The following is a 48,358-nucleotide window of genomic DNA, read 5'->3' as shown; positions in this document are numbered from 1 at the left end:
GGAGCGTTCTGTAAGCCTGTGAAGGTGAGTTGAGAAGCTTGCTGGAGGTATCAGAAGTGCGAATGCTGACATGAGTAACGACAATGGGAGTGAAAAACTCCCACGCCGAAAGACCAAGGTTTCCTGCGCAACGTTAATCGACGCAGGGTTAGTCGGTCCCTAAGGCGAGGCTGAAAAGCGTAGTCGATGGAAAACAGGTTAATATTCCTGTACTTCCAGTTATTGCGATGGAGGGACGGAGAAGGCTAGGCCAGCTTGGCGTTGGTTGTCCAAGTTTAAGGTGGTAGGCTGAGATCTTAGGCAAATCCGGGATCTCAAGGCCGAGAGCTGATGACGAGTTGCCTTTAGGCGACGAAGTGGTTGATGCCATGCTTCCAAGAAAAGCTCCTAAGCTTCAGATAACTGGGAACCGTACCCCAAACCGACACAGGTGGTTAGGTAGAGAATACCAAGGCGCTTGAGAGAACTCGGGTGAAGGAACTAGGCAAAATGGCACCGTAACTTCGGGAGAAGGTGCGCCGGCGAGGGTTAAGGACTTGCTCCGTAAGCCCATGCCGGTCGAAGATACCAGGCCGCTGCGACTGTTTATTAAAAACACAGCACTCTGCAAACACGAAAGTGGACGTATAGGGTGTGACGCCTGCCCGGTGCCGGAAGGTTAATTGATGGGGTTAGCGCAAGCGAAGCTCTTGATCGAAGCCCCGGTAAACGGCGGCCGTAACTATAACGGTCCTAAGGTAGCGAAATTCCTTGTCGGGTAAGTTCCGACCTGCACGAATGGCGTAACGATGGCGGCGCTGTCTCCACCCGAGACTCAGTGAAATTGAAATCGCTGTGAAGATGCAGTGTATCCGCGGCTAGACGGAAAGACCCCGTGAACCTTTACTATAGCTTTGCACTGGACTTTGAATTTGCTTGTGTAGGATAGGTGGGAGGCTTTGAAGTGGGGACGCCAGTTCTCATGGAGCCATCCTTGAAATACCACCCTGGCAACTTTGAGGTTCTAACTCAGGTCCGTTATCCGGATCGAGGACAGTGTATGGTGGGTAGTTTGACTGGGGCGGTCTCCTCCCAAAGAGTAACGGAGGAGTACGAAGGTGCGCTCAGACCGGTCGGAAATCGGTCGTAGAGTATAAAGGCAAAAGCGCGCTTGACTGCGAGACAAACACGTCGAGCAGGTACGAAAGTAGGTCTTAGTGATCCGGTGGTTCTGTATGGAAGGGCCATCGCTCAACGGATAAAAGGTACTCCGGGGATAACAGGCTGATACCGCCCAAGAGTTCATATCGACGGCGGTGTTTGGCACCTCGATGTCGGCTCATCACATCCTGGGGCTGAAGCCGGTCCCAAGGGTATGGCTGTTCGCCATTTAAAGTGGTACGCGAGCTGGGTTTAGAACGTCGTGAGACAGTTCGGTCCCTATCTGCCGTGGACGTTTGAGATTTGAGAGGGGCTGCTCCTAGTACGAGAGGACCGGAGTGGACGAACCTCTGGTGTTCCGGTTGTCACGCCAGTGGCATTGCCGGGTAGCTATGTTCGGAAGAGATAACCGCTGAAAGCATCTAAGCGGGAAACTTGCCTCAAGATGAGATCTCACTGGGATCTTGAATCCCCTAAAGGGCCGTCGAAGACTACGACGTTGATAGGTTGGGTGTGTAAGCGCTGTGAGGCGTTGAGCTAACCAATACTAATTGCCCGTGAGGCTTGACCATATAACACCCAAGCAATTTGCTAGCGCGAATTGCGGTGGTGAAGACGAAACAACCGAAAGTTCGTAACCACAAAATCGCATATCCGAATTCGCTGGGCTGTCCATCTGGACATTCTGGCTACAGAATTTCTTGACGACCATAGAGCATTGGAACCACCTGATCCCATCCCGAACTCAGTAGTGAAACGATGCATCGCCGATGGTAGTGTGGGGTTTCCCCATGTGAGAGTAGGTCATCGTCAAGATTCATTTCGCAAAACCCCTATCTGCGCAAGCAGGTAGGGGTTTTGTCTTTCTGCCGTTTATAGCCGCAGATTCGCTGTCTCCAGGCAAAGATGTTTTGTCCGTCCTGTACCTCTCCAAACGCGCCCAAGGGTGCGACAATTAATCCTGTTCGTGCACGTGACTTTGCCCTGCCTAACCTGCGTCAAGACTTAGGTTCGGGGCACCCTCGCGCCCGAATAGAGCGATGCCAGCGTGCCGTGCTGCGCATTTATGGACTTTCACCGTCCTATCACTTGAGGTAGAGAGCAAGATGGCTAAGGCCGCCGATGTCGTTGTGCAATGCCTGGAAAACGAAGGTGTCGAGTATGTGTTCGGCATCCCTGGTGAGGAAAACCTCGACCTGCTGGAATCCCTGCGCAAGTCGAAGATCAAGCTGGTCCTGACCCGCCACGAACAATCTGCGGGCTTCATGGCCGCCACCTATGGCCGCCTGACCGGCAAGACCGGCGTCAGCCTGTCGACCCTCGGCCCTGGCGCGACCAACCTGGTCACCGCCAGTGCATACGCCTACCTCGGCGGTATGCCGATGATGATGATCACCGGCCAAAAGCCGATCAAGAAGTCCAAACAGGGCCGCTTCCAGATCATCGATGTGTGCGGCATGATGGCCCCCATCACCAAGTACACCCATCAGTTCGCCTCGGCCGACAACATTCCTTCGCGCATGCGTGAAGCGTTCCGCCTGGCTGAAGAAGAAAAACCAGGCGCCGTGCACCTGGAACTGCCGGAAGACATCGCTGCCGAGCAGACTGATGCCATGCCGATCCCACGCAGCCTGCACCGCCGCCCGCTGGCCGAGCACGTGGCCATCGAAGCCGCCATCGAAAAACTGCGCACCGCTCGCAGCCCGATCCTGGTGATCGGTGCCGGCGCCAACCGCAAGATGACCGCCAAGGTCCTCAAGCAGCTGATCGACAAGACCGGCATTCCGTTTGTTACCACCCAGTTGGGCAAGGGTGTGGTCGACGAGCGCAGCCCGCGCTTCCTGGGCAACGCCGCGCTGTCGTCCGGTGACTTCGTCCACCGCGCAATCGAAGCGGCCGACCTGATCATCAACATCGGCCACGATGTGATCGAGAAGCCGCCGTTCTTCATGGTCCGTGGCGGCACCGAAGTCATCCACATCAGCTTCCGTTCCGCCGAAGTCGATGCCGTGTACTTCCCGCAGGTCGAAGTGATCGGCGACATCGCCAACGCCGTCTGGCAGATCGCTGAAGGCCTGGGCGACACTTCGCACTGGGACTTCACCCGCCTCATGGCCATCCGTGAAGCCAACGAAGCGCAAATCGCCGAAGGCGCCGACGACGACCGCTTCCCGGTCTACCCGCAGCGCCTGGTCGCTGACATCCGTCGCGTGCTGCCGTCTGAAGGTATCGTTGCCCTCGACAACGGCATCTACAAGATCTGGTTCGCCCGTAACTACAAGGCCCACAAGCCGAACACCGTGCTGCTCGACAACGCCCTGGCGACCATGGGCGCCGGCCTGCCGTCGGCGATGGCAGCGCACCTGGTGTACCCGGACCGCCCGGTAATCTCGGTATGTGGCGACGGCGGCTTCATGATGAACAGCCAAGAGCTCGAAACCGCAGTCCGTCTGGGCATGCACATCACTGTGGTGATCTTGCGTGACGACGGCTACGGCATGATCCGCTGGAAGCAGGCCAACATGGGCTTCACCGATTTCGGCCTGGACTACGGCAACCCGGACTTCGTCAAATACGCCGAAGCCTACGGTGCCAATGGCCACCGCGTGGAAAGCGCCGAAGGCTTGCTGCCGCTGCTCGAGCACTGCATCAAGACCCCTGGCGTACACGTGATCGACTGCCCGGTCGACTACAGCGAGAATGACCGCATCCTCAACAGCGAGCTGCGTGAGCGCGCGCTGGCGGTGTAAGGCTTAACGGCCTATTCGCGGGGCAAGCCCGCTCCCACAAGTACTGCACAGTTCCTGAGGACTGTGCTTACCTTGGGAGTAGGCACGCCCCCGCGAATGCTTTGCGCCAGACACCAAGTGGTATTAGATAAACACCGCACCTGTCACTCTATGATTCTCCATTCTCAGGTTCCCCAACCCTTGGCGAACACGAGAACATGACGATCGGATCGACTCACAACCACCCCGCACACTTGGCCGTTGAGCCGTCATCCCCAGCCCAGCCATGGGCTGCACGTACCCCAATCCACCCGATCTCTGTGTTGATTAGCCGCATCACCGAATATGCATTATCGGTGCTGGTGTAACGGGTTTGACCGCCGCACGGGAGCTGTTGCGTTGCGGTTTTACCCATATCACCCTGATCGAGCAATCGAAGCGTGTGGGCGGGCGTCATTTGACTGTGGTGAACACGGTTGGGGATCACAAGCACCCCACGACCCCATTACCCGCATTATCAAGTGCGGTAATCAGGGCGTCGGCAATCAATATGTAGGGCCCTTCCCTCAATAATTCTTCCTTTTCCCTACGATCTTGTGGGAGCGTCCTGACTGTCGCTCCCAGGCTCAACCCCGCTTTACTGGCGCCCTTCCACAACAAACATAAAAGGAAGCCGCCATGTCTGAACACTGCACCCCTGTCAGCCCCGTGCGCATCGCAGTCATCCAGTATGACCCTCAAGTGGGGGTCGAGCACGGTGATAGCAACGTGAGCAGGGGCCTGGCATTGGCCCGGCGCGCCGTACGCGAAGGTGCCAACCTGATTGTGCTGCCAGAGCTTGCCAACACTGGTTATACGTTCCACTCGCGGGCAGAGGCCTATGCCCATGCGCAGACTCTGCAAGACGGGCGCAGCGTCCAAGCCTGGGCGGACTTTGCGCGGGATCATCACATCTATCTGGCGGCGGGGTTCGCCGAACGGGATGGGATGAAGCTGTATGACAGCGCCGTACTTTTCGGCCCGGAAGGAATGCTTGGGCACTACCGCAAAGCGCACTTATGGAACCAGGAGAAGCTGTGGTTCACGCCCGGTAACCTCGGGTTCCCGGTGTTCGAAACCCCCATTGGGCGTATCGGCCTGCTGATCTGCTGGGATATCTGGTTCCCCGAAGTCCCCCGGCTGATGGCTGCACAAGGCGCCGACATCCTCTGCAGCCTCAACAACTGGGTGTGGACGCCGCCGCCGCTGTTCGATGAGGCCGGGCGCTGCATGGCTTCTTACCTGACCATGACCGCAGCGCACGTCAACAACGTCTATATCGCCGCTGCCAACCGAATTGGCAGCGAGCGTGGTGGTCGTTTTCTGGGCTGTTCGCTGATTGCCTGCACCAACGGCTGGCCGATCGGAGAAGTGGCAAGCGCGGAAGAGGAAAGCATCCTCTATGCCGATGTGGACCTCAGTGCGGCTCGGTCTGCGCCGATCTGGAACAGCCTCAATGATCTGCCGCGAGATCGGCGTACCGATCTTTATGACCACACCCTCGGTTATCGCCTGCATGCCCCGATGCCGCGCTGAGGAGGCAGAACATGAACGAGATAAGCATCCCGACCAGGCAAAGGCCACCGCTGGTGATATTGGCCTGCCTGAGCGTATTGCTGATAGTTAGCCTGGTTTTCGGCCAATGGCCGGACTACGCACAGCTCACCGCCACACTTGATCAACCCTTGAGCCGTTTGCGCTGGATAGTCGGCGACATCAGCGAAGTCGCTTTCTACAAGCACGAGTTGCCGGCTTTGGGCCTGCTGCTGGGGGCCTGTCTGGCGCATTGGGCCGGTCTTCGTGGCTACCGCTGGCAAGGTTTTGCCATTTGTTATGGCACTGGGCTGTGGCCGTGGGTGTTCACCAGCTCGCTGCTCGGCCTGCTGCTCAGCCACGTCTTGTGGGGGTGGACGCTGGCTGGGGGAGGGTGGCAACCGACCTTCGTCGCTTTCGTGTCGCTGCCGGCTGCCATGGTATTGCTGTTTGGCGGAGGCTGGCAGGTGACGATTACCGGGGCGCTACTCGGTGCGCTTCTGGTAACGCCTGCCAGCCTGCTCCTGGTCAATTACCTGTGCATTCCTTTGCAGTTGCCGGTGGTCATCGGCAACGTTGGCGGCATGGCGGTGGCGAGCGTAGTGGCTTTCCTGCTGTGCAAGCGTTTCCCGTCATGGGTGCAGCAAGGCAAAAGGCCCGCTGGGTTGCAGCCCGTCACCCGTCAACCTGACTACGGTGTGGTCTGGACCCTTCGACGTGTATTGGCTGACTTCAGTGAAGCGCCATTTTTCGGCAATGAGCTTGCCAGCCTCGGGTTGTTGTTGGGCCTGCTGTTGGCCTGCGTGATTGCTCCTGCTGCACCGGCCTACGGTTCGCAACTGGTCGTGCAGATGGTGGCAGGCCAGGCGCTGGCGTCATTGGTGGGGGTGCTGGTGTGGCGTCGTCAATGGCAGGCGCGCGGCTGGTACCCCACTTACATTCCCATTGTGTCGATCGTTCCGGCTGCCGTGCTGATGCACGGTGGTGACTGGCAGGTCGTGGTAACCAGCGCGGTGCTGGGTGCGCTGGTAGCGCCGCCATTGGCGGTGGCCATCAGTGGCCGGTTGCCGAGCTATATGCATGGCTACATCGGCAATGTCTTGTCCATGGCCTTCAGTACATTGGCGATCGTGCCGCTGGTGGGGCTGATAGGAGGTGCGGCATGACTGAGTCTCCGCAGTTGCCTCGGCTGTCGATCGCCAGCCTGGGCGGCACGGTCAGCATGCAGGTCGATACGGTTGAGGGGGGTGTAACGCCAACGCTCGATTGTGAGAAGCAACTGTCCTTGCTGCCAGCGCTCAGGCAGATGGCGCACCTCGAAGTGGCGACGTTAGGCATGCTGCCCAGCGCTTCGCTTGGGTTTGTGACGCTGCTTGAAGTGCTGGCGTGGGCGCGTGGTCAGATAGCGCGCGGTGCGCAGGCCGTGATGCTCACTCAAGGGACCGATACGCTAGAGGAGACAGCTTACTTCTTCGACCTGCTCTGGCCATTCGATGCCCCCTTGGTGCTGACCGGTGCCATGCGTTCGGCCAGCCAACCGGGCTGTGACGGGCCGGCCAATCTACTGGCGGCCGCGCAAGTGGCGTTAGCCCAGGCCAGTCAGGGGCGTGGCGTGCTGGTTGTGATCAACGACCAGATCCACAGCGCCGCGAAGGTTCGCAAGGTCGCCAGCCTGGCGATGTCCGCTTTTGAGTCACCAGGCAGTGGCCCCGTGGGCGAAGTGGTCGAAGGTGTTGCGCGCTATCACCTCCAGCCTTCACCACGGGAGGTACTGCCACTGCCGCATCGTCTCGATCATCGCGTTGCCCTGTTGGAGGCCTGCCTGGATGCGGACACTGCCTTGTTACAGGCCTTGCCAGCGCTGGGTTACGAGGGGCTGGTGATTGCGGGGTTTGGTGCCGGGCACGTCTCGGGCGCCTGGTCCGAGATGCTGGGCCAGCTCACGCCTGGCTTGCCAGTGATCGTGGCTACCCGCACAGGCAGGGGGCCTACGGCACTAGCGACCTATGGGTTTGTCGGCGGCGAGATCGACCTGCAGAAAAAAGGGCTGCACATGGCTGGGCAACTTTGCCCGCGCAAGTGCCGAGTCCTGCTCTGGCTGCTGATCGGGTCAGGCAGGCAGGCCCTGCTGCCCACGTGGTTGCCACGCTAGCGAAACTGCCCGCAGCCTCGTCGCTGCGGGCAGCCTTCTGGTGCGTGCTGTGCTAGGGTGCTTGCACTTTTGCTTTTCAGGACAACCCCCATGCTCCCCGCGCTCAGCGAAAAAGAACTCGACCGCCTCGAAGACCTGCTGATCACCTACGGCAACGATTATTCGGTACTCAACCTGGCCGAGCTCAATGGTTTTTTTACCGCCCTGGCCAGTTCCCCCATCACCGTCCACCCCGAACAATGGTTGCCAGCCGTTGCGGGTGGCAAAGTGCCGAAATTCAAGAAGCCCGCGCATGAAGAGGCGTACACGGCGTTGATGTTGCGTTACGCCAGCCAAGTGGCGGACGAACTGGGTGACAACATCGATCAGTTCGAACCGCTGTTCGAGGAAAATGAAACCGACGATGGCGCTGTGATCATCATGGAAGAGTGGTGCTTCGGCTATATGCGCGGTACCCAGGTCGCCAGCTGGGACGCGTTGCCGCCTGAGCAGGATCAACTGCTCAAGGCCATTTCCCTGCATGGGCTGGAGGACAACTTCGAGTTGCTCGATCAAATGCGTGAAGAGGACATTCAAGCCTGTGTGCCTCAGGTGATCGAGGCGGCACGCCAGTTGTTCAAGTTCCATAATCAGCGGCATTGAGCCGAAGATGCAGCCTGTGCACTGCACTGTAAAAGCGGCCTAGCGCCGCTTCTACAAGCATTATTCCGCCACGCGAAATTATGGTTTCCCCCCAGCACTGATTCTGCTGCCAGTCGAATCGGTCCAACATGGCCTCCACCAGCCCATTCCGGCGCTGACCAGGAGCCAAGCCCATGTCGACCAAGATCAAACTCTACAACTTCCCCAAGTCTGGCCACGCACACCGTATCGAGCTGATGCTCTCGTTGCTGAACCTGCCGACCGAGCTGGTTTTCGTCGACCTGGCCAAAGGTGAGCACAAGCAGCCTGCGTTCCTTGCCCTCAACCCGTTCGGGCAGGTGCCGGTCATCGACGACAACGGCACGGTCATCGCCGATTCCAACGCCATCCTGGTGTACCTGGCCAAGAAATACGACAACGGCACCTGGTTGCCCGAGGAGCCCGAAGCCGCAGCGCGCGTGCAGCGCTGGCTGTCGGTCGCCGCAGGCCCTTTGGCTTTTGGCCCGGCTGCCGCTCGCCTGGTGACCGTGTTCGGCGCCGCGTTCAACACCGATGAAGTCATCGGCCGTGCCCATACCCTACTCAAGGTGATCGACGCCGAACTGGCCAAGGCCCCCTTCTTGACAGGCAGTGAGCCCACCATCGCTGACGTTGCCAACTACTCCTACATCGCCCATGCACCAGAGGGCAATGTCTCGCTGGAGCCGTACGCCAACGTGCGCAGTTGGCTGGCACGGGTCGAGGCGCTGCCAGGTTTCGTGCCGATGCCGCGTACTGCCACGGGCCTGCAAGCCGGCGATTGAGCTCAACCCTTTTCGAGGAATGCCACCATGCATCAGCTCCCAGGCCATCGCGCGTCACCTTGGCACAGCGGTGAGAAGATCCTGCAGGAAAAGGTCGGTGTGTCGGAGCGCATGGAGGTGTTCGGGCAGAAGGTCATTCGCGACTTCATGCCAGACCAGCATCGCGCGTTCTATCAGCAGTTGCCGTTCATGGTGGCGGGCAGTGTGGATGCCCACGGCAGGCCGTGGGCAACCTTCCTCGAAGGCCCGCAAGGCTTCGTCAGCTCGCCCGACCCACGCCAGTTGCTGATCAACGTGGACCTGAAAGCTGATGACCCCGCCACACCAGGGCTGGCGAGCGGGCAGGCAATTGGGCTGCTGGGCATCGAGTTGCATACGCGCCGGCGCAACCGAATCAACGGCCTGATCGGCCAGGCACTTAACGGGCAACTGGAAGTGACGGTAGAGCAGTCGTTCGGCAACTGCCCTCAGTACATCCAGCTGCGCGAGTACACGCGTAGCGATGAGCTGGCAAAAGGGCGCGTCGATGCCACTGCACTGGATGCCCGCGCGGTTGCCATGATCGAAGCGGCCGATACCTTTTTTGTTGCAAGCTACGTCGAGCAAGACGATGGCCAGCGTTCGGTCGATGTGTCCCACCGCGGCGGTCGGCCTGGGTTCGTCAAGGTCGAGGGCAACCGCCTGACCATTCCCGATTACGCCGGTAATTTGCACTTCAATACGCTGGGCAACCTGTTGGTGAACCCGGTGGCAGGGTTGCTGTTCATCGACTTCGCCACCGGCAATGTACTGCAGCTTTGCGGGCATGCCGAAGTGGTACTGGAGAGCCCTGCCATCAATGCGTTCGAGGGCGCCGAGCGGCTGTGGACGCTGGACGTCGAGCACGTGGTATGGCGCCCGGCAGCCGTGTCGCTGCGCTGGGCCTTTAAAGAATACGCGCCGACCAGCCTGATGACCGGCACCTGGGCCGAGGCCGGCGAACGCCTGCAGCAGCGTGAGCGTCAGCGTCAATGGCAGGCGTGGCGGGTGGTGCGCCTGGAGCAGGAGAGCCGTGATATTCGCTCGTTCTACCTGGCGGCAGATGCACCCGTGCAGTTTGCGCCAGGGCAGCATATTCCTGTGCGTATCGCGCTGGGCAGCGATGCCCCGCTGATTCGCACCTACAGCGTTTCCAGCGCCCCGTCGGACGGTTACCTGCGCATCAGCGTCAAGGCCCAGGGCGCGGCATCGCGCTATCTGCATGAGCGCATTGCGGTGGGGGACCTGCTCGATGTGCGCCTGCCCATGGGCAGTTTTACCCTGGATGAGCAAAGCGCACGGCCGATTGTACTGATTGGCGCGGGTGTGGGTATCACGCCATTGATCGCCATGCTGCGAGCACAATTGGCCCAGCGCCAGTCGCGGCCTATTCACCTGTTTCACGGTGCGCGAAGCCTGGCTGACTTGCCCTTCCAGCAAGAACTGGCGGCGCTGCGCCAGCAAGCGGGCGAATGGTTGCGTGTACACCGTTGCCTGAGCCAGCCTGAGGCCGAGGCGGTCAGGGGGCGCGACTACGAGCATGCTGGCCGGCTGGGCATTGAGCAGGTGAAAGCCCAGCTGGTGCTGGATGACTACGATTTCTATGTGTGTGGCCCAGCGAGTTTTACCCAGGACCTGTACGAAGGGCTGCGTGCCGTGCATGTACCCGACGCACGTATCCATGCCGAAGCCTTTGGGCCATCGACGCTCAGGCGGCACACCGATGACGACCAGCCGGTGCTGCAGCAACCTCCGGCTGCCAGCGAACCGGTGCCGGTGTACTTCGCCAGCTCGGCCAAGGAGGCGCGCTGGGCACCGGGTAGCGGCACCTTGCTGGAGCTTGCCGAAGCGCGTGGGTTGTCGCCGGATTTCAGCTGCCGGGGTGGTTCATGCGGCACCTGCAAGACCAAGGTGGTGAGTGGGCAGGTGCATTACCCGAACCCGCCTGCCGAGATGCCAGAAAGCGGTGCGGCGCTGATCTGCTGTGCCGTGCCGGCTAAAGTGGAGGAGGGCGCGCAGGCCTTGGTGCTGGAACTGTAGTGCTGACTGTTGTGGCCTGCGCACAGGGCAGCGAAAAAACCGCAGATAATCGATAATCCACACCCCCCGACATTCCAGGAGCCGGCATGGATCAGATTCACCTGATGAAGGTGTTCGTAGCAGTCGGCGAGCTGGAAAGCTTCGCCGCTGCCGCCCGCCGGCTGGACATCTCGCCCGCCGCAGTGACCCGTGCCGTCAGTGCCCTGGAAGACCAGTTGGGGGTCAAACTGCTGCTGCGCACCACCCGCAGCGTGCGCCTGACCGAAGCGGGTGGCCGCTACCTGGAAGACACCCGGCATATTCTCGCCAGCATCCACGAGGCCAATGAAGCCGCGGCCGGTATCAACGCCACGCCCAAGGGGGACTTGGCCGTTACTGCGCCGATCCTGTTCGGCAAGAAGTTCGTCATGCCGTGCATCGTTCGTTACCTGCAGCAATACCCCGAGGTCGACGTGTCTGCGTACTTCCTCGACCGGGTGGTGAACATGGTCGAGGAGGGCATGGACGTGGCCGTGCGCATCGGCCCGCTGCCGGACTCCGGCCTGAAGGCGCTGCGGGTGGGCAGGGTGCGGCGCATGCTCTGCGCCTCGCCGGACTACCTGGCGCGCCACGGCGTGCCGCAACACCCATCGGACTTGCCAGGCCATGCGGTGATCGGCACCACCAACTTGTCGCCCCGGGCCGGTTGGCGCTTCGGCGTGACGGATGAGCCGACCTTGGTCCGCATGAAGCCGCGACTGACGGTGACCAGCAATGATGGGGCGATTGCCGCAGCCAGTGGCGGGCTGGGGATCGCACGGTTGCTGTCGTACCAAGTGGCAGACGAGATAGCAAACGGGCAGTTGCAGGTCATTCTGGCCGAGTACGAAGAAGCCCCCTGGCCGATCCATGTGCTGCACCGGGAGAGCAAGTACGGGTCCGCCAAAGTCAGGACCTTCATCGACATGCTAGCCCATGCGCTTCGAGCCCAAGGGCTGGATTGAGGTCGTACAACCCCCTGCAATAACACCCCTATAGATACACATCCGTTAACAATTTATGTTGTACGACGACCTACGACATGGCAATCTTGCGCCTGAAACAAATTGTCTCAATTAGCGCTGCCAGCGTTGAGGCACTCACCCGCACCTCTAAAAATAAGATTCAGGTGACCCATGAAGATCAAAGGCATCCGTTGGTGGATGGTCAGCCTCGTCACGGCTGGGCTCGTCGTCAACTACCTCGCCCGCAATACCCTCTCGGTGGCTGCCCCCACCTTGATGACCGACCTCTCCATCACGACCGAGCAATACGCCAAGATCGTCGCCGCCTGGCAGGTGTGCTACGCCCTTATGCAGCCGATCGCCGGCTGGTTTATCGACTTCATCGGGACCAAGCTCGGTTTTGCCGTGTTCGCCATGGCCTGGTCGGTGGCGTGTGCTGGCGCAGCTTTGGCCACGGGCTGGCAAAGCATGGCCTTCATGCGCGGGCTGCTGGGCATGACCGAAGCGGCCGGCTTGCCTGCCGGGGTCAAGGCCACCACTGAATGGTTCCCGGCCAAAGAGCGGTCGGTGGCGATCGGCTGGTTCAACATCGGCTCTTCGCTGGGGGCGTTGCTGGCGCCGCCTCTGGTGGTGTGGGCGATCCTGCACAGCGGCTGGCAACTGGCCTTTGTGATGGTCGGGGTGTCCGGCATCGTCTGGACGGTTTTGTGGATGCTGTTCTACAAACACCCTCGCGATCAGAAGCGCTTGAGCAGCGAAGAGCGTGACTACATCCTGTCTGGCCAGGAAGCGCACTTCAAGGCAGAGAAGCGCGAGAAGGGCGCCTGGAAACGCATCTTCAAGACCCGGAACTTCTACGCCATCGCCTCCGCGCGAATCCTCTCGGAGCCGGCCTGGCAAACCTTCAATGCCTGGATCCCGCTGTACCTGATGACCGAGCGGCACATGAACATCAAGGAAGTGGCGATGTTCGCTTGGCTGCCGTTTCTCGCGGCGGACATCGGCTGTGTGCTCGGTGGTTACCTGAGCCCGCTGTTCCACCGTCACTTGAAGGTGTCGTTGTTCACGTCGCGCAAGATGGTGCTGGTATTCGGTGCCAGCTGCATGATCGGTCCAGCGTGCATTGGCTTGGTTGAAAGCCCGTATACCGCGATTTTGCTGCTGTGCATGGGTGGCTTTGCGCACCAGACGCTGTCGGGGGCGCTGTATTCGATCACGTCGGATTCGTTCAGCAAGGACCAGGTGGCCACCGCGACAGGTATGGGCGGGATGTGCGGGTACCTGGGCGCGGCGGTGTTTACCCTGGTGTTCGGCATCCTGGTGACGCAGATCGGCTACAGCCCGCTGTTCGTGGTGCTGGCAGCGTTCGATATCGTTGCGGCGGTGCTGGTGTGGAAGGTTGCGCGTGAGGTACGGGGTGAGCCGGTCGCGCGGCAGGGCGTGGCCACCGGCGAAGTGCTGGTTTAAAGCTTGAGATCGCGGGGCTGCTCTGCAGCCCATCGCCGGCAAGCCAGCTCCCACCCGAACGGTGTAGCCTCCAAGGCTAGCGCCGCACCTGTGGGAGCTGGCTTGCCAGCGATGAGGCCGGAACAAGCACCACAAGACAGTTGCTCCCACCCGAACGGTGTAGCCTCCAAGGCTAGCGCCGCACCTGTGGGAGCTGGCTTGCGGCGATGGGTCGCAAAGCGACCCCTATACAGGCAACCCCCTACAGCGCCCGATACTGCATCTTGAACCCCAAGCTCATCGCCTCACCCTGCTGCAACAACCGCAACCCTGGCCGCCCAGGCAGGTGATGCGCGTTGATCGGGTGGCTGACCGGCTCGAAGCAGAAAAACGCCTTGCCCGGTGGGCAGAACAACAGAAAATGTTCACACCCACTGGCCGTGCATTCCAGGGCATAGCCTGCGCTGGGCTGTTCGATCACGCAGCTGCCAGGCCAACCACCGAACGCATGATCGACCACCCTGGTCGGCAACCCGGCCGGGGTGTCGAAGCACCAGTCATCAGGCAGCTCAGCCGGGTACGACGGCAGCCGCCCCTCTTCTGCCAGCCACACATGCTGCGCCATAGCGCTTAGCCGGGTGTCCGGATAGCGCGGGAAGTAGGGGTGCAGCCCCAGCCCATACCAGGTGGCCGTTTCATCCAGGTGGGTTACATGCAAGTCGAGGTTCAGGCACCCGTCGAGCAGGTGCACATCCAGCGTCGCCCGGTAGGCAAAGGGCAACTGGCTGTCGAGCGTCAGCCGGGCACGGCGTTCACTGTGGTGGTCCACCTGCCAGGCCTGCTGCCAGGCGGTGCCATGAATCGGGTAGGGGTCGTGTGCGGTGTTGGGCGCCAACGCCAGCCAACCCTCGGGGCGCTCGAAACCCCCTTGGGCAATCCGGTTGGACCAAGGCGCCAGTGGGTAGCACGCCAGTTGCCGCGGCGTGCCGCTGGCGAGCGCGTCTTGGTCAGAGTGGCGCAGCAGCGCCTGCCCGGTCGCTTTCACTTCCCAGTTGATCAGGCTGGCGCCCAGGTCCGGCGCCAGGCTCAGGCGGGTCAGGTGGTCTTGCAGGTGCAGTTCGGTGACAGCCATCAGCGGCTCCTTTCAGAATGTTTGCTCAGCTCGCCCGGCGATAGGTCAGCAGCACGATGCCGCACACCACCACGGCACCGCCGATCAGTTGCCAGGTACTCAGGCGCTGATCCAGCAACGCCCAGCCCAGCAGCAAGGTGGCGATCGGTTCGATGTTCATCACCGGCGCGTTCTGCGCCATGTTCAGCCGGGGCACACAGACAAACAGCAGGGTGAAGGCCACGCCATACAGCACCACCAGGCTTGCCAAGGCCGCCCACCCGCTGCTGCTGGCGGGCAGCGACAGCCCGGAAGGCATCACGCCGCTTGCGCCTGCCACCAGCATGCTGGAGAACACGATCAGCAAGGTCAGCAGGCTGCGTACCGGGCCGCGTACGGCGGCCAGTTTGTGATCGGTGATCCACAGCGCGCAGGCGAAGGCGCACGCGGCGCAGAAGGCCAGGCTGACGCCCAGGGCCCAGTGCGGGTTGGCGTCGGCGCTGTCGGCCAGCCGCGCCGGTACATCCAGCGCCAGCACCAGGCCGCAGAGGATCAGGCCCATGAACAGCACGGTGCGGCCAGTCGGGCGCGCGCCGCCCAAGGCCCACGTGAGCAGCGCCAGCAACATCGGGAAGGTATTGCCCACCAGTAGCGCCAGTGCCACCGGGATGCGCGCCACCGCCGAATACAGGCACAGGCTCTGCGTGGCGATCAGCAGCCCAAGCAGTAATTGCCAGCGCCGTGTGCCGGTCGGCAGGCCCACTGCCTGGCGTTGCCACAGCAGCAGGCAGGCCAGGACCAGAAAGGTGATGCCGGAGCGGCAGAGAATCGCCAGCAGCACGCCGGTGCCGTCATCGAAGGCGATGCGTGCGGCAACGTGGTTGGCGGCGAACGAGCAGGCCAGCAGCGCCAGTAGCGCCAGCGCCAGCTTGCGAGGAAAGAGGGGAGTGGCAGAGGAGGGAACAGCCATGTGCAGGATCCATTTGCAAAAGAGGATGGGGCCGCAAGCGGCCCCATTTGGCTTTACAGCACCACGCTGGGCAGCCAGAGCGAGATGGCAGGGATGTAGGTCACGGCCATCAATACCAGGAACAACGCCAGGTAGAAGGGCAGCAGCGCCTTCACCGTCGACTCGATGCTCACCTTGCCGACGGCCGAACCGACGAACAGCACCGCGCCCACCGGCGGTGTGATCAGGCCGATACCCAAGTTCACCAACATGATCATGCCGAAGTGCACTGGGTCTACGCCGATGCCCGTGATCACCGGCAGCAGGATCGGGGTCAGGATCAGGATCAGCGGCGCCATGTCCATCACCGTGCCCAACAGCAGCAGCATGAAGTTGATGCACATGAGGATCACGTAGCGGTTATCCGACAGGGTCAGGAACGCCGTGGTGATTTTCGAGGGGATCTGCATCAGCGTCATCACGTAGCCGAAGCTTGCGGCAAAGCCGATCAGGATCATCACGATCGAGATGGTGCGTACCGTGCGGTGCATCAACTTGGGCAGGTCACGCCACTTGTAGTCGCGGTAGATGAACATGGTCACGAAGAACGACCAGACCACGGCCACGGCGGCCGACTCGGTCGCGGTGAATACGCCCGACAGAATACCGCCGAGGATGATGACCATCGCCATCAGCCCCCACAGTGCCTCGCCAGCGATTTTCAGCGCCTGGCGCAGCGGGATCACTTCGCCTTTGGGGTAGTTGCGCTTTTTCGCGAAGATCAGGCACAGGCCCATCATCACCGCGCTCAGCAACAGCCCAGGCATCACCCCGGCCATGAACAGCGAAGCGATCGACACCGTGCCCCCCGCAGCCAGCGAGTACAGCACCGAGTTGTGGCTGGGCGGGGTCAGCAGCGCCTGCACCGAGCCACTGACGGTCACGGCGGTGGAGAATTCACGCGGGTAGCCTTTGCGCTCCATCTCTGGGATCAGCACCGAGCCCACCGACGCGGTGTCGGCCACCGAAGAGCCGGAAATCGCGCCAAAGAACGTCGAGGCCATGATGTTGACCAGCGACAACCCCCCACGCACGAAGCCCACCAGCACCCCGGCGAACGCCACCAGCCGCCTGGACATGCCGCCCTCGGCCATGATCGCGCCAGCCAGTACGAAAAACGGAATCGCCAGCAACGAAAACTTGTTAACCCCACTGGCCACCTGGATCATCATCGCCTGCAGCGGGATATCGATCCACCAGGCGCCGATCAGCGCAGACAGGCCTAAGGCGTAAGCCACCGGCATGCCGATCAGGATCAGCGCGATGAAACTGCCCAACAGAATGAACGCATCCATTTACGCAGCTCCTTCGCTTTCTTCAGCCAGGTCGAAACGCACCACCTTGCGGTTGCTTTGGTCGCCCAGCAGGAGTTTTTCCACGACAAAGATCAGCGTCAGCACGCCCCCCACCGGGATCGGCGCGTAAGTCATGCCCACGCGTATGCCTGGCAGAGAAGCCAGCGACTGGTTCCAGGTGGTGATGCACAGCTTGGTGCCGTAATAGGTCATGAACACGCACACCACGATCATCAGCAGTTGCACCAGCAGTGAAACCAGCTGGCGCTGCAGGGCGGGCAGGCGGTCGGTGATCATCGCCACCGCCATGTGCGCCCCCGCCCGGTAGCTGGCGGCGGCGCCGACGAAAGTGAACACAACCATCAGCAAGATCGCGACCGGCTCAGGCCAGCTGGAACCGGTGCCCAGCACGTAGCGGGCGAAGATGCCCCACGGAATGATCAGCGTCATGGTCAGGATCGACAGGCCCGCAATCCAGATGCAGCAGCGGTACAGCGTGTCGTTCACGCTCAGGAAAAGCGATTTCATAGGCATCACCAAAGCGACAGGGCGGCGGCTGCCGCACTGTCGAGGTCGTCTTGGAAGGGGCCGGTATTACTGGACGGCGTCGATACGCTTCATCAGGTCGGCGTACGGTGCGCCGTACTTCTCGCGGACCGATGCGGTGGCGTCGAAGAACGGCTTTTTGTCGACGGTGATGAACTCGACACCGGCCGCCTTCAGCTTCTCTTCGCTGGCTGCGGACTTGGCGTCCCACAGCGCACGCTCTTCCATCTGCGCTTCACGCGCGACTTTCTTCACCAGTGCCTGTTGGTCTGCGGTGAGCTTGTTCCAGGTGGTCTTGGACATCACCACCGGTTCCGGCAGGATCAGGTGGCCAGTGAGGGTGTAGTACTTGGCACTCTGGAAGTGGTTGTGCTCGAGCAGCGTCGGCGGGTTGTTCTCGGCGCCGTCGATCACGCCGGTCTGCAGGGCGCTGAAGATTTCGCCAGTGTCCATGGCAATGCCGTTGCCGCCCATGGCGTTCATCATGTCGATGAACAGTGGGTTGCCCTGCACGCGGATCTTCATGCCCTTGAGGTCTTCAAGGCTGCGCACCGGTTTTTTCGTGTAGATGCTGCGCGAGCCGCCATCCATCCAGGCCAGGGCCACCAGGTTGAATTCGGAGTTGGTGATCTTGTCGAGGATCTCCTGGCCGATGTCGCCGTCGATGATCTTGCGCATGTGTTCATGGTCACGGAACACGAACGGCATGTTGAACACGTTCACGTCCGGCACCACCGGGCCGACGATCCCCAGGCTGACGCGGGTCATTTGTACGGCACCAATCTGTGCCTGCTCGATCACTTCCTTCTCGGAGCCGAGCACCCCACCGGCGAACATCTTGAAGGTGATCTCGCCATTGCTGGCGGCTTCGAGCTTTTTGCCCATGTTCTGTTCGGCGACCACGGTCGGGTAGCCGGCCGGGTGAATCTCGGCAAACTTGATGTCCAGCGCGGAGGCCGGCATCGACAGGCTGAAGGCGAAGGGGAGTACGGCAAGGAGCAGCTTGCGTTTGAAGGTCATGGTGAAACTCCGTGGTTTTTATTATCCGGTTTCGTGTGTGCAAGTGTGTGGCAGAGCGGGTGTTCAGCCCCGGTAGGCAGGCTCCTCCAGGCCTTTGACGCCGAGCTCGAAGGCAAATACCCCACCGGCCAGCGGCTGGTCGGAGAGGTCAATGCCCGCAGGGCGGATCGACGTGACGAACAGGGTGTCCAGGTTGGCGCCACCAAAGGCGCACATGGCCGGTTTTTTCACCGGTACATTGAGCGAGCGGTCCAGGCGGCCATCGGGGGTGAAGCGGTGGACCTGGCCGGCGTCGTTGCCGCAGATCCAGTAGCAGCCGTCCTGGTCGATGGCGGCGCCGTCTGGGCGGCCAGGGTAGGCATGCATGTCGACGAACAACCGCTTGTTGTGGGGCGTACCGCTGTCGATGTCGTAGTCGAACACCCAGATTTTCTGCACGTTGGGGTGCGAGTCCGACAGGTACATGCGCATGCCGTCGGGGCTGAAGGCCAGGCCATTGGGCACGATCATGCCGTCCTGCTGCAGGTGCAGGTGCCCTTCGCCGTCATGCCGGTACAGCGCCCCGACATGGGCGCCCTGCGGCATGTCCATCAACATGGTGCCGGCCCAGAAGCGGCCCTGGCGGTCGCAGCGCCCATCGTTGAAGCGCATGCCGCCCTGGGCATGTTCGACGGTGCTGAGCAGGCGGCTGTCGAGGCTGCCGTCGGCCTTGGGTTCGAGGTGGAAGATGCCGCTTTCCATCCCCGCGACCCACCCGTGTTCGGTGCGGGCGATGCAGGCGAGCATTTCGTCACCTTGCCACGCCTGCTGGGCCCCATTGGGCTGCCAGCGGTGCAGTGTGCGGGCAGGGATGTCGACCCAGTACAGGGCCTGTTCGGTAGGGTGCCACACAGGGCTTTCGCCGGTACCGTTGCGGGCGTCGAGGATCAGTTCGCAGTTCATGGCCGTGCCTCCTGGCGCGCGGGGGTCAGTTGAACGGTCCGGCCACGGCGAAAGCGCCGCCCTGATAGACCATGCTCGGGTCATCGGCGGCGGGCGCCGGTTGGGCTTCGACGGCCTCGCGGAACACCTCGGAGGTGTCTTTAGGCGCATAGCCCAAGTGCGCGGCATGGCGGTTGTCCCACCACACGGTGCGGTTGTCGGAGGCGCCATAGACGATGGTGTGGCCGACGTTGGGCGTGAACAGCCCGCGCTCGATCAGCTGAACCAGGTCGTCGTAGCTCAGCCAGGTGCAGAGCATCCGCGGGTTCTGCGGTTGCGGGAACGACGAGCCAATACGAATGCTCACGGTCTCGATGCCATAGCGATCGAAGTAGAAGCTGGCGACATCTTCGCCGTAGCATTTGGACAGCCCGTAGTAGCTGTCGGGGCGGCGCGGGGAGTGGGCGTCGATGCGCTCGTCCTGGCGGTAGAAACCGATGGTGTGGTTGGAGCTGGCGAAGATGATGCGCTTGACGCCATGCTTGCGCGCCGCCTCGTAGACGTGGAACACGCCGCAGATGTTGGGGCCGAGGATGTCTTCGAAGGAATGCTCGGTGGACACGCCACCGAAGTGGATGATGGCGTCTACGCCTTCGACCAGGGCGTGGACCGCTGCCTTGTCGGCGAGGTCGCAAGCCACCACCTCTTCATGCGGGCCCGCGGCAGGTGCCATCGGGCTGATATCGGAAAGGCGCAGGACCTCGGCGTAGCCTTGCAGGCGTTCGCGAAGGACCTTGCCCAGGCCGCCTGCGGCTCCGGTGAGCAGCAGGCGATTGAGGGGAGTTGGGGTCATGGCCGGCTCGTTGTTAGTTGTTGTAGGTTGTCGTATGACTATGTGAATTATTGGCAGTGGGGTTGGCTGTTGTCAATGAGCCGTGTGTGGGTTTTACCGGCTTACGCAATCCACTGTAGGAGCGGCCTTGTGTCGCGAAAGGGCTGCGCAGCGGCCCCAAACCTGCGCAGCCCATACCATTACTGGGGCCGCTGCGCGCCCCTTTCGCGACGCAAGGCCGCTCCTACACGGAGCGCGCTAGCCTCTTGTTACAACAGCGACAACGGATAGTTGAAGATCAACCGGTTCTCATCAAACTCGTTGTTGCTGTAATCCCGGCGAATGCTCGAGTTCCGCCACTTCACACTCAAATCCTTGAACGCCCCGCTCTGGATCACATACGCAAGCTCCGTTTCCCGCACCCACTCCTTGCCATCGGTAACCGCACCGGTGTGCACATCCTGCCCGCTGATATAACGGTTCATCAGCGTCAAACCCGGCACCCCGACGGTGACGAAGTTGAAGTCATGCCGCACCTGCCACGAGCGTTCGTTGGCATTGTCGAAACTGGAGTTGTAGCTATCGTTGGCCAGCGTCCCGCCGCTGGTGCCATTGACCCGCATCCAGGTATCGCCATCGACTTTTTGCAGCCCCACCCAGAAGGTGTTGCCGCCATACTTGGCCGAGAACATCCCCGAGTAGGTCTTGTTGTCCAACTGCCCGGCACGCTCGGAGCCGTCTTCATCGCCATGGAAGTAGCCCAGGTTGGCGCCCAGGGTCCAGTCACCCACTGGCTGGCTGTGGCTCAGTTGCAGGTATTGCTGCTGGTAGACGTCCTTGAGCACCGCATTCCACAGCCCGACCAGCGTGCGGTCCTGGTTGAACTTGTATTCGCCGCCGACGAAGTTGAAGCGATCCGAAAGCGCCCCGCCATAGCTCATGTCTTCCATGCTCGCGTCATTGCGCGGGCTGTTGCCACGGAACTGCCCGCCATACAGCGTCAGCCCGGCGATCTCGTTGGAGGTGACCTGCCCCCCGCGGAACGTCTGCGGCAGCGAACGGCCATCGTCGGAGCGCAGGATCGGCAGCACCGGCATCCATTCGCCGATCTTAAGCTCGGTCTTCGAGATCCGCGCCTTGCCCGCCACCGCGAGGCGCCCAAAGTCATCGGCTGGGCGCCCATCGTCGTGGCGCGGCAGCAGCCCGGTGCCGTAGGTGCCGCCACCGCCATCAAGCTTCACCGACCACATGCCCAGCACATCCACACCGAACCCCACCGGCCCCTCGGTAAAGCCCGAGCGGGCATCGAGGATGAAGCTCTGCGTCCATTCCTCGGCCTTGCTTTGCGAGTTGCTGGGGTTGGTGAAGTTGCGGTTGATGTAGAAGTTGCGCAGGCCGAGCGTGGCCTTGGCATCCTCGACAAAGCCCGCCGCCAGCGTGGTACCCGACAGGCTGCCGAGCATGCCGACGCCGAGCAGGGCAAAGGGAAGGGTTTGGCAGATTCTCATTATTGTTGTGCTCCACAAAAGGGTGTGGCGGCCCGTCCACCGTGCACGCGCAAGCGGCCAGCGGTAGGGGCGGGTAGGTAACGGGCCGGTCACGGCCAGGGAGGGTGAAACGGGCTTACGGCCCTAGGTGGCCGCGGGTGACGAAATCGGGAAAGGTGCAACGCGGGGGTATAGCGCGATTGAAGTCGACATGGCGATCGTCCACGGATTGTTGTTTTTGTTATGCGTTGTCGTACAACTGTGGCGATTTTTATCAAGTGGTGGTGGGGATGTCAACGCTTTGTGGTGTGATGAGGGTGAGATGTTGTCGCGGCATTCTGGGTGGTATGAGGGGGGTGGGCTCTATACCGGGGGCCAGGGGGGTCGTGTGGAGATACGATGACTGAGTCTTGTGTAGGGTAGGGGGTCTTGATTTTCTCTAACCTCCATGACGATCAAGATCGTGTATGCGTATTCTAATTTAATTTCATTATTTTGTTGCTAAACTGATTATTTCATCAATAAGACACAGAATATTGTGATTACGTTGGGGTGAGCGCTGGCTGTGGGGCACGCTCGTGTCCACCACGGCCGTCTCTAGCCGTCCGCAGATTGTGTTCGAGTACAGCAGCGAAGCGAAGCTGCGTGGGCTTGAGTTGTCGTCGTATGCCATGCCGTTGCAAGGTGACGCATTGCGTAGAGGCTTCCCTGCCCATCAGTCCGGTTTGCCGGGGCCTGTCTACGATGCGATGCCCGATGGCTGGGGCATGCTGCTGATGGACCGCCTGTTCAAGCGTCGTGGGCTCAACGTTGCTCGCGTAGGGCCATTGGAGCGGTTGGCTTACATCGGCAATAACGCCATGGGTGCCCTGTCGTTCGAGCCCGTTGCGGCCGAGGGGCTGCAACCTGCGGAGCATATCCCGCTCGACCTGCTGGCCGCCGAGGTACAAGAGGTACTCAAGGGGGACGGAGCCGCGTTTGTGCAGAAGCTGCTGCTGGTAGGGGGCTCCCCTCAAGGCGCCAGGCCAAAAGCCTTGGTCTATCGCGATCCGCACACGGGGGCATTTACTACCGTTGCCAGGGCAGGCCTGGAAGCTTGGCTGATCAAGTTCCCGGCGAGAGAAGAGCACCCTGAAGTCTGCGCTATCGAAATGGTCTATGCCGAGTGCCTACGTCAGTGCGGCATTGCGACGCCTGATACCCAGCATTTCAGTTTGCCAAATGGGCTGGCCGCTTTCGCCAGCCGACGTTTTGATCGCCAGGGGGATCTGCGTGTGCCGATGCAGAGCTTGGCGGCCTATACCGGCGCCGACTTCAGGTCACCCGGTGCCCTGGATTACGTCAACTTCTTGCGGGCGACTCATCTGTGCACCAACGACCTGCGAGAGAAAGCGCGCGCCTTTGAGCGAGTTGTTTTTAACGTGGTGTTCAATAACCGCGATGACCATCCCAAGAATTTTTCCTACGTGATGTCGCGAGCAGGCGAGTGGAAACTGGCACCCGCGTATGACGTGACCTTTTGCGAAGGCCCTGGCGGCTATCATCAGATGGATGTGATGGGGGAGGCCTTGGCGATCGACCGGAAAGCGATACTGCGCCTGGCAAGCGAAGCAGACATTACGCCGGCGTCCGCCGCCGCCATCATGGACCGCATATGCGCAGCAGCGAGCCAGTTTAGGCGCATGGCCGAGCGTATGTATCCGCAGATGATCACCCAAGACACGCTTCAAACCGTGCAAGGCCGTATCAATGAAAACAGTGCGCTGCTCCAGTCGGTGAGTTGAAGCAGCTGCAATTGCTTCTAGACTTAGCAACGGTCTCACCCTCGACCACGTCTCTGGGCGCCCCAGTACGGCACATCGATGCCTTTGTGGCGGGGGCGAGGCCTCTACTTGAGCCCCGCAAACACCTTCGCCAGCTTCCCCACCGCTACACGCATCTCGCCAGGCGTCAGCGCCGCAAACCCCATCAACAGGCCCACATCATTCCTCGGCGATGCATACAAACTGCCGAGCCCCAGCAGGTCGATCCCCGCCGCATGCGCCGCCCTCACTACCGCATCCTCTGGCAAGACCTGCACGAAGTGGCAGGGCATCTGCAGCCCCCCGGCCGGAGTGCTTGGCGCCAGAAACGCCCCCAAGTGCTTGTGCACAAGCTCGGCCAGCATGTCCCGGCGCGCGGCATACAGCGCCCGCATGCTCCGCACATGCGCCGTGTAGTGCCCGCCCTCCATGAACCGCGCCAGGGTCAGCTGGGCAATGGAGGCCGTATGCCCGTCCTGCAGCGTGCGTGCACTGGTCATCGGCGCGACGAGAGCAGGCGGCAACAGCAAGTAGCCGATGCGCAGCCCGGCGAACAGCGACTTGGTGAACGTGCCGATGTACAGCGTGCGTTCATGCGGGTCCAGGCCCTGCACGCAGGCAGTCGGCCGGCCCTCGTAGTGGAACTCGCTGTCGTAGTCATCTTCGATGATCCAGGCGCGCTGCTGCCTTGCCCACTCGATGGCCTGGAGGCGCCTGTCCAACGACAATGTGGCGCCGGTGGGATATTGATGGGACGGCGTCAGAAACACCGCCCTGGCATTGGCGGCCAACGGCGCCATGCGTTCCACCTGCAGGCCGTTTTCATCCACTGGCACGGGCACGCCTTCGAGGCCTGCTGCCGCGACGGCCTTGCGCGTGCCTTGGTAGAGCGGGTCTTCGACCAGTACCTGATCGCCTGCATCCATGAGCACCTGCGCGCATAGGCTAAGCGCCTGCTGCGAGCTGGTGAGGATCAGCACCCGGTCGGCAGACGCCTGCGCGCCCCGTTCAAGGTTAAGGTAGTCAGCGATCGCGCTGCGCAGGCAGGCCATGCCCTGTGGCGCACTGTGCTCCAATGCCTGGGTGCCAAATTCCTTGTACACCTGGCGCTCCAGCCTTTCCCAGATCGCCAGGGGGAAGTGCCGGGTCTCGGCTACGCCCGGTGCAAAAGGGCGCGGCCCTTGGAAATTATTCACGCCCCCGCTCTGCAGCACGGCCATCGCCCGGCGGCTCAGTTGAGGTGGCTCATCGCAGCGCGTTTCGCGTTTTTGCTGTCGCCGTGGCAGATGCCGTGCGCGTTGCGAGACGAAGCTTCCGCTGCCCACCCGACGCTCGATGAAGCCCTCTGCATGCAACTGGCTGTAAGCCGCCTCCACGGTATCCCGCGAGACGCCCAGCGACTGGGCCAATGGGCGTGAAGCCGGCAGCGATTTACCGACCGGCAGCGCGCCATCAAGGATCAATTGGCGAATCGCCCGCTGGATCCGCACATGCAACGACAACGCGCCATGGGCCGGGTCGCTCATCCAGGCTTTGACCGATTGCAGTTGTGCGTGTTTGAACATTGGTCTGGTTCGCTTGCAAAAAGTGGCGGGGCTATTCAGGCCATTCTATCGCTATAAATGCATCTGTTTTCAGACCATTCCCACATTGAAAGGGGTCCACGATGACAGCACAAGCGTTGGTTTCGGTTCGTGAGTTGGAACAGAGCGATTTTCCACAATGGTCCCCCTACTGGGACCAGTACCAAGCGTTCTACAAAGTGGAACTGAGCAAGGCCACCACCGAGCTGACCTGGGCGCGGTTTTTCGACCCGGCAGAGCCCGTGCACTGCGCCGTCGCCACGGACGGTGAGCGCATCCTCGGTTTCGTCCATTTTGTGTTCCATCGCTCGACTTGGGGGCGTAACGACTTCTGCTATCTGGAAGACCTGTACGTTTGCCCAAACGCGCGAGGGAGGCAGGTTGGCAAGCAGTTGATCGAGTACGTTCAGGGCCAGGCACGGGAGAAACAGTGCGACCGGCTGTACTGGCATACCCAGGAAACCAACCAGACTGCACAGCGGCTGTACGACTGGATTGCTGAAAAGCCGGGGGTGATCGAGTACCGGATGGCGCTGCCTGCGTAGGGCACTGAGGCCAGCAAGAGGCGAGATGCGCTTGCACTGCACCGGCAAACGGTGCAGTGTAATGACGAATGTCTTTACCTGGAGAGAGCGCCCATGGCATCCATCAACGTTCGTGTCGACGATGAGCTCAAGGCTCGTGCCTATCAGGAGTTGGAACGTCTTGGTGTTACACCCTCCGAGCTCATGCGCCAAGCGCTGCAATATGTAGCCGAGCGGGGCAAACTGCCCTTTCGGCCGGTGCTGATGACCGAGGAGGATGAAGACCTGATCGCGACCGTAAGCGAGCGGCTAGCCGCCCCGCAGCGCGTGAAGGTAGAGCTGGATGACCTATAGTCTCGAGTTCGAAGCAGCCGGCCTGCCAAGCCCGCTCCCACAGGCCCCGCTGAATCACTAATGAATGGGTTGTTCTACGAATGCGGTATTGCCGAGCGCGCGGGCAAAGCTGTAGCCGCTTTTTTACACCCCATGGAGCCGCAAGGCCCGCTGGGCACTCTGCCAATACAACAACGTTGCCGACACCCCACCAGGCCAACACATCTGCCCCAACTGCGGCACACCCTCGACATCATCAACCTGCCTATCACGAAGCATCGCCACTACCTCATGGGTCAGCCACCAGCGCAGGTGCCGGTTCTCCGGAATAGGGTGATGTGCTAGCAAGGTATAGGCCCCGGACTCGCTGACCATGGTGGTCAGCTGGTACTGACCGTTGCGCAGTAACAGCACGCTACGGTGCTGGTCTGTGTCGAGCTTTCGCATGCAGTGTTCGTCAAAGAAGTGACCGCTCAGGCGGCCGAGCGCCTTCTCGAAGCTGAGCGGTGCGCTTCATAGAAGCGTTTAGTAAAGAATAAAAAAGGCTGCCATTCGGCAGCCTTTTCGATGCTCAGCCCGGACAATCAGTCCCAGCTCAACGCCCCACCAGTCTGATACTCAATCACACGCGTCTCAAAGAAGTTCTTCTCCTTCTTCAAGTCCATGATCTCACTCATCCACGGGAACGGGTTGGTGGTGCCTGGGTACTCTTCCTTCAGGCCAATCTGGGTCAGGCGACGGTTGGCGATGAACTTGAGGTAGTCCTCCATCATCGCTGCGTTCATGCCCAGTACACCGCGCGGCATGGTATCGCGGGCGTATTCGATCTCCAGCTGGGTCCCTTGCAGGATCATCTGGGTCGCTTCTTCTTTCATCGAGGCATCCCACAGGTGCGGGTTCTCGATCTTGATCTGGTTGATCACGTCGATACCGAAGTTCAGGTGCATCGACTCGTCACGCAGGATGTACTGGAACTGCTCGGCAACGCCGGTCATCTTGTTGCGGCGGCCCATCGACAGGATCTGGGTGAAGCCGCAGTAGAAGAAGATGCCTTCCAGCACGCAGTAGTAGGCGATCAGGTTGCGCAGCAGCTCTTTGTCGGTTTCCGGGGTGCCGGTGTTGAATTCCGGGTCGGAGATGGCGCGGGTGTACTTCAGGCCCCAGGCGGCTTTCTTCGCGACCGACGGGATCTCGTGGTACATGTTGAAGATCTCGCCTTCATCCATGCCCAGCGACTCGATGCAGTACTGGTAGGCGTGGGTGTGGATCGCCTCTTCGAAGGCCTGGCGCAGGATGTACTGGCGGCACTCCGGGTTGGTGATCAGGCGGTACACGGCCAGGGCCAGGTTGTTGGCAACCAGGGAGTCGGCGGTGGAGAAGAAGCCGAGGTTACGCATGACGATGCGGCGCTCGTCTTCGGTCAGGCCGTCCTGGCTCTTCCACAGGGCGATGTCGGCGGTCATGTTGACCTCTTGCGGCATCCAGTGGTTGGCGCAGCCGTCGAGGTACTTCTGCCAGGCCCAGTCGTACTTGAATGGCACCAGCTGGTTGAGGTCGGCGCGGCAGTTGATCATGCGCTTTTCATCGACCGCAACGCGGGCAGCAGAGCCTTCCAGCTCGGCCAGGCCTTCGGCAACGTCGAGGGCGTCAAGGGCAGCCTTGGCGCGTTTTACGGCTTCGGAGTCAGAAGCGGTAGCGGCACGGGCTTCCAGGGCGGCGGCACCGCCGGCGCTGTCGAGCTTGTCGAGGGTGGCAGCGGCGTTGGCCTGCGCAGGGGTGTTGCCTTTGGCGGCTACTTCGCCGTCTTCCTTGTCGAATTCGTCCCAGCTCAGCATGGTTTGGCTCCTGCTTGAGGGTCGCCCTCAGGCAACCGGTTGGATTTTAAGAATGTGATGCCTGACGCAAGGCCGTTACGGCGAATGGACAGCTCGAGAGGCTGACTCTCGTTACATCTGGATGTGCTTGTGCCTGGCCAGGCCTCACCGAGGGGCCAGGGACTTGAAAGGTGCCCTTTTCAGAGGGGGCGCAGTATACCGGAATTCGCCTTCGATCGGGGTGCGAGTCTGGCCGGCGAGGGTAACTTTTTCGACCGGTTTGACGCGCATCCGTTCACCAAGGGTGTGCCGTTCGTTCGGGCAAGAGTGTAGCCGCTAAACGAAGGTTTAGCACTATATGTTGTGGTTTTTTGTTTGTTAAACACTGTATATGGGGTTTGCGCGTCATGTAGGAGCAGCCTTGTGCTGCGAAGAGGACGGCGCATGCACAGCACATTTCGCTGCCATCACTGGCCTCTTCGCAGCACGAGGCTGCTCCTACACAGTACGTGTTAGCTGCACTGCTTGCGCAGGGTCTCGACCACATGTGTCTTGGGGTGCTTGCGTGCTTCTTCGACCGAGGTGAAGCGGCCGGTTTCAGCATTGCGACCAATTTTGCGAGTTGCCACTTTTTTCCGCGCCATGGGGTACATCCTTTTTTTGAGAGGTCCTGCTCTTTTACCGAGCCGCGCGAGCGGTGGGCAAAGGGCAAGGCTTCTCTGGAGCGCGGATACAAAAATGCCGCAAGGGGCGCTCGTGGGCACCCCTTGCGGCATCAGGCCTTACTGGCAGGCTTCGCAGTCAGGCTCGTCGATCGCACACGCCTTTGGCACAGGTGCCGGGCCGGCGGCCTGAACCGGGGCGCTGTCGCCGCCGCTGGAAACGGCGTTGAGCTTGCCGGTGTTGATGGTCGACTTCTCGGTGCTGGTCGCAGCCAGGGCACGGAGGTAGTAGGTGGTTTTCAGACCACGGTACCAAGCCATGCGGTAGGTCACGTCCAGCTTCTTGCCCGAAGCGCCAGCGATGTACAGGTTCAGCGACTGAGCCTGGTCGATCCACTTCTGGCGACGCGAGGCAGCATCGACGATCCACTTGGTCTCGACTTCGAACGCGGTGGCGTACAGGTCTTTCAGCTCTTGCGGGATACGCTCGATCTGCTGCACCGAACCGTCGTAGTACTTCAGGTCGTTGATCATCACCGAGTCCCACAGGCCGCGGGCTTTCAGGTCGCGAACCAGGTACGGGTTGATCACGGTGAATTCGCCCGACAGGTTCGATTTCACGTACAGGTTCTGGTAGGTCGGCTCGATGGACTGCGACACGCCAGTGATGTTGGCGATGGTCGCGGTCGGCGCGATGGCCATGATGTTCGAGTTACGAATACCTTTTTGTACGCGAGCACGCACCGGCGCCCAGTCCAGGGTCTCGTTCAGGTCGACGTCGATGTACTTCTGGCCACGGGCCTCGATCAGGATCTGTTGCGAATCCAGCGGCAGGATGCCTTTGGACCACAGCGAACCCTGGAAGGTCTCGTAGGCGCCACGCTCGTCGGCCAGGTCGCAGGACGCCTGGATCGCGAAGTAGCTCACCGCTTCCATCGACTTGTCGGCGAACTCGACAGCAGCGTCGGAACCGTAGGCGATGTGCTGCAGGTACAGTGCGTCCTGGAAGCCCATGATGCCCAGGCCAACAGGGCGGTGCTTGAGGTTCGAGTTACGCGCTTGCGGCACCGAGTAGTAGTTGATGTCGATCACGTTGTCGAGCATGCGCACGGCGGTGTTCACGGTGCGTTGCAGTTTGGCGGTGTCCAGCTTGCCATCGACGATGTGGTTCGGCAGGTTGATCGAGCCCAGGTTGCAGACCGCGATCTCGTCCTTGTTGGTGTTCAGGGTGATCTCGGTGCACAGGTTCGAGCTGTGGACCACGCCCACGTGCTGCTGCGGCGAACGCAGGTTGCACGGGTCCTTGAAGGTCAGCCATGGGTGGCCGGTCTCGAACAGCATCGACAGCATCTTGCGCCACAGGTCTTTGGCCTGGATGGTCTTGAACACCTTGATCTTGTTGTACTCGGTCAGGGCTTCGTAGTACTCGTAGCGCTCTTCGAAGGCCTTGCCGGTCAGGTCGTGCAGATCAGGCACTTCCGAGGGCGAGAACAGGGTCCACTTGCCGTCATCGAAGACGCGCTTCATGAACAGGTCAGGGATCCAGTTGGCGGTGTTCATGTCGTGGGTACGACGACGATCATCACCGGTGTTCTTGCGCAGCTCGATGAATTCTTCGATGTCCAGGTGCCAGGTTTCCAGGTAGGCACAGACAGCGCCCTTGCGCTTGCCGCCCTGGTTGACCGCAACGGCGGTGTCGTTGACCACTTTCAGGAAGGGTACGACGCCCTGGGATTTACCGTTGGTGCCCTTGATGTAGGAGCCCAGTGCACGCACAGGAGTCCAGTCGTTGCCCAGGCCACCGGCGAATTTCGACAGCATGGCGTTGTCGTGGATCGCGTGGTAGATGCCCGACAGATCGTCCGGCACGGTGGTCAGGTAGCAGCTGGACAGCTGCGGGCGCAGGGTACCGGCGTTGAACAGGGTCGGGGTCGAGGCCATGTAGTCGAAGGACGACAACAGGTTGTAGAACTCGATCGCACGGGCTTCTTTTTCTTTCTCTTCCAGCGCCAGGCCCATGGCCACACGCATGAAGAACACCTGTGGCAGCTCGAAGCGCACGCCATCCTTGTGGATGAAGTAGCGGTCGTACAGGGTCTGCAGGCCCAGGTAGGTGAACTGCTGGTCGCGCTCGTGGTTGATCGCCTTGCCCAGTTTTTCCAGGTCGAAGTCGGCCAGGGCCGGGTTCAGCAGCTCGAACTCGATACCTTTGGCGACGTAGGCTGGCAGCGCCTTGGCGTACAGCTCGGCCATCTCGTGGTGGGTGGCGCTGTCGGCAACACTGAGGAAGCCCAGGCCTTCGGCACGCAGGGTGTCCATCAGCAGGCGGGCGGTGACGAACGAGTAGTTCGGCTCGCGCTCGACCAGGGTACGGGCGGTCATCACCAGGGCGGTGTTGACGTCCTTGATGGCCACGCCGTCGTACAGGTTCTTCAGGGTTTCGCGCTGGATCAGGTCGCCATCGACTTCGGCCAGGCCTTCGCAGGCTTCGCTGATGATGGTGTTCAGGCGCGCCATGTCCAGCGGCGCCAGGCTGCCGTCGGCCAGGGTGATACGGATACTTGGGTGCGGCTCGACCACGGCGTCGGTGTTGGCGCGGGTGGCGCGCTCTTTTGCACGCTGATCGCGGTAGATCACGTAGTCGCGGGCGACTTTCTGCTCACCGGCACGCATCAGGGCCAGTTCGACCTGGTCCTGGATTTCTTCGATGTGGATGGTGCCACCCGATGGCATGCGACGCTTGAACGTGGCAGTGACCTGCTCGGTCAGGCGCGCGACGGTGTCGTGGATACGCGACGAGGCGGCGGCGGTGCCGCCTTCAACTGCGAGGAACGCCTTGGTGATGGCCACGGTGATCTTGTCGTCGGTGTAGGGGACGACAGTGCCGTTGCGCTTGATCACGCGCAGTTGGCCGGGGGCGGTGGCAGCCAGATCCTGGTTGGAATCGGCGGCCTGCGGCACCTGGGCCTGCGGGTTCTCGCGAGTTGTGTCGGTTTGCATGGGTGGGTGTCTCCACAGTTTCTATATTGTACAGGCGCCTTTTGGGCGCCCACCGTTCCGTCCACTTGCTCGATCACCCGTGCGGGGATGCGTCATGCGCGCGCATCCGCCCGCTCGGGCGTACCGACTTCGGGACAGACTCAGGAATAAGGGGCAATAGCTTGCCGCTCCCTGGCCGAAGTCAAAGGTTTTGGGCAGTACCCAAAAGCTGTTGCAGTTCAGTAGTCCGCTGGAGCGGTATGGCTGGTCAAATCATCTGAAGTTCAACCGGAAAATCGAATAATTTGCCGGGTTGACTTTTGTGTGTGATTTTGCACGAACCCCAACATGTAGTGGTTCGCTGCGATCGGGATACAAGATAATGCGGTATCAGGGTCTTTGCAAGGCGAGCGCCTGTGGATAAGTTGTGCGTACTTTGTGGGTATGGCCTGTAGGCCTTGTGCCAAGTGGTTTGCAGTATTTTTCTTCAGCGCGCTGCCCCAAGGCAGAATTTTGAGGGCGCGAACCCTACCACAAAAAACGGTTCAGTCCAGTGGCGAGTGCGGTACTGCAGGTCGGTTGGCAGTGCTCAGGGCGGAACGTAGTATCGACGATAGAAAAACAACAATTGAAAGGCAAAGGCCATGGACCAACCCACCCCCCGCATCCTCATCGTCGAAGACGACCAGCGCCTGGCCGAGCTCACGGCCGAATACCTCCAGGCCAACGGCTTCGAGGTGGCCGTCGAGGGCGATGGCGGCCGCGCGGTGCGACGCATTGTCGACAGCCAGCCTGACCTGGTGATTCTCGACCTCATGCTCCCCGGTGAAGACGGCCTGAGCATCTGCCGCCGGGTGCGCGGCCAATATGCGGGCCCGATCCTCATGCTCACCGCCCGCAGCGACGAACTCGACCAAGTGCAGGGCTTGGACCTGGGCGCCGACGACTATGTGTGCAAGCCGGTGCGCCCGCGCGTGTTGCTGGCGCGTATCCAGGCCCTGCTGCGGCGCAGCGAAGCGCCCGAAAGCAAGCGCCTGGACCTGGCCTTCGGCCCGCTGCGCATCGACAACCGCCTGCGCGAAGCGCGGCTGGGCGAGCAACTGATAGACCTGACCGGCGCCGAATTCGACCTGCTCTGGCTGCTGGCCAGCAACGCCGGCCGGGTTTTGTCGCGCGAGCAGATTTTCACCGCCCTGCGCGGTGTTGGCTACGACGGCCAGGACCGCTCCATCGATGTGCGCATTTCCAAGATCCGCCCCAAGATCGGTGACGACCCGATCCACCCACGCCTGATCAAGACCCTGCGCAGCAAGGGTTACCTGTTCGTCGGCGAGGCGCCATGAACAACTCGATCTTTCTGCGCATCTATGGCGGCATGCTCGCCGTGCTGGTGCTGGTGGCGCTGCTCGGGGTGCTCAGCCTGCACCTGGTCAACGAAGTGCGCGCCGCCCAGCACCGCGAGGGCCTGGCCCAAGGCACTTTCAGCCTGATGGCCGACAACCTGGCCGTGCAGAACGAAACCGAACGCAAGCGCTCATTGCTGATGTGGGAGCGCCTGCTTGGGGTGCCGTTGGCGCTGCAGCCGATGTCGGCGCGCACCCTTGACGGTGGCCAGCGGGCCCGGTTGTATCGCGGCCTGGTGGTGGTCGAAAAGACCGGCCCGCACGCCGCCCAGGTGCTGCGCAAGGTTGGCCGCGAGGATGTACTGCTGGTGGCCCAGATTAAGCAGGTCAGCGAGCAGTTGGCCCGGGCCACCCTTTACCTGTTGGCGGACGAGCTGGTGCGTTACCCGGTGACCGAGCAGCAGCAGCGCCTTGCGCAACTCAAGCAGAGCAAGGGGTTTGGTTTCGACATCGCCCTGCAACGCCTGGAGCGGGTCGGCCTGGATGACGACCAGCGGCGGCGGGTAGAGGAGGGCGATACCGTCATGGCCCTGGGCAAGGATGGCGATTCAATCCGGGTGTTCTCCGGGCTCTCGGGGTCTCCCTGGGTGCTGGAAATCGGCCCGTTGCATCAGCTCAACCCGAACCCGCCGCAGTTGCTGATCCTGATTGCCTTTCTCGGGCTGTGCCTGATCGGGCTGGTGGTGTATTTGCTGGTGCGCCAGCTGGAGCGGCGTGTGTCGGGCCTGGAGATTGCGGCCACGCGTATTGCCCAGGGCAGCCTGGACACCCGTGTGCCGGCCGGTGACGCCGATTCGGTCGGGCGCCTGGCTGCAGCATTCAATGGCATGGCCGAGCACCTGCAGCGCTCGTTGACCATGCAGCGCGAGCTGGTGCGGGCGGTGTCCCACGAGCTGCGCACACCGGTGGCGCGCCTGCGCTTTGGCCTGGAGATGATCGAGACCGCGAGTACCGACCAAGCCCGCGCCAAGCACCTGGCCGGCATGGATGGCGACATCCAGGACCTGGACAAACTGGTCGACGAGATGCTGACTTACGCGCGCCTTGAGCAAGGTGCGCCGGCGCTGAAATTCCAGCGGGTCGACCTCGATGCCTTGTTTGACCGGGTGATCGAGGAACTCGCGCCGCTGCGGGCCGGCATCAAGGTGGTGCGCGGTGCTTGCCAAGGGGCTGAAACCGATGGGGCCTGGGTCGAGGCCGAGCCGCGCTACCTGCACCGGGCGCTGCAGAACCTGGTGAGCAACGCCATGCGCCATGCCGAGGGCGAAGTTCGGCTCAGTTACCAACTGGGGCAGCAACGCTGCAGGGTCGATGTGGAAGATGACGGGCCAGGCATCCCGGAGGGCGTCTGGGACCGCATCTTCACGCCTTTCACCCGACTCGACGACAGCCGCACCCGGGCTTCTGGTGGGCATGGGTTGGGCCTGTCGATCGTTCGGCGGATCATCTACTGGCACGCTGGCAGGGCCACGGTAGGGCGCAGCGAGGCGCTGGGCGGCGCCTGCTTCAGCCTCAACTGGCCGCGTGCACAGGCGCCCCAGTAAAGGTCAGACGCTGATCAGGCTCAGCAGGTGGCCGTCCTGAAGGCAGAACTGGCCCTGCAGTTCACTGCCGCGTTGCCATTCGGGTGACAGGTCGGTGAGCAAGCGCAGGCGGGCCAAACCCTCGGTGGACCACTCCAGCACTTCGGCGTGCTCGAAATAGAAACGCTGGCGAGTCAGCGGGTAGAGGGTCTTGAACAGGCTTTCTTTGAGCGAAAAGGTCAGCGTCACTGTCAGGCCGAGCTGGCGGCGGTCCAGGCGCTCACGTTCGGCGGGGGTGAGGATTTCCGCCATCAGGCGCTCGGCACGCTCGTCATCCAGCAGCGACTCCTGATCCAGGCCCAGGCCGCGGCAGCTGCCTTGGCCCGCGACGACGGCGGCGGCCCAACCTTTGCCGTGGGTGATCGAGCCGTGGATGCCGGCCGGCCAGATGGGCGAGCGGTCTTCGTGGGTGCCCGGCACAAAGTCGCGGCCATCCAGCCGTTGCAAGGCGGCGCGGGCGCAGACACGGCCGGCCAGGTACTCGGCCTGGCGCTTGGCCACCGAGCGTTGCAGGCTGGCGCTTTGTGCAATGCCGGCACGCTGGAAGTCGTCGGCAGCCAGGTGGGCCGGGTCGAAGGCACAGCTGACCAGCACTGCACCCGGCAACGGGCGGGGCAGGGGCCAATGGTGCTGAAGTGGGGAGCAGCAGGTGGGAAGTGTGTTCATGGGGGCTATTGTGCCAGCCGCGACGGCGGTGTGGGAGCGGCCTTGCGTCGCGATGGGCCGCAAAGCGGCCCCGGCGATCGTTACTTGAACACGTTCTTGAAGAAGGCCTGCATATCCGCCCATGAGCTTTCATCGGCTGCCTTGTTGTAACCAATGTCCGGCCCACCATGCTCGCCATGGCTCAAACGGTCGGCGTCCGGGTTGGTGAAGCCATGCTTGGCCCCGGGGATGCTGACGAATTTGTAGTTGACCTTGGCCGCGTCCATTTCCGCCTTGAACGCATCGACCTGTTGTTCGGTGACCATGCTGTCCGCCGCGCCGTGCTCGACCAGTATGTCGGCCCTGACCACGCCCGGCTTGGCTGGCGTCTGGGTGGCCAGCGCGCCATGGAAACTCACCACGCCATCGAGTTTTTCTCCCCGGCGCGCCGCATCGAGCACCACCTTGCCACCGAAGCAGTAACCCACTGCGCCCAGTTGGTGCTTGTTGACGTTCGGCTGCTTTTTCAGCAACTCCAGGCCAGCGTCGAAGCGCGCGGCCGCGGCAGCCGGGTCTTTCATCGCTTCGGCCATGAACGCCTGAGCATCCTGCGGATGCTCGGTGTGCTTGCCATCGCCGTACATGTCGATCGCCAGCGCTTTGTAGCCCAAGGCTGCCAGGTCGCGGGCGCGGCGCTTGGCGTAGTCGTTCAGGCCCCACCACTCATGCACCACCACGATGCCCGGGCGTTTGTCGTCCAGCGCATCGTCATAGGCGTAGTAGCCGACATAGCGCTTGCCATCGTCGTCCTGGTAGGGGATCTCGCGGGTCACTACCGCCGCCTGGGCGAGGGCGGCGCTGCACATCAAGGTCAGGGCCAGCAGGGCGCGCATGTTTACTACTCCTTGTCTTGCAGACAGTTCGTTCAGCCCTGGTTCAGCCAGGGTTCAGTCACGGTTCAGGGTGCCCTCCTTACTCTAGCTTCCAGACAGAAACAGCGCATCCAACTGGAGTACGAAGCCATGAAAACCTTCAACACCTTGCTCGCCGCCATGGCCGTCTGCGCCGCAGGCATTACCACCGCCCAGGCCGCCGATGAAAACTTCGCCAGCCTGACCTACGGCCAGACCAGCGATAAAGTCCGCAAGTCGGGCCTGTTGCAACGCAACACCGACAACCTGAACGCCGACGGCATCATCGGCAAGGACGACACCTGGGGCGTGCGCGTGGGTAAGATCAACGACCAGGGTCGCTACTACATGACCTACGATAACGTCTCAGGCGACCACAGCGGCCTCAAGTTGCGCCAGGAAAACCTGCTGGGCAGCTATGACCTGTTCCTGCCGGTGGGCGATACCACCAAACTGTTCGGCGGCGGCAGCCTGGGCATGACCAAGCTGACCCAGGATTCCCCAGGTGCCAGCCGTGATACCGACTATGGCTACGCGGTGGGCCTGCAGGCAGGTGTGATCCAGGAGATCACCGACAAGGCATCGGTGGAGATGGGCTACCGTTACCTGCGCACCAATGCTGCAACCGAGGTGGGCGCCAGCGGCGGGCCGAAAGACGGCACCCTGCGCCTGACCAGCAGTGCACAAACTTATCTGTCGGCGAACTACAAGTTCTGAGGTAGTTGTTATCCTGCACTGGCCTCTTCGCAGCGCAAGGCTGCTCCTACATCGGGCAACCACTGTGCCTGTAGGAGCAGCCTTGCGCTGCGAAGAGGCCGGCACAGGCCATATAAACAAGGAGCAGCACATGAAACTGCTGGTGGTCGAGGACGAAGCGCTGCTTCGCCATCACCTCTACACCCGCCTGGGCGAAAGCGGCCACGTTGTCCAGGCTGTCGCCGATGCCGAAGAGGCCCTTTACCAGGCCGAGCAGTACCACTTCGACCTGGCCGTGATCGACCTGGGGCTGCCGGGCATGAGCGGCCTGGAACTGATCGGCCGCCTGCGCAGCCAGAACAAGACCTTCCCCATTCTCATCCTCACCGCCCGTGGCAACTGGCAGGACAAGGTCGAAGGCCTGGCCGCTGGTGCCGACGATTACCTGGTCAAACCCTTCCAGTTCGAAGAACTCGAAGCGCGCCTCAACGCGCTGCTGCGCCGCTCCAGCGGGTTCACCCAGTCGACCATCGCCGCAGGCCCGCTGCTGCTCGACCTCAACCGCAAGCAGGCGACCCTGGACGATCAGCCCCTGGCCCTGACCGCCTACGAATACCGCATCCTCGAATACCTCATGCGCCACCACCAGCAGGTGGTGGCCAAGGACCGCCTGATGGAGCAACTCTACCCAGGCGATGAAGAACGTGACCCCAATGTGATCGAGGTGCTGGTAGGGCGCCTGCGCCGCAAGCTGGAAGGTGATAACGGCTTTAAACCGATCGACACAGTGCGCGGCCTGGGTTACCTGTTTACCGAGCGCTGCCGATGATCCGTTCCCTGCGGGTGCGCCTGATGTTGGCGGCCGCAGTGCTGGCGCTGCTGTTCATGCTGGCGCTGCTGCCTGCCTTGCAGAAGGCGTTCAGCCTTGCCCTGCAGGAATCCATCGAGCAACGCCTGGCCTCGGACGTGACCACGCTGATCTCCGCCGCCCGCATCGAGCGCGGCCAGTTGCAGATGCCGACGCTGCTGCCGGACGAACGCTACAACCTGCCCTACACCGGCCTGCTCGGCTATATCTTTGACCGCGACGGCAACCTGGTGTGGCAGTCGCGGGCCACCGCAGACCAGAACATCAACTACCGCCCCCGCTATGACGGCCGTGGCAACGAATTCGCCCGCATCCATCAAGGCGATGGCGAAGAGTTCTTCGTCTATGACGTCGAAATCAAGCTGCTTGGCGGCCAGAGCGCGGCCTACAGCATCGTTGCGCTGCAACCGGTGCGCGAGTACCAGCACACCCTCGATGGCCTGCGCGAAAAGCTCTACCTGGGGTTTGGCGCAGCCTTGCTGGCGCTGCTGGTGCTGTTGTGGGCCGGCCTGACCTGGGGCCTGCGTTCGCTGCGGCGGCTGAGCCGCGAGCTGGACGAGGTCGAGGCCGGCGCGCGTGACGGGTTGAGCCGCGAGCACCCCCGGGAGCTGCTGCGCCTGACCGGTTCGTTGAACCGTCTGCTGCACAGCGAGCGCGAACAGCGTCAGCGCTACCGTGACTCGCTGGATGACCTGGCGCACAGCCTGAAGACACCGCTGGCGGTGTTGCAAGGGGTGGGCGAGAGCCTGCGCCAGCGCAGCGGTGAGCGCGAGCAGGCGCGGGTGCTGCAAAGCCAGATCGAACGCATGAGCCAGCAGATCGACTACCAACTGCAGCGCGCCAGCCTGCGCAAGAGCGGCCTGGTGCGTCACAGCGTGCAACTCAAGCCCTTGCTCGACAGCTTGTGCAGCACCTTGGCCAAGGTCTACCGCGACAAGCAGGTCAGCGTCGCGCTGGACATACCCGAGGCCGCGCAGCTGCCGATGGAGCAGGGCGCGCTGCTGGAACTGCTCGGCAACCTGCTGGAAAACGCCTACCGGTTGAGCCTGGGGCACGTACGGGTGACCCTGGAAGAGGCGCCTGGCCAACTGACGCTGTGCATCGAAGACGATGGGCCAGGGGTGCCGGCCGATCAGCGCGAGCGCATTCTGGAGCGCGGCGAGCGGCTGGACAGCCAGCACCCGGGGCAGGGCATCGGGCTGGCGGTGGTCAAAGACATCGTCGACAGCTATGACGCCGGCTTGAGCCTGGGGGATTCGCCGCTGGGTGGCGCGGCCTTCCGGATCACCTTCACGCTGGATTGATCGGCAGTACCGGCCCTTTCACAGGCATTCACATGCTTGAAAGCAGTGCCCCCCTGTGGGAGCGGGTTCACCCGCGAAAGGGCCATACCGCCATACACTATGGGCGGATTCCCGCCATCACCCCTTGTACAAATTCCGCCAACGGGCGGAAATCCGCCAGCCTTCCTCAGCTTTTTCGCCCTGTCGTTGGGCACTTGTCCCTAGCAATCTCGGCCTTTGCACCCTTCGTGGGCATTTTGGCATTGCCCTTGCTATTGATCCTGGCAGAGGCCTGCCCAGGCAGCTCGAACACAACGACAAATCCCTCCATGTGCAGGAGGGTTAGCGATTCAGGTGCCCATCACCCTGGGAAGGGTGAACCGGCACACTTGAGGAAATTAGCCATGACGACACGTCAGCCGCTGTACAAATCCCTGTATGTCCAGGTGTTGGTCGCCATCACCATCGGCATCCTGCTCGGCCACTTCTATCCCGAAACCGGCGTTGCCCTCAAACCCCTGGGTGACGGGTTCGTCAAACTGATCAAAATGGTCATCGCCCCGATCATCTTCTGCACCGTGGTCAGCGGCATCGCTGGCATGCAGAGCATGAAGTCGGTAGGCAAGACCGGCGGCTACGCGCTCCTGTACTTTGAAATCGTCTCCACCATCGCCCTGATCATCGGCCTCGTCGTCGTCAACGTGGTCAAGCCAGGCGCTGGCATGCACATCGACGTCACCACCCTGAACGCCAGCAGCGTGGCCGCTTATGCCGCCGCCGGCGCACAGCAGACCACCGTTGGCTTCCTGCTCAACATCATCCCCAACACCGTGGTCGGTGCCTTCGCCAACGGCGATATCCTGCAAGTGCTGATGTTCTCGGTGATCTTCGGCTTCGCCCTGCACCGCCTGGGCAGCTACGGCAAGCCGGTGCTCGACCTGATCGACCGCTTCGCCCATGTCATGTTCAACATCATCAACATGATCATGAAGCTGGCCCCGGTCGGTGCCTTCGGTGCCATGGCCTTCACCATCGGCCAGTACGGCGTGGGTTCGCTGGTGCAGCTGGGCTACCTGATGGCCTGCTTCTACGTGACCTGCCTGCTGTTCGTCCTGGTGGTTCTCGGCGGTATCTGCCGCGCTCACGGCTTCAGCGTCCTCAAGCTGATCCGCTACATCCGCGAAGAGCTGATGATCGTGCTGGGCACGTCTTCTTCTGAGTCCGCGCTGCCACGCATGCTGGCGAAGATGGAGCGCCTGGGTGCGAAGAAATCGGTGGTTGGCCTGGTCATCCCGACGGGCTACTCGTTCAACCTGGACGGCACCTCGATCTACCTGACCATGGCCGCTGTGTTCATCGCCCAGGCGACTGACACCACCATGGACATCACCCACCAGATCACCCTGCTGCTGGTACTGTTGGTGGCGTCCAAAGGCGCTGCTGGCGTGACCGGTTCGGGCTTCATCGTGCTGGCTGCCACCCTGTCGGCGGTTGGCCACCTGCCGGTTGCCGGCCTGGCGCTGATCCTGGGCATCGACCGCTTCATGTCCGAAGCCCGTGCCTTGACCAACCTGGTCGGTAACGCCGTTGCCACCGTGGTCGTGGCCAAGTGGGTCAACGAAATGGACAACGACAAGCTGGCTTCGGAGCTGGCATCTGGCGGCGCACCGCTGGAAGACACCCGTCCGACCGACGACCTGGGCGTGGCTGAAGGCCCTGCTCGCTGATCGCGGTTAGGCAATGAAAAAGGCGACCTTCGGGTCGCCTTTTTTGTGCACGCTCGGATCAATGATCCAGCACGACTTCCAGCACGCGGATCAGCGCCGGCTGCGGATAATGCCAGCGCACCTGCACATCCCAGAACTTGACCCCATACACCCGCTCCGGGGGTGGCACCTGATACGCCGGCCGCGGGTCTTGCCCGAGGCACTGCTCGATCAGCTCCACCAGTGGCTCGCCCAGGCGCAGCGCATGCGCGTGGGCCTGGGGCAGGGCATCGTCGTGCCATTGCACGGCGATGGCGGCGGGCGCTTCGCTGGCCATCTGGTTGCTGGCACCGGCAATGCTGTCGGCATAGGGTACGTAAGGCTTGATATCCAGCACCGGGGTGCCATCGAGCAGGTCGATCCCGGACAGCAGCAGGCGACCAGGCTCTACGCCTTCCAGGCGTACCACCGACTGGCCAATACCATTGGGCCTGTGGGTGGCACGGGTGGCGAACACGCCCATGCTCTTGTTGCCGCCCAGGCGCGGTGGGCGCACTTTCAGGCGTGGCTTGTCTTCCAGGGCCTGGTGGAACAGAAACAACAGCCAGACATGGCTGACCTGCTCCAGGCCCGCCACGGCATCACCCTGGTCGAACGGCGGCAGCAGCTCCAGCACGCCACGCGCCGCGGGTGCCAGGTGGGGCTGGCGCGGGATGGCGAACTTTTCCTTGAAGCAGGAGCGGACGATGCCGACCGGTGAAACCGTATGCTGCATGGCCACTTAGCCGCGCACGCGCAGGGTCAGGCCCTTGAGGAAGTTGCGCAGCAGCTGGTCGCCGCAGGGCCGGTAGTTGTCATGGCCGACCTTGCGGAACAGCGCGCTGAGTTCGGGTTTGGAGACCGGGAAGTTGACCGACTTGAGTATCGCGTGCAGGTCTTCTTCCTTGAGCTCGAACGCCACGCGCAGCTTTTTCAGAATGGTGTTGTTGGTCACCGGCAGCTCGACCGGCTGTTGCGGGCGGCTGTCGTCCTTGCCGCGGCGATGAATCACCAGGCCATCCAGAAAGTGCGCCATGACCGGGTCGGGGCAGCGCACGAAGCCGGGCTCTTCCTCTTTCTTGAGGTAGCTGGCCAGGGTCTCGGCGCTGACCTCCAGGCCCGACAGCTTGATGATGCCGACCATTTTGGCATCGTTGATCTTGAGCATGTAGCGCAGGCTGCGCAGTACATCGTTGTGGTTCATTTGGCTGAAATCCTGTTCTGAGCCGTGCCATCCGGCGCGGCGGTATTGCTTAGAAACGTTCGCTGGTAGCCATGTAGCGCCACTGTCCCAGTGGCAGCTTGCCCATGGACACACCGCCCAGGCGAATGCGGCGCATGCTGATTATCTGCAGGCGCAGGCTGGCGCACAGTTCGGAAATCTGCCCCGGCTGCGGGTTTTTCAAGGCCAGGCGCAGGTGGGTTTCGTTCTGCCAGCTGGCCTTGGCCTTGGGTAACTCCCGGTCATTGCGCATCACACCACGGGCCAGGCGCTCCAGCGCCTGCGGGGTGGCTTCGCCGCTGACTTCGATGATGTATTCCTGCTCCAGGCGACGCAGGTCGGCGTCGATCTTGCGCGCTACGCGCCAATCCTGGGTGAAAATCTGCAGGCCGCTGGCGCCACGCTCGAGGGGGGCAATGCAGGACAGCTTGGTGAAGTGCCCATGCAGCGGCCGAACACCTTCACGGTGCGCCTCGCTGAGGGTGTCCATGGTCATGCTGATACGGGCCGACTCGGTGTCCAGGCCGGCAGGCTGGTTGAGCAGGAGGGTCACGGGTTCGAGGTTTTCGGCACGCGCACCGGGCAGCAGCTCGACCTGTTGGCCGTCGACCTTGAACTGCGGCTGCTCGACCACCACGCCATCGACCGTGACCCAGCCGCCTTCGATGTACAGCTCGGCTTCGCGGCGGGAACAGCCGAATTGCTCGATAAGGCGTTTGGACAGGCGGACGGGCTCAGACATGACGGCGATTCGCAAAGGCAGGGAAAGGCCGCCATTGTACCTGCCTGGGCGGTCGAGGGGCTGGGAATCTGTGTCATTTACGCCGTTTTGGCGAGACAACACGGCAGAAGCGTCAGGCCCCTGCGCGGATCAGCCGCAGGTGCAGCAAAGGGTAGGGCTGCCCCAGCCCATCGGTCTGCGAACGGCCAACTACCTCAAAACCTTCGTGCAGGTAGAACCCCAGCGCCTGCGGGTTCTGCTCATTGACATCCAGGCGTTCGGCATTCAGTTCATCGATGGCGTAATGCAGCAGCCTTTTACCAATGCCCTTGCCACGGCATGAGGGCGCGACGAACAGCATGTCCACCCGCCCATTGGCCACGCCGGCAAAGCCCTGGATGCGTTGCTGTGAGTCCTTGCAGCAAATCAGCATCACCGCATCGAGGTAGCGGTGCAGCACATGTTCGCGCAGCAGCAGGATATAGGCATCAGGCAGGAAATCGTGGGTCGCGCGCACCGAGTCTTCCCAAACCTGGGTCAGCTCGGGGTAGTCGCGCAGATGGGGGGTATGCAGCGTCGAAACCTGGCGCATCCGTGTATTCCTCCTGGGCACTGAGGAAAACGATAGATGCAAATGCAAAGGTCGGCGTCAGATCAGCCTAACCATTCCATTGTAGGAGCAGCCTTGTGCTGCGAAGAGGCCAGTGGCAATTCCGTAAATCTTCGCTGCTAGTACCGGCCTCTTCGCAGCACAAGGCTGCTCCTACCGGGAGTGCGCATGACCGGAGGGTGTGGGCGGATGTGGCAACACAAGGGGCGCAATGCGCCCCCGGTATTTCAGCGCTTTGCGTTGATCAGACAGGCTCTGCCCACATGTCGTACTCGTCGGCATCCACCACCCGGCAACGCACTTTGTCGCCGGGTTTGAAGCCATGGTCGCCATCGATGAACACGCTGCCGTCGATCTCTGGCGCATCGAAGAAGCTGCGGCCTACCGAACCTTGCTCCTCGACTTCGTCGATCAGCACTTCGATCTCTTTGCCGATGCGCAGCTGCAGGCGGGCGCTGCTGATGGCTTGCTGATGCGCCATGAAGCGGTCCCAGCGGTCCTGCTTGACGTCATCCGGCACTTCGTCCAGGCCCAGGTCGTTGGCCGGGGCGCCTTCGACAGGCGAATACTGGAAGCAGCCGACGCGGTCGAGCTGGGCTTCGGTCAGCCAGTCGAGCAGGTACTGGAAGTCTTCTTCGGTTTCGCCAGGGAAGCCGACGATGAAGGTCGAACGGATCACCAGTTCAGGGCACTGCTCGCGCCAGTTCTTGATGCGCGCCAGGGTACGGTCTTCGAAGGCCGGGCGCTTCATCGACTTGAGCACTTTCGGGCTGGCGTGCTGGAACGGGATGTCCAGGTACGGCAGGATCTTGCCGGCGGCCATCAGTGGGATCACGTCGTCGACGTTCGGGTACGGGTACACATAATGCAGGCGGACCCAGGCGCCCAGGCTGCTCAGCGCTTCGCACAGCTCGAGCATGCGGGTCTTGACCGGGCGGCCGTTCCAGAAGTCGGTCTTGTACTTGACGTCGACGCCGTAGGCGCTGGTGTCCTGGGAAATCACCAGGATCTCCTTGACGCCCGCCTTGACCAGGCGCTCGGCCTCGCTCAACACTTCACCCACCGGGCGGCTGACCAGTTTGCCGCGCATCGACGGGATGATGCAGAAGCTGCAGCTGTGGTTGCAGCCTTCGGAAATCTTCAGATAGGCGTAGTGACGCGGGGTCAGCTTGACGCCTTGAGGCGGCACCAGGTCGATCAGCGGGTTGTGGTCCTGACGTGGCGGCACCACTTCGTGCACGGCGTTGACCACTTGCTCGTACTGCTGCGGGCCGGTAACCGACAATACGCTCGGGTGCACATCACGGATGCTGCCTTCCTCGACACCCATGCAACCGGTGACGATGACCTTGCCGTTTTCCTTGATCGCTTCGCCGATCACTTCCAGCGACTCGGCCTTGGCGCTGTCGATGAAGCCGCAGGTGTTGACCACCACCACGTCGGCGTCCTCGTAGGTGGGCACGACTTCATAACCTTCCATGCGCAGCTGGGTCAGAATGCGCTCGGAATCGACCAGGGCTTTTGGGCAACCCAGGCTTACGAAACCTACCTTAGGGGTGGCGGGAGTGGTGGACATGACTAACCTCGGTATTGAATACAGGTCGCCCGACCGGAAACGGGGGCGATCTTGACGGGCGCTTTTGGGCGCCTCTGATCAAAAAGTGCGCAATTCTAGCGAGCGCAAGGTCGCTTGACTAGCAGAAATACGACGAACGCTGCGCTATGCTTCGCGCCGTTGCGTCCGGGTATCTGCCATGCCCTGACGTGGGGGTGAATTCTATCGGCCGTGAGGGCCGTCTGCGGGAGTGGTCGATGGTTCAGGCAAGCAGTCATGCCGAAGGCGGGCACGAGGGGAAGCAGGGTGCGACGCGGTCGCTGGGCCTGCTCGTGGCGGCGGTCGGGGTGGTCTATGGCGATATTGGCACCAGCCCGCTGTATACGCTCAAAGAAGTCTTTACCGGTGGCTATGGCGTGCCGGTCAACCATGACGGTGTGCTGGGGATCCTGTCGCTGATCCTCTGGTCGCTGCTGTGGGTGGTGTCGTTCAAATACGTGATGTTCATCCTGCGTGCCGACAACCAGGGCGAGGGCGGCACCATGGCGCTTACCGCGCTGGCGCGGCGGGCCACGGCGGCCCATCCGCGGCTGCGTACGCTGATGGTCATCTGCGGGCTGATCGGCGCTTCGCTGTTCTATGGCGACAGCATGATCACCCCGGCGGTGTCGGTCCTGTCGGCGGTCGAGGGCATGGGCCTGGCTTTCGACGGCATCGATCACTGGGTGGTGCCCATTTCGCTGGTGGTGCTGGTAGCGCTGTTCCTGGTGCAAAAGCATGGCACCGACAAGATCGGCAAGCTGTTTGGCCCGATCATGGTGGCCTGGTTCGTGGTGCTGGGGGCCTTGGGGGTGCATGGCATCTCGCAAAGCCCTGAAGTGCTCAGGGCATTCAACCCCGGCTGGGCGGTGAACTTCTTCATTGTTCACCCCGGCATGGGCGTGGCCATTCTCGGTGCCGTGGTGCTGGCGCTGACCGGTGCCGAGGCGCTGTATGCCGACATGGGCCACTTCGGCCGCAAGCCGATTGCCCGCGCCTGGTTCGCCCTGGTGCTGCCGGCGCTGGTGCTCAACTACTTTGGCCAGGGTGCAATACTGCTGCAGAACCCTGAGGCGGCGCGCAACCCCTTCTACCTGCTGGCACCGTCCTGGGCGTTGCTGCCGCTGGTGGGGTTGGCGACCATGGCCACGGTGATCGCTTCGCAGGCCGTGATTTCCGGGGCTTTCTCCTTGACGCGCCAAGCTATCCAGCTGGGCTACATACCGCGCATGCAGATCCAGCACACGTCCAGCGATGAACAGGGGCAGATCTACATCGGTGCGGTGAACTGGACGTTGATGGTCGGTGTCGTGTTGCTGGTCATCGGTTTTGAATCGTCCGGCGCCCTGGCCGCGGCCTATGGAGTGGCGGTCACCGGCACCATGCTGATGACCACCATCTTGGTGTCGTCGGTGATGCTGCTGTTGTGGAAGTGGCCGCCGGTGCTGGCAGTGCCGATACTGCTGGGCTTTTTGTTCGTGGACGGGCTGTTCTTCGCCGCCAACGTGCCGAAGATCGTGCAGGGCGGGGCCTTCCCGGTGTTGGCGGGCGGCGTGTTGTACCTGTTGATGAGCACCTGGAAGCGCGGCAAGCAGATTCTTGTCGAGCGCATCGATGAAGGCGCGCTGCCGCTGCCGGTGTTCATCAGCAGCATCCGCATCCAGCCGCCGCACCGGGTTGAAGGGACGGCGGTGTTCCTGACGGCGCGCCCCGACGCCGTGCCCCATGCACTGCTGCACAACATGTTGCACAACCAGGTGCTGCACAGCCAGGTGGTGCTGCTGACGGTGGTCAGCGAGGACCAGCCACGGGTACCGGAGCAGGAGCGTTTCGAGGTGGAGGCCTATGGCGACGGGTTCTTCCGCGTGCTGTTGCACTTTGGCTTCATGGACGAGCCGGACGTGCCGGCGGCGTTGAAGCTGTGCCACCTGGAAGACCTGGATTTCAGCCCGATGCGCACGACGTACTTCCTTAGCCGCGAAACCGTCATTGCGTCGCGGCTGGAGGGCATGTCGCGCTGGCGCGGGAACCTGTTTGCGTTTTTGCTGAAGAACGCCAACGGCAATCTACGCTTCTTCAATCTACCGTTGAACCGGGTGATCGAGCTGGGGACCCAGGTCGAGATTTGAGCCAGGTCGGGCTGCAGGTATTGCGCAGCCCGTTCTGCCCTCATCGCCGGCAAGCCGGCTCCCACAGGTGCGGCGCTAGGCTTGGAGGCTACAGAGTTCGGGTGGGAGCCGGCTTGCCGGCGATTGGGCCGCATGGCGGCCCCTTTCTATCAGTTCTGCTCCGCCACGCTCGACTTGCCCTGGCGCGTCTCGATCTCGCCGATCAGGCGCTTGGCCAGCGCGGGGTAGTTCTCGTCGAAATGGTGCCCCCCCGGTAGCTTCAGTCGCTCACCAACGGCCGTCTTGTCGGTGCAGCCGCTTTCGTCGGTCTCTTCCACGCCGTAGACGCACACCACTTTGGACGCTGGCAGCTTGGCCATTTCTGGGCCGGTTGGCGCCTCCTGGCCTTCTTTGCCCAGCCAGCCCTCGACCTCGATCTCGAAGCTGCCGCTGCGGGCGAAGGCCAGCAGCATCACCGCGTCGATGCGTTGCTGGTCTTCGGCCGGCAGGCGGTTGTAGATGGCGGGCAGCACGTCGGCGCCAAATGAATAACCGGTCAATACAAAACGCTTGGTACCCCATTTCTGACGATAGTGCTGCATCAGTTCCGACAGGTCTGCGGCGCTTTGTTCCGGGGTCTTGTGTTGCCAGTAATAGCGCAAGGTGTCGATGCCGACCACCGGGTAGCCCAGCTTGGCCATTTCCCCGGCAACGTCCCGGTCCAGGTCGCGCCAGCCGCCATCTCCGGACAGGAACAGGGTGACGGTGTCGGTGGTTTGCCCAGCCGGCACCTCGACCACCGGGATGGCCAGGGCGTTGCCGTCATGCCCGACCAAGGCTTGGGTCAGCTGCGATTTGAGTACCTGGGGCAAGTGGATGTCGTAATCGCTGATGCTGGTTTCAGCGTTGGCCTGGTCGCGCACGAAGGCCGCGCTGGCGTCATCCGGGTTGTCGTTCCAGGCGACGTTCCAGTGGCCGTGGGCGGCCGACTTGGGCAGTGTGGCCTGGCAGCCGGGTTGCTCGAGGGTGAAGTCGACGGAAATGGCCCGCGCCTTGTCGTCAGTCTGTGCGGCCAACCAGCGCCAGGCTTGTGCCGCACCCGGGCCGATGCCGGCTACTAGGGTCGGTTTCTCGGCGAGCTGGGTCAGTGCCAGGTCCAGCGCTTGCTGCTGCTTGCTGCAGTCGCTAGGCGGCAGGATCACCTGCACCAGCTGGGCTTCCCCGGCCTGGCTCAGGTCCAGCAACTGCTTGTCGGTCAGGGCCTGGTCCTGGGGGACGCCGATGGCGACCCGGGCTTTGGCGTGCACGCCAGGGGTGACACGGGTGATGTGGGTGTCATTCAGGGTCAACTGCTCAAGGCGCGCCTCAGGGGCCGGGCGCGTCCACAACCAGAAGGCCGCGGCCCCGCCAAGGGCGGCCAGCAGCAGCGCAATCACCAGGTACAGCCAATAGCGTCGGATCATCAGCGTTTCACCAATCCAGTCAGGCCGCCAGCAATCAGGGCGGCAGTGTCGGCCAGTGCCACC

General features: G+C 62.0%; 41 protein-coding genes, 2 rRNA genes and 1 pseudogene (2 of these 44 only partly in view). 22 read left to right on the top strand and 22 right to left on the bottom strand.

The window, feature by feature from the left end; translation table 11 throughout:
- The 12 genes and pseudogenes from HU764_RS19940 to HU764_RS19885 all read left to right on the top strand — a co-directional run.
- A 23S ribosomal RNA gene (locus HU764_RS19940) occupies positions 1-1,712 on the top strand; it begins 1,181 nt to the left of the window's first position.
- A gap of 128 nt (positions 1,713-1,840) precedes the next feature.
- A 5S ribosomal RNA gene (rrf, locus tag HU764_RS19935) occupies positions 1,841-1,956 on the top strand.
- Between the two features lie 290 nt (positions 1,957-2,246).
- Positions 2,247-3,890: an acetolactate synthase large subunit gene (locus HU764_RS19930; RefSeq protein ID WP_186681032.1), complete on the top strand. Its 1,644-nt coding sequence runs from the start codon at positions 2,247-2,249 to the stop codon at positions 3,888-3,890.
- Between the two features lie 197 nt (positions 3,891-4,087).
- A pseudogene (locus HU764_RS19925) lies at positions 4,088-4,374 on the top strand (FAD-dependent oxidoreductase); the annotation flags it as partial.
- Between the two features lie 173 nt (positions 4,375-4,547).
- Positions 4,548-5,444 (top strand): nitrilase family protein, encoded by an 897-nt coding sequence (locus HU764_RS19920; protein ID WP_186681028.1) that lies wholly within the window; start codon positions 4,548-4,550, stop codon positions 5,442-5,444.
- Positions 5,445-5,455: 11 nt separating this feature from the next.
- Positions 5,456-6,607, top strand: a complete 1,152-nt coding sequence (locus HU764_RS19915; protein WP_186681026.1) for a hypothetical protein — start codon at positions 5,456-5,458, stop codon at positions 6,605-6,607.
- Positions 6,604-7,593 carry an asparaginase gene (locus tag HU764_RS19910; protein WP_186704240.1) on the top strand — a complete coding sequence of 330 codons (990 nt, stop codon included), beginning with the start codon at positions 6,604-6,606 and terminating at the stop codon, positions 7,591-7,593. The genes HU764_RS19915 and HU764_RS19910 overlap by 4 nt, the downstream gene beginning before the upstream one ends.
- A 90-nt stretch (positions 7,594-7,683) precedes the next feature.
- Positions 7,684-8,235: a UPF0149 family protein gene (locus tag HU764_RS19905; RefSeq protein ID WP_027594714.1), complete on the top strand. Its 552-nt coding sequence runs from the start codon at positions 7,684-7,686 to the stop codon at positions 8,233-8,235.
- A 173-nt stretch (positions 8,236-8,408) separates the two neighbouring features.
- The gene (locus HU764_RS19900; protein WP_027594713.1) at positions 8,409-9,038 is read left to right on the top strand and encodes a glutathione S-transferase family protein; all 630 of its coding nucleotides are present in this window, start codon (positions 8,409-8,411) and stop codon (positions 9,036-9,038) included.
- Between the two features lie 27 nt (positions 9,039-9,065).
- Positions 9,066-11,096 carry a pyridoxamine 5'-phosphate oxidase family protein gene (locus HU764_RS19895; RefSeq protein WP_186704239.1) on the top strand — a complete coding sequence of 677 codons (2,031 nt, stop codon included), beginning with the start codon at positions 9,066-9,068 and terminating at the stop codon, positions 11,094-11,096.
- A gap of 86 nt (positions 11,097-11,182) precedes the next feature.
- The gene (locus HU764_RS19890) at positions 11,183-12,079 is read left to right on the top strand and encodes a LysR family transcriptional regulator (RefSeq protein WP_027594711.1); all 897 of its coding nucleotides are present in this window, start codon (positions 11,183-11,185) and stop codon (positions 12,077-12,079) included.
- A 171-nt stretch (positions 12,080-12,250) separates the two neighbouring features.
- Positions 12,251-13,546, top strand: a complete 1,296-nt coding sequence (locus HU764_RS19885) for an MFS transporter (RefSeq protein ID WP_186704238.1) — start codon at positions 12,251-12,253, stop codon at positions 13,544-13,546.
- 241 nt (positions 13,547-13,787) lie between these two features.
- On the opposite strand, the gene HU764_RS19880 is transcribed toward HU764_RS19885, so the two are convergent.
- The 8 genes from HU764_RS19880 to HU764_RS19845 all read right to left on the bottom strand — a co-directional run bounded on the left by HU764_RS19880 (position 13,788) and on the right by HU764_RS19845 (position 21,767).
- On the bottom strand, positions 13,788-14,657 hold the full coding sequence (locus HU764_RS19880) for an aldose 1-epimerase (protein WP_099430228.1): 870 nt from the start codon (positions 14,655-14,657) through the stop codon (positions 13,788-13,790).
- A 25-nt stretch (positions 14,658-14,682) separates the two neighbouring features.
- Positions 14,683-15,606 carry an EamA family transporter gene (locus HU764_RS19875; protein ID WP_027594708.1) on the bottom strand — a complete coding sequence of 308 codons (924 nt, stop codon included), beginning with the start codon at positions 15,604-15,606 and terminating at the stop codon, positions 14,683-14,685.
- A 53-nt stretch (positions 15,607-15,659) separates the two neighbouring features.
- Positions 15,660-16,940 (bottom strand): TRAP transporter large permease, encoded by a 1,281-nt coding sequence (locus HU764_RS19870; RefSeq protein WP_027594707.1) that lies wholly within the window; start codon positions 16,938-16,940, stop codon positions 15,660-15,662.
- On the bottom strand, positions 16,941-17,468 hold the full coding sequence (locus tag HU764_RS19865) for a TRAP transporter small permease (RefSeq protein ID WP_186681017.1): 528 nt from the start codon (positions 17,466-17,468) through the stop codon (positions 16,941-16,943).
- A gap of 66 nt (positions 17,469-17,534) precedes the next feature.
- A complete protein-coding gene (locus HU764_RS19860) occupies positions 17,535-18,506 on the bottom strand; it encodes a TRAP transporter substrate-binding protein (RefSeq protein ID WP_027594705.1) in 972 nt (323 codons plus the stop codon).
- 63 nt (positions 18,507-18,569) lie between these two features.
- On the bottom strand, positions 18,570-19,448 hold the full coding sequence (locus tag HU764_RS19855) for a glucurono-1,5-lactonase (RefSeq protein ID WP_186704237.1): 879 nt from the start codon (positions 19,446-19,448) through the stop codon (positions 18,570-18,572).
- 25 nt (positions 19,449-19,473) lie between these two features.
- Positions 19,474-20,280 carry an NAD-dependent epimerase/dehydratase family protein gene (locus HU764_RS19850; RefSeq protein WP_085272384.1) on the bottom strand — a complete coding sequence of 269 codons (807 nt, stop codon included), beginning with the start codon at positions 20,278-20,280 and terminating at the stop codon, positions 19,474-19,476.
- A 248-nt stretch (positions 20,281-20,528) separates the two neighbouring features.
- The gene (locus tag HU764_RS19845) at positions 20,529-21,767 is read right to left on the bottom strand and encodes an OprD family porin (protein WP_186704236.1); all 1,239 of its coding nucleotides are present in this window, start codon (positions 21,765-21,767) and stop codon (positions 20,529-20,531) included.
- 542 nt (positions 21,768-22,309) lie between these two features.
- On the opposite strand from HU764_RS19845, the gene HU764_RS19840 reads away from it, so the two are divergent.
- Complete coding sequence (locus HU764_RS19840; RefSeq protein ID WP_186703831.1) at positions 22,310-23,530, top strand: type II toxin-antitoxin system HipA family toxin; 1,221 nt, start codon at positions 22,310-22,312, stop codon at positions 23,528-23,530.
- A gap of 104 nt (positions 23,531-23,634) precedes the next feature.
- On the opposite strand, the gene pdxR is transcribed toward HU764_RS19840, so the two are convergent.
- A complete protein-coding gene (pdxR, locus tag HU764_RS19835; protein WP_186703801.1) occupies positions 23,635-25,113 on the bottom strand; it encodes a MocR-like pyridoxine biosynthesis transcription factor PdxR in 1,479 nt (492 codons plus the stop codon).
- A gap of 101 nt (positions 25,114-25,214) precedes the next feature.
- Here pdxR and HU764_RS19830 point away from each other — a divergent pair, with 101 nt between their 5' ends.
- Both HU764_RS19830 and HU764_RS19825 read left to right on the top strand, forming a co-directional pair.
- Entirely contained in the window at positions 25,215-25,676 is a 462-nt protein-coding gene (locus tag HU764_RS19830) for a GNAT family N-acetyltransferase (RefSeq protein WP_186681011.1), read from the top strand.
- 93 nt (positions 25,677-25,769) lie between these two features.
- Entirely contained in the window at positions 25,770-26,009 is a 240-nt protein-coding gene (locus HU764_RS19825) for a type II toxin-antitoxin system RelB/DinJ family antitoxin (RefSeq protein ID WP_186681009.1), read from the top strand.
- 123 nt (positions 26,010-26,132) lie between these two features.
- On the opposite strand, the gene HU764_RS19820 is transcribed toward HU764_RS19825, so the two are convergent.
- From HU764_RS19820 to HU764_RS19810, 4 genes are all read right to left on the bottom strand, one after another.
- A complete protein-coding gene (locus HU764_RS19820) occupies positions 26,133-26,435 on the bottom strand; it encodes a BRO-N domain-containing protein (RefSeq protein ID WP_225935669.1) in 303 nt (100 codons plus the stop codon).
- A gap of 137 nt (positions 26,436-26,572) precedes the next feature.
- Entirely contained in the window at positions 26,573-27,823 is a 1,251-nt protein-coding gene (locus HU764_RS19815) for a ribonucleotide-diphosphate reductase subunit beta (protein ID WP_027594698.1), read from the bottom strand.
- A 491-nt stretch (positions 27,824-28,314) separates the two neighbouring features.
- Positions 28,315-28,446 (bottom strand): hypothetical protein, encoded by a 132-nt coding sequence (locus tag HU764_RS27880; protein ID WP_256208043.1) that lies wholly within the window; start codon positions 28,444-28,446, stop codon positions 28,315-28,317.
- A 138-nt stretch (positions 28,447-28,584) separates the two neighbouring features.
- On the bottom strand, positions 28,585-31,464 hold the full coding sequence (locus tag HU764_RS19810) for a ribonucleoside-diphosphate reductase subunit alpha (RefSeq protein ID WP_027594697.1): 2,880 nt from the start codon (positions 31,462-31,464) through the stop codon (positions 28,585-28,587).
- A 623-nt stretch (positions 31,465-32,087) separates the two neighbouring features.
- Here HU764_RS19810 and HU764_RS19805 point away from each other — a divergent pair.
- Both HU764_RS19805 and HU764_RS19800 read left to right on the top strand, forming a co-directional pair.
- Positions 32,088-32,786, top strand: coding sequence for a response regulator (locus HU764_RS19805; RefSeq protein ID WP_099455097.1), 699 nt, complete (start codon positions 32,088-32,090; stop codon positions 32,784-32,786).
- Positions 32,783-34,390, top strand: a complete 1,608-nt coding sequence (locus tag HU764_RS19800; RefSeq protein ID WP_186703802.1) for an ATP-binding protein — start codon at positions 32,783-32,785, stop codon at positions 34,388-34,390. Before HU764_RS19805 ends, HU764_RS19800 begins: the two co-directional genes overlap by 4 nt.
- A gap of 3 nt (positions 34,391-34,393) precedes the next feature.
- On the opposite strand, the gene HU764_RS19795 is transcribed toward HU764_RS19800, so the two are convergent.
- Complete coding sequence (locus tag HU764_RS19795) at positions 34,394-35,095, bottom strand: 4'-phosphopantetheinyl transferase family protein (RefSeq protein WP_027594694.1); 702 nt, start codon at positions 35,093-35,095, stop codon at positions 34,394-34,396.
- A gap of 80 nt (positions 35,096-35,175) precedes the next feature.
- Positions 35,176-35,967, bottom strand: a complete 792-nt coding sequence (locus tag HU764_RS19790) for a dienelactone hydrolase family protein (RefSeq protein WP_186681007.1) — start codon at positions 35,965-35,967, stop codon at positions 35,176-35,178.
- A 129-nt stretch (positions 35,968-36,096) separates the two neighbouring features.
- On the opposite strand from HU764_RS19790, the gene HU764_RS19785 reads away from it, so the two are divergent.
- From HU764_RS19785 to HU764_RS19770, 4 genes are all read left to right on the top strand, one after another.
- Positions 36,097-36,702, top strand: a complete 606-nt coding sequence (locus HU764_RS19785) for an outer membrane beta-barrel protein (RefSeq protein WP_027594692.1) — start codon at positions 36,097-36,099, stop codon at positions 36,700-36,702.
- Positions 36,703-36,832: 130 nt separating this feature from the next.
- On the top strand, positions 36,833-37,510 hold the full coding sequence (locus tag HU764_RS19780) for a response regulator (RefSeq protein ID WP_027594691.1): 678 nt from the start codon (positions 36,833-36,835) through the stop codon (positions 37,508-37,510).
- On the top strand, positions 37,507-38,853 hold the full coding sequence (locus HU764_RS19775; RefSeq protein WP_186681005.1) for an ATP-binding protein: 1,347 nt from the start codon (positions 37,507-37,509) through the stop codon (positions 38,851-38,853). Before HU764_RS19780 ends, HU764_RS19775 begins: the two co-directional genes overlap by 4 nt.
- Positions 38,854-39,236: 383 nt before the next feature.
- Complete coding sequence (locus HU764_RS19770; protein ID WP_027594689.1) at positions 39,237-40,559, top strand: dicarboxylate/amino acid:cation symporter; 1,323 nt, start codon at positions 39,237-39,239, stop codon at positions 40,557-40,559.
- Between the two features lie 58 nt (positions 40,560-40,617).
- Here the strand turns inward: HU764_RS19770 and tsaA are convergent, their stop codons facing one another.
- The 5 genes from tsaA to rimO all read right to left on the bottom strand — a co-directional run bounded on the left by tsaA (position 40,618) and on the right by rimO (position 44,706).
- Positions 40,618-41,313: a tRNA (N6-threonylcarbamoyladenosine(37)-N6)-methyltransferase TrmO gene (gene tsaA, locus HU764_RS19765; RefSeq protein ID WP_099430217.1), complete on the bottom strand. Its 696-nt coding sequence runs from the start codon at positions 41,311-41,313 to the stop codon at positions 40,618-40,620.
- A gap of 6 nt (positions 41,314-41,319) precedes the next feature.
- Complete coding sequence (locus HU764_RS19760) at positions 41,320-41,781, bottom strand: YehS family protein (RefSeq protein WP_027594687.1); 462 nt, start codon at positions 41,779-41,781, stop codon at positions 41,320-41,322.
- A 49-nt stretch (positions 41,782-41,830) separates the two neighbouring features.
- Positions 41,831-42,541, bottom strand: a complete 711-nt coding sequence (locus HU764_RS19755) for an rRNA pseudouridine synthase (RefSeq protein WP_099430216.1) — start codon at positions 42,539-42,541, stop codon at positions 41,831-41,833.
- 112 nt (positions 42,542-42,653) lie between these two features.
- A complete protein-coding gene (locus HU764_RS19750; RefSeq protein ID WP_027594685.1) occupies positions 42,654-43,112 on the bottom strand; it encodes a GNAT family N-acetyltransferase in 459 nt (152 codons plus the stop codon).
- Positions 43,113-43,374: 262 nt separating this feature from the next.
- Entirely contained in the window at positions 43,375-44,706 is a 1,332-nt protein-coding gene (gene rimO / locus HU764_RS19745; protein ID WP_027594684.1) for a 30S ribosomal protein S12 methylthiotransferase RimO, read from the bottom strand.
- Between the two features lie 236 nt (positions 44,707-44,942).
- On the opposite strand from rimO, the gene HU764_RS19740 reads away from it, so the two are divergent.
- Entirely contained in the window at positions 44,943-46,853 is a 1,911-nt protein-coding gene (locus HU764_RS19740; RefSeq protein WP_099455088.1) for a potassium transporter Kup, read from the top strand.
- A 149-nt stretch (positions 46,854-47,002) separates the two neighbouring features.
- On the opposite strand, the gene HU764_RS19735 is transcribed toward HU764_RS19740, so the two are convergent.
- Both HU764_RS19735 and mprF read right to left on the bottom strand, forming a co-directional pair.
- Positions 47,003-48,295: a virulence factor family protein gene (locus HU764_RS19735; RefSeq protein WP_085272412.1), complete on the bottom strand. Its 1,293-nt coding sequence runs from the start codon at positions 48,293-48,295 to the stop codon at positions 47,003-47,005.
- Positions 48,295-48,358 carry the 3' end of a bifunctional lysylphosphatidylglycerol flippase/synthetase MprF gene (gene mprF, locus HU764_RS19730; RefSeq protein ID WP_186703803.1) on the bottom strand. The gene runs 2,579 nt beyond the window's last position, so 64 of the gene's 2,643 nt are visible here — the last part of the coding sequence; its start codon lies beyond the right edge, outside the window; it ends in the stop codon at positions 48,295-48,297. The genes HU764_RS19735 and mprF overlap by 1 nt, the downstream gene beginning before the upstream one ends.

Origin of the sequence: Pseudomonas kermanshahensis, from assembly GCF_014269205.2 — a bacterium.
Lineage (GTDB): Bacteria > Pseudomonadota > Gammaproteobacteria > Pseudomonadales > Pseudomonadaceae > Aquipseudomonas > Aquipseudomonas kermanshahensis.
The sequence above is the reverse complement of the archived record's forward strand: the minus strand, read 5'-3'. Positions and strand labels throughout refer to the sequence as shown.

Bases quoted from the DNA above. Each gene is read 5' to 3' on its own strand.
- HU764_RS19845 (WP_186704236.1), bottom strand. From the start codon at position 21,767: ATGAGAATCTGCCAAACCCTTCCCTTTGCCCTGCTCGGCGTCGGCATG.
- rimO (WP_027594684.1), bottom strand. From the start codon at position 44,706: ATGTCCACCACTCCCGCCACCCCTAAGGTAGGTTTCGTAAGCCTGGGT.
- tsaA (WP_099430217.1), bottom strand. From the start codon at position 41,313: ATGCAGCATACGGTTTCACCGGTCGGCATCGTCCGCTCCTGCTTCAAG.
- HU764_RS19905 (WP_027594714.1), top strand. From the start codon at position 7,684: ATGCTCCCCGCGCTCAGCGAAAAAGAACTCGACCGCCTCGAAGACCTG.
- HU764_RS19790 (WP_186681007.1), bottom strand. From the start codon at position 35,967: ATGCGCGCCCTGCTGGCCCTGACCTTGATGTGCAGCGCCGCCCTCGCC.
- HU764_RS19755 (WP_099430216.1), bottom strand. From the start codon at position 42,541: ATGTCTGAGCCCGTCCGCCTGTCCAAACGCCTTATCGAGCAATTCGGC.
- HU764_RS19915 (WP_186681026.1), top strand. From the start codon at position 5,456: ATGAACGAGATAAGCATCCCGACCAGGCAAAGGCCACCGCTGGTGATA.
- HU764_RS19820 (WP_225935669.1), bottom strand. From the start codon at position 26,435: ATGCGAAAGCTCGACACAGACCAGCACCGTAGCGTGCTGTTACTGCGC.
- HU764_RS19805 (WP_099455097.1), top strand. From the start codon at position 32,088: ATGGACCAACCCACCCCCCGCATCCTCATCGTCGAAGACGACCAGCGC.
- HU764_RS19875 (WP_027594708.1), bottom strand. From the start codon at position 15,606: ATGGCTGTTCCCTCCTCTGCCACTCCCCTCTTTCCTCGCAAGCTGGCG.
- HU764_RS19870 (WP_027594707.1), bottom strand. From the start codon at position 16,940: ATGGATGCGTTCATTCTGTTGGGCAGTTTCATCGCGCTGATCCTGATC.
- HU764_RS19750 (WP_027594685.1), bottom strand. From the start codon at position 43,112: ATGCGCCAGGTTTCGACGCTGCATACCCCCCATCTGCGCGACTACCCC.
- HU764_RS19850 (WP_085272384.1), bottom strand. From the start codon at position 20,280: ATGACCCCAACTCCCCTCAATCGCCTGCTGCTCACCGGAGCCGCAGGC.
- HU764_RS19795 (WP_027594694.1), bottom strand. From the start codon at position 35,095: ATGAACACACTTCCCACCTGCTGCTCCCCACTTCAGCACCATTGGCCC.
- HU764_RS19855 (WP_186704237.1), bottom strand. From the start codon at position 19,448: ATGAACTGCGAACTGATCCTCGACGCCCGCAACGGTACCGGCGAAAGC.
- HU764_RS19760 (WP_027594687.1), bottom strand. From the start codon at position 41,781: ATGAACCACAACGATGTACTGCGCAGCCTGCGCTACATGCTCAAGATC.
- HU764_RS19780 (WP_027594691.1), top strand. From the start codon at position 36,833: ATGAAACTGCTGGTGGTCGAGGACGAAGCGCTGCTTCGCCATCACCTC.
- HU764_RS19900 (WP_027594713.1), top strand. From the start codon at position 8,409: ATGTCGACCAAGATCAAACTCTACAACTTCCCCAAGTCTGGCCACGCA.
- HU764_RS19885 (WP_186704238.1), top strand. From the start codon at position 12,251: ATGAAGATCAAAGGCATCCGTTGGTGGATGGTCAGCCTCGTCACGGCT.
- pdxR (WP_186703801.1), bottom strand. From the start codon at position 25,113: ATGTTCAAACACGCACAACTGCAATCGGTCAAAGCCTGGATGAGCGAC.
- HU764_RS19735 (WP_085272412.1), bottom strand. From the start codon at position 48,295: ATGATCCGACGCTATTGGCTGTACCTGGTGATTGCGCTGCTGCTGGCC.
- HU764_RS19775 (WP_186681005.1), top strand. From the start codon at position 37,507: ATGATCCGTTCCCTGCGGGTGCGCCTGATGTTGGCGGCCGCAGTGCTG.
- HU764_RS19860 (WP_027594705.1), bottom strand. From the start codon at position 18,506: ATGACCTTCAAACGCAAGCTGCTCCTTGCCGTACTCCCCTTCGCCTTC.
- HU764_RS19910 (WP_186704240.1), top strand. From the start codon at position 6,604: ATGACTGAGTCTCCGCAGTTGCCTCGGCTGTCGATCGCCAGCCTGGGC.
- HU764_RS19825 (WP_186681009.1), top strand. From the start codon at position 25,770: ATGGCATCCATCAACGTTCGTGTCGACGATGAGCTCAAGGCTCGTGCC.
- HU764_RS19770 (WP_027594689.1), top strand. From the start codon at position 39,237: ATGACGACACGTCAGCCGCTGTACAAATCCCTGTATGTCCAGGTGTTG.
- HU764_RS19740 (WP_099455088.1), top strand. From the start codon at position 44,943: ATGGTTCAGGCAAGCAGTCATGCCGAAGGCGGGCACGAGGGGAAGCAG.
- HU764_RS19830 (WP_186681011.1), top strand. From the start codon at position 25,215: ATGACAGCACAAGCGTTGGTTTCGGTTCGTGAGTTGGAACAGAGCGAT.
- HU764_RS19920 (WP_186681028.1), top strand. From the start codon at position 4,548: ATGTCTGAACACTGCACCCCTGTCAGCCCCGTGCGCATCGCAGTCATC.
- HU764_RS19895 (WP_186704239.1), top strand. From the start codon at position 9,066: ATGCATCAGCTCCCAGGCCATCGCGCGTCACCTTGGCACAGCGGTGAG.
- HU764_RS19865 (WP_186681017.1), bottom strand. From the start codon at position 17,468: ATGAAATCGCTTTTCCTGAGCGTGAACGACACGCTGTACCGCTGCTGC.
- HU764_RS19930 (WP_186681032.1), top strand. From the start codon at position 2,247: ATGGCTAAGGCCGCCGATGTCGTTGTGCAATGCCTGGAAAACGAAGGT.
- HU764_RS19785 (WP_027594692.1), top strand. From the start codon at position 36,097: ATGAAAACCTTCAACACCTTGCTCGCCGCCATGGCCGTCTGCGCCGCA.
- HU764_RS19890 (WP_027594711.1), top strand. From the start codon at position 11,183: ATGGATCAGATTCACCTGATGAAGGTGTTCGTAGCAGTCGGCGAGCTG.
- HU764_RS19810 (WP_027594697.1), bottom strand. From the start codon at position 31,464: ATGCAAACCGACACAACTCGCGAGAACCCGCAGGCCCAGGTGCCGCAG.
- HU764_RS19800 (WP_186703802.1), top strand. From the start codon at position 32,783: ATGAACAACTCGATCTTTCTGCGCATCTATGGCGGCATGCTCGCCGTG.
- HU764_RS19880 (WP_099430228.1), bottom strand. From the start codon at position 14,657: ATGGCTGTCACCGAACTGCACCTGCAAGACCACCTGACCCGCCTGAGC.
- HU764_RS19815 (WP_027594698.1), bottom strand. From the start codon at position 27,823: ATGCTGAGCTGGGACGAATTCGACAAGGAAGACGGCGAAGTAGCCGCC.
- HU764_RS27880 (WP_256208043.1), bottom strand. From the start codon at position 28,446: ATGGCGCGGAAAAAAGTGGCAACTCGCAAAATTGGTCGCAATGCTGAA.